The sequence below is a fragment of the Hornefia porci genome (genome assembly GCF_001940235.1).
In the GTDB taxonomy this organism is placed as follows: domain Bacteria; phylum Bacillota; class Clostridia; order Peptostreptococcales; family Anaerovoracaceae; genus Aminicella; species Aminicella porci.
On record NZ_MJIE01000001.1, the window covers coordinates 1209369 to 1267039 of the forward strand.

The window sequence follows — 57671 nt, forward strand, 5'->3', positions numbered from 1 at the left end:
AAGCCCCAAACCATCCATAGCTGTGCAGAAAACACTAAAATTCGGATCGGAAATAATGCTATCGGACTTTTTTATTTCTTCAGCAAGAATTTTCATGGATGGTAATCCATATGACATAGAAGCACCCGAACCCAAAACAATCAAAGGATTGTTCTCCAAATATCCTTGCAATACACCTATGCATTCAGTCCAATTCATTTAGCATAACTCCCTTCTTTAGTAATAGATTTACATTGTATCTTAATTTTAAAAATGGAATTTAATAAAATCCATTATATCCACTGAACCCCAGCATATAAACAGCCATTGCTATTGACAAGTCTTCCGTATCTCCGTCTAAATGCTGCGCCCAGTCTCTCAGTTCAGCCACTACCGTATCATTAGGAACTCGTACATCTTCCATTTCACTTACAACTTTTTCAATGACTTCAGGAAGAACCATACACATCTGATAGAAAGCATCTTCTTCCTCATATTGTCAAATACAAATTGTGTATTTCTCAACGGTTTCTTGTTGTAGTTGATCATAATCCTCATCGAGATGAGCCGATGGTTATGGGCATCTTCTGCATCTTCTGCATTTTCTGCTGGATTAGAGGTTTTTCGGGTACGCTAAGCGATACGTCTTGTATCTCTTTTGTTGGCCGTGCGTATCCCCTTTCCTCTATGGCGGCGAACCTCCTATGTCCACCAGGGTCTTGCCCTCACTTCCTTCGTCCCGCCTGTCCATAACCGGGGTGTCAGATCAGCTCCCCTTCAGGGTCTTGCCCCATGGTAAATATTCCTTCTGACTACTGGCTCATTTTCTTGTTGATTGCTGTTTTTTCCTGAACTGCCGGCACCTTGCGGCGGACGTTGCCCGGCATCGGAAATTCTTTTTTCTGATCGATCTGTCAATCGAACGGATTATCATCCGGCGTCTGCACCTGCGGACGCCGGATGTCCATCCTCATTTTCTCGGCACTGTATTCGTCTCCTTTCGTCAACAGTGCGTAGAATATGCGGATCAGTTTGCATCCGACCGCAATGAGTGACTGCATCTTCCGAAGCGGATTAACTTCCCGCGTCGTATAGTACCGGTGCAGTTCCCGGAATTCCGGGTTTTTCGATACCAGCGACATCGATACCTCGAACAGCAGATATCTCAGCCTCTTTCGGCCTCTTCTGCTGATCCTCGTCCGGCCTTTGTGCTTTCCCGAACTATTCTCCACGATTGCCAATCCTGCATATTTCTGTAGCTGCTTCGGATTTGTGAAACGCCTCACATCTCCGACCTCCGCCAGAAATCCGGACACGGTCTTTTTCCCGACGCCCTTGATTTCCAGAAGCATCCGGATTTCAATCCTTGCGGCTTTTCCTCCATTCCGGATTCCGATGCTCTGCTTTGCGGCTTCTACCAGGCTCTCAGCCCGCTTCCTTCCATTGCTGCCTCTCAGCTTCGCCTTTCTCCAGATCCGATTGACTCCTTCTGCTCCCAGTACTATGATGTCTTCCGGAAGCGGTGCTTCCTTCAGTATCATCAGCCCGTCTTTTGCGTCCGGCTTGTTATACACTCTCCGATATTCCGGAAAGTAGATACTGATCCACCTTGCCAGACGATTCTTTACGCTCGTCAGTTCCGATTCGATACGGAACCGGAGATTCGATGCCGTCCGCAGTTCGGCGTACACTCCTTCCGGAATATACGGCTCACTGTACCGTCCGTCTTTGACCAGTCCCGCAATGACCTTCGGATCCTTGCGATCGTTTTTACTCTGACTGTTATCGTCGAGCTCTTTTGATTTTTTTACATGTTGTGGATTGACCAGTACCGGACGAATCCCGTTATCCTTTAAGAATACTCCGAGACAGAACCAGTAATGTCCGGTCGGCTCCATTCCGGCAATGATATTCTCTTTGCCTTGTTGATCTTTTATCGCCTGCATCCATGTCAGTAATTCACAGAAACCACTTTCCGTATTGCTGAAGCGCAGCGGTTTCTTTGAATATTCGAAGCCCCGATGATCAAACGCCCGGGCATAATGGAACTCGCTTCCGACATCGATGCCGATGACCACTGTTGTAGTTTTTACTTGTTCAATCTTCCGATTTTGTGTAGAATTCATTGTAGATACCTCTCTGTTCAATCTGGATTTGCTTTGGTTCAGCAATCTAATTGTACTCTGAGGTATTTACTTTTCAATCTACATTTAAATCATACAGGAAGCTCCTCTTACTTAAATATTTCATTCACAACAGCGTTTTCTAAATCATCAATGCTGTAGATGTGCTCCATAGAATCAAAAGTCTCTCTCAAATTTCCTCTTGCACTCTTCCATCCAAGTCCATCTGTAAACCAAACAAATTCGAATCCGTCTACAGTATGTGCTTCCTGTGCAAGCATTTTATAGCTACGAGCAGTTTCATTAAGTTTTGAACCTCCACTCGCATAGAAGTTAGTTTCTATAGCATATATCATGTTTTCAGTTTATTTTAAACTCTAATACGATTTTTAACTATCTTTTCAAAACTTCTTATATGCCGGTATAGCCTGTCTTTACAGGCATTTCCGGCATTTTGTATATCGGGAGATACTCACATATTTTCTTAAATCCGCTTGTGTTTTCGCTTTGAAAGGTAGTAAAGAAGTAGTAAAACCTCTCTTTTCCTTTAAGCTGCCAGTCTGAAAAATTCCGCCTGTGCGCTGTCAAAGGTGGCGTGTGCGTAATAGTTCAGGGTCATCGTTATGTTGGCGTGTCCCATAAGATACTGTAAGGCTTTCGGATTCATTCCCGCATTTGCCATATTGGTACAGAATGTGTGCCGCAAGGTATGGGGAGTTGTTACCGCCGGCAAAGCTTCCTTATGGTTTTGGTTGTACTTTTCTACAAGTTTGCGAAACATAATATCATAGTTAATGTAGTTTTGAGGTGTTCCGTTTCTTGTAAGAAAGAGGAAGCCTATATAACCGTCAACAGTAAAATCACTGCTTTTCCTGTTTTTAAGCACTCTCTGTAAGGCTTCAAGGACGCGGTCGCTCATTGGAATTTTGCGAATGCCGTTGTCCGTTTTCGGTGTTTCAATGCGGTAGGAGTTTTTACCGGAATATTGAAGCTGATGATCCACATTGATAGTACGATTCTCAAAGTCAATATCTCTGTACGTTAGTCCACGCAACTCGGAGATACGAAGCCCTGTACCAAGCAGAATGATAAGTTCGTCATAATACTTGTAATAGACCTTATCGCTTTTCACAAAGGAAAGCAGGCTTTCTTCCTGCATGGGCGAAAGAGGAATTTTCGGTTCAGTGTCATCCTCAATGACTGTATTGATAGGAAAGTCAAAGGGATTTTTCCTGATACAGTCATCCTGAATGGCGGTGTAGAAAGCTGCCTTTAGAGAACGCTTATAGTTGCTGACCGTAATAAAAGAATAGCCTTTTTCTTTCATTCGTAAAGCCCATTCCTTTGCATCAGACATTTTTACATTCTCAATGCTGCAGGCTCCAATCGTATCTTCCTCAAGTATTCTCATAAGCTGCTTTCGTCCTTGCTTTGTGCTGTGCCTTACATTTGCACGATTTCGTATGTGCTTTTCATAAAGCTGGCATACGGTCATTTTCTTTCCTACAGGATCAATCCTGTCATCAAGGTCTTTTTGTATCTCCTTGATTTTTTCACGCAGGGATTTATCCTCACGCTTGCCTTTCGGTGTCTTATCCGTAGGAACTAATTTCCATGCGTACACAAACTGCGGCTTTCCAAAAGTATCTGTATATTTGTAAGCATATCTCCCGTCTTTTCTCTGGCTCTCACCTGACCGCAAAACTCGGTTTTTGCTGTCCCGTCTTTTTTCTGACATTTTATGCTCCTTTCCAAGACGGAAAGAGCCTTGATATGCTATATCTATTATACCATCATCAAGACCCGATCTCCATTAGATTGTGTCAACCGTATCGATCATTTTTTCAAACTGCTTGCGCTTGATTTGAATACGGTTGCCGTTTAATATCACCCAATTTGCAGTAGGGTTTTCTTCCGCTAACTTTCGCAGCTTATTTTCTCCGATACGAAAATACTTTGCCGCTTCTTCTATGGTAAGGGTATATTTCTCCCAAATAGGCACATCCATTTGATTCATCTCATCGCCCCCTTTCTCAAAATAGGTATCATAAAAGTTCTGATATTTATATTTTTAAGAAAGGCATCACCGGATGGCTGTCAGCTTTAGCCTCACGGGAATTTCACCCCTGCATGGATCTCATCCAGCCCTACCCATTGCCTGCGACGCTTCTAACGCTCGGACTGTGGCTGTAGGGGAGTATCATTATGTATTTTGTGCTGTCATGGCTTGCAAGGTGCTACGCTTGCTTTACGGTAGAATATTTCTCGCTCAACTTCCGGATAGGGAAAGTGTCATGGCGTATTCTTCGCACAGCTAAGGCACAAAAGGAAAGTGTCCGGTTTGCCCTATGATACGCCGCCGTTATCTTGCGGGTATGTTTGTCAAAGAACAGGCGACAGCTTCTTTCTGCCTTGTCTGCGGAAAGGGGAACGCAGGCAGTTACATTCTTAAATCTTAAACATCAGGACAGCCTGCATAAGCTTTGAGTGAAGGCGATCTCGTATATCCTCGTCTATGCCGTAATAAGTATTTCCTCGTTCATCACGGAGCTTTCTCATAGAAAGATGTGCGATATAGCCTGCGTAATGCCGGCAGGCAATATTCATTGCCTGCGGCTCTCCCTTGGTTGCGGCTATGATTATCGGATAAGGCAACAAGCCGCGTTCATCATCGGTTGTTTTACCAGTCGTGGTAGTCATAAGCATGTTCCTCCAAATAGCGTTTCAGCAGCTCAAATGAGCTGGTTCTCCGATACTGCACTGTGCTTCTCGGAATCTGATAGAGTGCTGCTATTTCCGCATCGCTCATATCAAAGAAGTAGTAGAGCAGGATAGCTCTTCTTTTTTCTTCCGGCAAGCTGTGGATTGCGTCAGCGATAAGCTTTGCACTCAATTCTTTTCCGCCTGCGAAAAAGGTCTGTTCCTCTTTATCTTCTGCAAAGAAATCTTCACAGGTATAAAGCTGGTTTTCCTCTTTCGGTGTCAGATCGGAAAAGTTAATTTCGTGTGCCTGCCGCTTCCTAAGTTCCTTATGGGCATTGATACTTTCGTTTTTCAATGTCCGTTTGCAGAAGCCGTTAAATGCACAGCGTATTTGCCATTCGGTTCTTTCAGGTTCATTCATGGTATTCACCTCCTTTCGCAGCCGCGAAAGCGGGTAGAATTTCCCCTTTCGTAAACCCTCAACAACGCAGAGTTGAAAACTGCCAAAGAAAAGCGAATATTTTTGAAAAAAAGTTTTTGCGGACACAAAAAATCCCGGCTGCACAGGGCAGACGGGATCGGACATGAAAAGATAGCTGTATGGATATGATGTAACAGGTTATCCGTAAAGGTACAGAAACCCGGAAATAGAATATATCCCCCTTAACAAGATTTTAAGATAACGAAAAATGAACACGACGATACCTCCTTTGATACCGTCGTGTTTTCATAGGTTATGATTGATTTTAAGACACCGCTTCTTTATTCAAGCAGGATAAAAACGACGGTCATATATAACTTGTATATTGCAACTTTTGCATAAGTAGATTTCTCCTTAATAAAATGAGCCGGCAATTACAGTTTTATAACTGTAAATCACCGGCTCTGTGTCTTTGCATCTGGCTCTTTGATTATTGTGGTTTTCAATTCTTTTATATTTACCAAAGTTTCTAATTTGCACTTAGGACAATAGAGAGGAAAATTTTTTAATTCGGTATCTGCCCTTAGTTTTATTCTTGTTTTATTTTTACAGATAGGGCATAACAGCCATTCTGTTAGTATCATCTTCACCACTTCCTTTTAATTGTAATCAGCATATCTCCACCAAGTTATTGTTGAAATCAGTTCTAAAACACTTACACCAAACAGACTAATTATGCTCCATAAATTAAATATCACTTTTCCCGTAATACCACTTGCAAGTGCAGGAACAGACCACGGAATATATTCACCCAAATTAAGAGCTGAACCAAGTTGAGAAAAAAGCATTGTAAAAATAATAAACGCCAATGGTAATAAATACCCACGCCCTAAGCAGGCAAAAAATGCAACCGGAGTAGAGAGTAAAACCGTAAGGGTAGTACAATAGCCAAAAGTAAGCATTCCTTTGAAAAATATTATTGAGCTCCAACCGGCAAGTCCAATCAATTTACCGGCCAACAATCCTAACAAAAGTGCAAAAATAGATATAATATAACTCCATAAAGCGACAACTATAAACTTGGATAATACTATCGTATCTCTTTTGATTGGAAGTGCTAATAAGTCTACCATTGTTTTATCAGAGTATTCTCTGCCAAAAACCCAAGAGGTTGTAAAACCGAAAATGAGTAAGCCTCCAACAGAAATTACTTGTGATAAAGACATAAAGTATGATGACCAATCTGTTATCCTAATCATCTCTATTTTTGCAGAAATCAAACCAAGATTTTTTAAATACTCCGGATATTTCATCATAACTGCAAATAGCCCAACAATAAAAGGAACTAAACAGATCGAACAAAGAGTTATTATAGAAAGTTTTGATTTTATCAACTTTCTCCATTCAATTAAAATACAGGAAACAATCCTATTCATTATGCGCTCCTTCATTGTAGTCATGAATTATTCTAACGAAATAATTTTCTAAATCTTCTTTTTCAACAGTCAGAAGTTTTGGGGGATAACCTGAATTAACCAGCAATTTAGCAATTTCTTCCGGATATTTCACGGATTTTATATCAGTCAGTTCCACGAAACAGATATTATTTTCTAAGTCTGATTTGAAATCCACTTGATAGCCTTTATTAGATAATACTTCTTTTATAGCCCTGTTATCAGAACCGCTTACTAACAACTTTTTTTCTAAGTACTTATCTAATTCTTTACTCTCAACTTCTCTTATCAGTCTGCCCTCATGTATAATTATTATTCTGGTAGCAATTTTAGCTATTTCTTCCAGTTTATGACTGGAAATAAGAATCGTTGTACCGAGAACATTCGCTAATTCATTTAATAGTTCTCTAACCTCAATAACTCCTAAAGGATCTAATCCGTTGGTCGGCTCATCGAGAATTAGTATTTTAGGTTTATGAATAATAGCTTTTGCAATTCCTAAGCGAGCAACATTTCCCAAAGAAAGGTGTTTTACTTGTTTATCTTTATGTTGGTTTAATTTTAATTTCTCAATTACCTTGTCAATATTATCTGTATTTCTAACCCCTCTTAATGTACTAACAATTTCTAAATTTTCCTTCACAGTTAAGTCCGGATAAGAATAAGGCGTTTCAATAATATAACCTATTTCATTCCGAACCTCTAAATTATATTGGTCTACCTTTTTCCCTTGGATATAACATTTTCCTGTTGTAGGTTTTATCAATCCTAAAAGCATTCTCATAGTTGTCGTTTTTCCTGCACCATTCAACCCTAAAAAACCTACTATTTCACCACATTTTATTGATAGATTCAGGTCATCAACAACAAGATGTTTTCCATATTTTTTAGAAAGATTTATTGTCTTAATTGCCTCTTTCACTATTATCCTCCTCAATAATTTGCCCAACAATTCCTTGTATTAGTAATTTTAATATCGTATCAAATTGCTTTTCTCCGATTTCTTCGATGTGTAATATGCTCATAGCAATCGTTCTAAATAAAGCGGAGATAATTTCTACTGATAAGGTTTCTCTAATATTGATTTGGGACACAATTCTCTCAACCATTTTACCATCTAAGAGATGATGGGTTTTTATCACTTCTTTGGGCAATTTTCTTATGAGTAACTCCATTTCATGATTTTTGAAAATGGTATACACAAATGAATAGCGAAAATCCTGATAAAAATCATGTAGTAATCGCACAAACTGATCTGCATTTATTTGATTTTCTTGTCCTAATTGTTCCGTTAGACGGTTCATAATATCTATTTGATATTCTTCCAAGACTGAAAAAAACAACATTTCTTTTGAAGCATAAAAATTATAAAAAGAACCCTTGGAAATATCTGCCATTTCTACCATTTGGTCAACTGTGGTTTTCCTAACCCCATATCTTTTAAGACAGTCCTTTGCAACCTTATGTAATTTCTTTCTAATTGCTTCTTTTTCTTCATCAGTAAAAGCAGTAGCCATAATTCCCTCCTGAATACTTTATGACTTTTTTTGTATTTATAGTCATAGAGTATTGTATCATATAAAATCAAAAATGTCAAAATGGCTTATATCTTCATGGTTGACAATTTTCTGTTTGCCATCATTCTTTTCACTTGCTTTTCTTACTGTCTTTTAATTTACCTTTTTTGGCAAAAGATGAATTTCCGTTGTTGTAGAGATTAAGGGATAAGTGGAATAGCAAGCATAGGAAAGGGGTATCCTTTCCGTAAAAAATCTCTATTTTCCGCAGTTCCGGCGATAGAGATTTTGCTTGCTGGGAAGTGTCCCAAACCCTCTACGAAAACAAAAAGGAAATTCACCGATGAATAACAGAAAAAGAAATGTGCAAATTAAGTTTCGTGTTACAGAAAAAGAACGAAACTTGATTGAAGAAAAAATGAAACAGGTGCCTACAAGCAACATGGAAGCGTACCTTCGGAAAATGGCGATAGACGGATATATCATTCAGGTCGATCACAGCGATATAAAGAAAATGACGGCAGAACTTCAAAAAATCGGGGTCAACATCAATCAGATTGCAAAAAGAGCAAACGCGACCGGAAATGTGTATCAGGAAGATATAGAAGAAATCAAAGGAGCCTTAAAAGAGATATGGCGGTTACAAAGATTAAGCCTATTAAAAGCACATTAAAAAAGGCACTTGAATATATCCAAAACCCCGATAAAACCGATGACAAAATGCTTGTATCTTCTTTCGGATGCAGCTATGAAACCGCAGATATAGAATTTGCCTTTACGCTTTCACAGGCACTCGATAAAGGAAACAATTTAGCCCATCACCTGATACAGTCCTTTGAACCGGGAGAGGTCAGCTTTGAAAAAGCCCATGAGATTGGAAAGCAGCTTGCAGATGCAGTAACGAAAGGACAGTATGAATATGTCCTTACCACCCATATTGATAAAGGGCATGTCCATAATCACATCATTTTTTGTGCTGTCAATTTCGTGGATTATCATAAATATAATTCCAACAAAAGAAGCTATTACGGAATCAGAAATATCAGCGACCGCTTATGCTATGAAAACGGTCTGTCGATCATCACTCCGGAAAAAGGACGAAAAGGAAAAAGCTATATTGAGTATCAAACGGCAAAGAAAGGTACAAGCTGGAAAGGAAAGCTGAAAGAAGCGGTTGATCTTCTGATTCCTCAGATAAAGGATTTTGAAGAACTTTTAGAGAAACTTCAAGCTTCCGGCTATGAAATCAAACGCGGAAAATATATTTCCTGCAGGGCACCCGGACAGGAGCGATTTACAAGACTGAAAACCCTCGGAGCAGATTATACGGAAGAAGCAATCAAAAAACGCATTGCAGGAATTAAGAGCCGCACCGGAAAGAAATTGACACAGGAGAACGGAATATCCCTACTGATTGATATTGAAAACAATATCAAGGCGCAGCAATCGGCGGGTTATGAGCATTGGGCGAAAATCCATAATCTGAAACAGGCTGCAAAGACAATGAATTTTCTCACCGAAAATAACATTAGGCAGTATGAGGATTTAATCAGTCGGATAGATGAATTGATCCTTGATAGTGAACAGACGGCAGACAGCTTAAAGCAGGTGGAAAAGAAGCTTTCCGATATGGCTGTTCTGATAAAAAATATTTCAACCTATCAAAAGACAAAGGATATTTACAGAGGATATATCAAGGCAAAGAATAAGGACGCATACAGGCGTAAACACGAAAGTAGCCTGATACTTTATGAAGCTTCCGGAAAGGCACTAAAGGATGCAGGCATTAAAAAGCTGCCGGAGCTTACCGTATTGCAGAAAGAATATTCTACCCTGCAAAAGAAGAAAGATGCCATATATTCCAATTACGAAAAACTGAAAAAGAAAGTCAAGGAATATCAGAAGGTCAAGCAGAATGTTGATATGATTTTACAAAGAGAAAATTCAGGCAAGGAACATACAAAGACCCTTGAATAATTCCTGTTGTGGATGATGAGTAAAATTCATGGTATGATATAGCTAACTAAAGAAACGGGAAATACACAATATTGAGGGCAGAAAACAGTTCCCGGAAGAAAAGGAGCTGATAGAATGACACGTGGGGAAATATGGAAAGATTTTTTTAGGAAAGTAATAGTACCTGTTTTATTGACAGCATTTCTCTTTTACTGGGGAAAGAGCATATTTACACAAAACGGAGAAACCAATTATTTCTATGTATGGCTGTTTTGCGGAGTTCCTTTCGGTATCAGAAGAATGTTCCTGTGGCTGATTCCGATAAACCATGACTTCACTGCAACGGTGGGAATATTTGCCGTAAATATCATAGTCGGCGGACTGATCGGCTGCATTGTGATTATCTGGCAGCTTCTCGTTGCGGCATGGTACATTCCGCTTACGATATACAGGCTTGTAAAAGAATAAAATTCAGAAAGGTGTTTTTATGGACTATACTGACATCCGTAAATTAGCAATAGAATTTTCAGGTTTATCAGGAATGGATGATACCTATACATTCTATTACGATGAAACTAATAATTCTCGAAAGTTTAGAATTACTGAAAAAGATTTCAACTCATCAAAAGATGAAGATTTTGTTATAGGTGGACTTGTTTATGAGGGTGAAAACAGACAGTTTAGCCTTGACAAATTATTTCAGTCGTTCAAATTGCAATCCAATGTGAAAGAGGTTAAACGTCAACATATCGCACCCGGTAAAACTTTTCTTGAATGTGTAAAATCAACCAAATTACAGCTTTTATTAAAATGGATTATTGAAAATGATGTATATGTACATTTTATGGCAATGAATAATTTATATTTCGGTATTGTAGATATAATTGATTCATTAGTTGCTGATACAGAGTTTTCGATGCTTCCACCTGATTATATCAATCTCATGAAAAACACTTTATATAAATATATCAATGCAGATATTGATTATATTCATTCTGTTTTTCTGAAATATAATTATCCCAATATACAGTCTGATAATGTACAGCCATTCTGTGAGGACTTTATTGCTTGGATAGAAAACATAAGTGTTGAAAATGAACAGGAAGATTTTGGATTAGAATCAGTTCGTCAGCTGCTAAAAGATTCTCGGAAAAAGGAAAATCTTTGTTTTTTAAGCGACAATAAAGATTTGATTTTAATGGATGGATATGAAAGCTTATATATTGAACCTATTTATATGTTCCCATATTCACAACATACTTTTGATGAAGAAGTAGAGATAATAGATAAACTAAAGGATTTTCCTATTTGCATTGATAATCAAATACTTAGCAATTACGTCTTTGTTAAATCCGAAAGCAATCAATGGATTCAATTATCTGATGTCATTATTGGGATTTTAGGAAAAATGTTTCTGTATGCAAATTCTAAAAGCAAATCGGAAATCATAAACGAAACCATAAAACTAAGTGATATGCAGAAAGAAAATATATCACTATTAAAGTCCTTAATAGAAAAGTCAGAGAAAAAATGTTTAGCTTTTATTCACTTCACTGCAAATTTTTATGAGATTGAAAAGGTTAAACTTATTTTATCTATGAAATAAAAGGGTAATCAAAGTTTTTTAGGGTTTGTCAAAGTTTTTTGGGGGAAAGCATTAGGGTCAGATGTCATTCGTTATGGTCTGTCGTTAGGGACAGTCTGTGGGGTCGTTCATTAGGGGCGAACTATGGGGTCTGAACAAACAAGAACTGAACGGAAAATCAAGCGGAGGATCGATAAGTGATCTCCGCTTTGAATTGCAACGATTCTGATGTCAGTTTTCTTAATGAGAGTTTAGGTTAAAGTACCAGACGTGGGAAGGGTTCGTCTTCATTTTGTTCAGAATGAGCATGGTTTCTGAAATAGATGAATTCATCCCATAGATTCATCCAGGACAGGAATCCGTACAGGCAGTTTAATTCCGTTGTTTGAAAATCGAGATCCGTTTCAAGATCGAGGATATGTTGATGCAGTTCTTGATAGGTGGTCATCTCAAATCACCTCCCTTATTGATGTCAAGAAAGGCTTCGTCCAGTATTCTGCTGGCAGCAATGAAGTCACATGGAAGCCCCGCTTCATTGAGGATCCTATCCGGGTTGTTAAAAGGACTGTTGCCTTCAGCCACCCAGTGCCGAAGGGAAAGAAGCTCGTCCTTTGAGCAGTCGTACATTTCGAGAATCGACTCGAGCTCAGCGTTCAGGACGCGCTGTTTACTCTTAGGAACTGTGTTCCGGTATCTTAAAGAACGAGGCCGGTCTTGTCCGACAGGCTCGCGTCCGTTTAATTGGGGATCGTTTCTTGAAGCAAAGAGGAACCGATTCCGAAAATGGTTGAAATTACGGAAACCCCGCCCCATCCGTTTCAGATCTTTGGCCTTTCTGTTCGTGGATTCGATAGGACCGTTGGACAATCTCGAAATGATAGCGCCCCCGTTTTTATCAAGCCGTTCCATCAGAACGAATGAGTTGATGATAGGTTCCCTGTGTCGTTTCAGGAGTCTGGAAAAACGGATAAAGATGTCGTGATCGCAATGGGCGTAGTCATTGATCAGTTGATTCAATTCGATTGCCGCCTTTTGAGGCTTGCCGGCATTTACTGTGTTGAATCGCACATAACGCTCTTTCAGATCATGGAGTTCTTTCAACGCGGGATCAATGAGAAAAAAGCGTTCCTTGTAATCGGAGGTTCTCATCAGGCATCTGAAGTGCCGGTCCATGTGTGGTTCCTCGTGATATGTGATGGAATCTGCATTGGAAAGTAAAAGGAAACGGTAGTGCTTCAGCAGATACAGTTCATCGGACATTGGAAGCCTTACCTGGTGTCCGGCCTTTTCCGACAGTTTTTTCTGCCGTATTTCGTCACGCTCTCTGATCGTATTCTGCAGATCGCGTATGAAATCCGCAAGTTCTTTGACGATCCACTGGATCACATGGAAAGAATCTACGACAGATACTGCGTTCGGAAAGTATCTCTCAACATAGCGAAGATATTCATTGTTCATGTCCGTGATGAGATATTGAACGGCAAAACGTTCTTCCTTTGGAATGGATGCGAAGTATGGTTCAGTCACATTCTGCCTGCGGCTTTCGAGCAGATCAATCACTTCTCCTGTATGAAAATCCTGAACGACCAGCGCATATTGACATATCTGATCGATGTCGAGATGAACTTCGTCGATGCTGATCGCATCCGTCAGGGCAATCCTCTTCATGTTGACATACCGGTCAAATACGTTGATGGCGTATGTGTCAGAAGTGTTGAACTTCCTTGCGATATCTGCGGCAGACTTAGTCAGATCCCGGAATTCATTGACGATGAGAAAGTCGGCTGCGTTTGTGTTCCGACGGTGTTTACTTATGAAATTAAAAGATTCATTTTCTTCATATCGACATTGCCCGTTCGTACAGCGCCAGCGCCGCTGCTTCAGTAAAAGGACTAACTGATACGTGTCCTGCAATATCGGATGATTGACCCTTCGGATCCTGATCCCTCTGGAATGCATTCGAAAGCTGCACCGGGGACAGAATCTGATCTCCGGTGGTGTCGACAACGTAACCGTTTTGACACGTCCCTCTGTGGAGATGTCCTCGATTGTTATTGCAGGGTCTTCTAATTCAAGAAATCTTATGATATCATTCATGTATGCTCCTTTCATTTTAAAATCGTTGCAGTTATATGATAAATGAAGAAGCATAGAGGAGGCAATCACGGCCTCCTCTAATCATTTTGAGTTCTTTTGCCCCTACGCACTGCCCCCATTGTCAGACCCCACGGAAGGAGCCCACTGTTAGACCCGAATGAACAGAGACCCTAAAAAACTTTGATTACCCGATTTTTCAACACCCTTGGGTCGTTTTTTATTGAGATTGTATTATTCCATCTCTTCCGAGGATTCCATCAGCTCTCGCCATTTGCTTTGGTTTCTAGCCATTTCTTACCTCCTAACTCACCGATTTCATCATATTCTTTGTTGCTTTCAAAGCGCTTAGTATCAAATTAGTATCACAGGGCATCTTGACCTGCTCGTACAATGGATTTTCGTCCTTGCATTATAAAAGGCGCTACCGACTGTGTGAATCGGTAACGCCTATGGCCAACGATATTTACTTTTTCCTATTCCCATGTTTTGGTGATCTCATATATCGTCCGAAGCTCAGTAAGGACGTTCTCATCATCGGAATGACCTTTTGCTATCTCATTCAGCTTCGGCTCCAAGACTTCAAGTCTTTCGATGATCCTTCTGCGGAGTCGTTCATTACCAACGACTACGATTTGCTGACTCAACCCGCTTTGTAGCATGTAGTCCTGAATGCTCCTTCCAGTAAGATGGATTCTCTTATAGAGCTCATCCCTCTGTTCCGGCGAGACTCGGAAGCCGACCGTGATGTACCTTTTTCTGTTCTTGTAATTACGAAGCGGCTTTTCTCCTTTCTGTTGATATCCTCCCATATCTATATCGCCTCCTGCCAGTCATTTTCTATTTCTAGTTTGCCCACGATTTCCTGCTGCTTATGAGGGAACATGTGAGCGTAGTGCATTGTGATATCAATGTTTTCATGTCCTACTCTGTTTGCGATATCTACTGCAGAGAATCCCATATCAATCAGCATAGACACATGCGAATGTCTCAGATCGTGAATACGGATTCTCTTTACTCCAGCAGCTTCACTACCGCGATCCATCTCATGATGCAGGAATTCCTTCGATATCATAAAGATTCGATTCTCGGGATTAATTCCATACTGCATCCTGGTAAACATCTCCAGCTCTCTAGTCAGGAAGTGTGGGATCTTCACCACTCTGATTCCCTTCTTTGTCTTTGGTGGTGTGATAACAATCTGACCCCTGATGTGCTGAAGAGACTTTGTAATGTGGATCTCATCGTTCTCAAAGTCGATATCGCCTAATGTCAATGCAAGCATTTCGCCGAGTCTGAGACCTCCCCAGTAAAGCACTTCGAATGCCGTGAAGCTTTCGATGTTACCGCTGATTGCCTCAGAGAATGCCCTGTACTCGTCCTTCGACCAGATGCTCATTTCCTGTGTTCTATCATCCCCTCCAATCGGACCAGCCGAATGAACCGGATTTTTCTTCAGTTCATAGAGGCGCACAGCGTGATTAAAGATGCAGCTAAGCTGTGACTGGATCGTTTTCAGATACTTCCTGGAATACAGTGGCTTTCCGTTTTCATCCTTCATAGTGATCAGCGTGTTCTGCCACTTGATGATATCGCTTGCTTTTATCTCATTCATTTTCTTTTTCCCAAAGTACGGTATCAGTTTTTCTTTCAATATGTATTCCTTCGTAATCCATGTGTTCCATCTAAGCTTCGGCTTCATATCTTCGGTATATACTTCCACGAAATCGGCGAAAGTCATATCCAGAGTCTCTGCCTTCTGATTCCTGAAACTACGTTCCCATTCCAGTGCCTCTTTCTTTGTCTTGAACCCGCGCTTAGTCTTCTTCTTTTTTGTTCCGGTCCAGTCCTCATAATAGAAAGAAGCCATCCATGTGTTTCTGTTCTTGTCCTTATATGCTGGCATCTTTTCCTCCTTCTTCTATCCCAAAGGCAGCGCAGGTTCTCTCGATGTAATCCTTGCACCTTACGGGTCCAGCCGCTCTCATAGAACCATCTGCCTCCAATTTCTTATTTCTCTTCTTTGTCATTCGACAGGTCTTCATCCTTGATACGCAAGGCCAACAGTAACTTCATCGACTTGTAGGAATCTCTTGCTGGCTTCCATTTCTATGCTCCTCACTGGCGAATCCGTAAATGCGCTCACGGTAATACTGTCTGCTGACGCGGCCGGCTACTGTCAGGTATCCTTTCGCTTTCAACTCGTCGTTCATCTGCTTGATCAGCTTATATGCAAAACCCTTTGATACGCCAAAATCCTTGGCAACAGTTTCTACTCCAACAAACATTTCGTTTTCCATAATGACCTCCGTCTTTATTTCCCGGGATGTCCGTATCTTACTTCTTGATTTTTAATTCGTTAACAATGCGATTTTCTCATTCGCACATTTGACCTTATCTCTTTCTTTTCTTATGCCAATGCTCCTTCGAGCTGTCAGCACATCGGATCGCCCGATCGACCTGTTTCATGGTCTCATCTGGCAATGTGCAGCGATATGATACCAGCTGTTTTCTGTCCACAGTCGTCTGCTGCTCTCCGAGCACCATCGACTGCTTTGGCAGCCCTTTCAGCTTCGGGAGTAGCACATGGGTCGCCATTCCAGTGTTCTTCAGCCGGCTGGTAATAAGTGCTACTCCATAGGTGGTGGATGTTCTGTTCAACCAATTCCCCTGCTTAATCACCACCGGTCTGATCCCGGCCTGCACCGATCCGATCTGGTCCTGGAGAAGATCCGCATAGAATACATCTCCTCGCTTCACTTCCATATCGTGACTGATCATATTCCACCTCCTCTACATGGCATCCAGCAAGATGCTACGGATGGTACGGATCTCAATGCGGATCTCCTTTACAGACAACTCCATGTCTGCCCTCACATCCAGAGGACTCTTTCTGTCAAATACCAGTGCTTCTATTATGGCGATCTGTCTTTCAGAAAGAGCCTCCAGTCCACCACGCAGGCCTTCATCTCTGACATGGCGGATCCAGGTCTTGTGTTTATCTGTAATGTAAACTCTTTTGATTCCTTCAATGTTCAGCAACTTGTCGATCAGATCACTCATGTCGTCATCGAAGATAAGCATGCCATCTGCTCTCGTCCTCATAGCTTCCTCCATTTCTCTGAACACACATTCATGGGAAATACAAAATGAATCGCCTATGTATCATCCGGCGCAGGAAAATAATCCCTTCGTATACTTGACACGCCGAGCTCATTCACCTTGCCGGATTTTCTTCATAAAACGATCCATTTTGTCCACGACACCCCGGATCTCAGGAAACAATCAGGCGAAGGCAAGCTACCGCCTCCTCATGGGTCTCTAACCCCTCCGGTCCCCCGAAGCAATTCTCATTGCGTGATCCCGCATCCCTGCAGGGCTGTGACTAAATTGAAGTATCATTGTCCTCCCCGGCGGTCATCGCACAATGACAGCCGCCTTGCTGTCTTTTGAAGTAAGACATTATCGCTCGCCTGATGGGTCATGGCGCATTACTTCGCATGCTCACGGAGTTACCCGATATACCAGAGAGAAAGTACCTGATGAATGTGTATTCCGTTTTCAAAGTGCAGTTTGTTATCTTGAGCGGTCACCGGCTGTCATGATTTCTTTACGAAAGTCCTGCCCGATTTTGCCTCTCACCCTATAGACAAAAATGGGAGGAATTATAACGGTCTGAATCGAAATTTTTTCTGTTTTTCCCAATCCGAAGCATTTTAGGACAAAAAAAGCACCTTGCAGTTATTTGCAAAGTGCTGTGTAATGAATTGCCGCTACCCTGGTTGATTCTACTCAACCAGGGCAAAGAATTCGTCATTTTGACTACTTCAATAACTTTTCCAGCTTTCGTTTGATACGATTCAGGCGACGCGCAACAGCGGCCTGAGATATTCCAAGTTTTGACGCATATTCCGTCTCTGTCATTCCATCCTCATAGAGAGCTTTCAGCAGCTCCCGCTGACTTCCGCTGAGTTCGGAAAATGCTTTTACAATTCTTCTTTCGTGATCGGCTTTGTAATCTCTGTACCGTTCTTCTTCGATCATTGCAAAGGGATCACCTTCTGAATCTGCAAAGTATTCTTCCTTTCCGTCCAGATCGGCAAAATTGACACTGTGACGTTCCTCACGTTTGTCCAGTTTCCACTGCTCCCGTTTTACTGACTTCAGTTTTTCTCCCCATTCATCGCTGATCTCGATCTCAACAATTTCTTCAGTGATGAACTCATATCTGATTGTTTTCATTTCTTCCTCCTGACTTTCGAAAAGATGTAAATCTGCTTTTTTCGAAATCAGAAGGTTACGGACCTCTGATGAATCGCAGGGCCTGTCTCCGCATCCGCACTGTCTTTCTCCTTTCGGGCAAACAAAAAGGCCGGGAGAATTTCTCCTGGCCGGAGCCAATTGTCTGAAAGACAGGCATAAAAAGAGCCCCACATCCATTTGGATATGAGGCTTCGTTAACTATTCATTTTTCATATGCTGCTATCTCCCAGCATATACAGTGTAACCTCCTGCGGGTCTCAGGTCAGTACCGGACGTGTTCCATTGAGGTCGGTTTCATGTGTCATTGGGGTTTCAGTGAAGTATCAATGAGGTTCCATCCGACTCTTACCAGCTGGGCCTCCCGGTCGTTGTTTGCAGGATCGATGGTAATGTGATCATAGGCGTTATTACATTCCAGACCTTTTCCATCCTCCGAAAACGGAGCAAACTCCAGAAGATCGCCATTGGGCTTATAGAACTTTACTCCACGGATTCCTTCGTCATTCTTCCGTATTTCAAGATCAAGCCCCGGACTCATCCGTATAATTGAGATCAATTCAACATCTTCATCACCACGATTCTTCGGATCGCTCCAGAGCAGGCACTCCAGCAATCCTTTTCTAAGTATTACCGGTGACTGGAATATCGTACGCTCACCAAATACTGCGATTCCTCCCTCCTTGTATACGGGAATCTTCTGCATTCCGTCCCGTGGCGGCCATAATTCTTTCAGTTTGATTGACATTTCTCTCCTCATACTTTCTGATAACTCCGGGCCATTTCCTCAAACGTCATTTGCTGTGGCTTGTTTCCCAGCATTATCTGCCGTAAATCATCGATACTTCCTCCCCAGATTGCCAGTCCGAAAACAATAACCGCTTCCTTCTTACGACGGTAATAGGAACTTCTTTCAAGATTCAGCTCTTCCATCATCTCCGCTTCGGTGTACTGGAACTTGCCCAGATAATACATGGACAGAATATGAGCATACAGCTCACCGTTCAGCGGAAACTCTCTGACTTTGATGATCGCAGAATCTACAATCTCAACCATCCATTTGACACTGAACAGCGCCCGTATCTTTGCGGCAAATTTCTCCTTCTGTTCATCTGGAGCGAAGTTTTCCAGATACAGCAGGGCAGTGTCAAGATCACTGCTGGCATATCCGTATTCACATGCAAGATCTTCTCTGACTAGATTCGCATATTCACTTGTCTCCCAGCACACATCACGGTAGCTCTCCAGGAGCTTCTTTGCTCTGTCGTAAACTTCAGTTTCACTGATTTCCCGGCTCGAACATATTGTAGCTATTCTCTGTCTGGAGCCGTTTCTGTTGTTACCCATCTCGTCTCCCTTCAATTCGTTCTTTTACACTCTGTGTGCCGGTGGAACTCATGATCCCGGCGTGTGCATCCCCGGCTGCTGCTTAAGCGATAGGGAAACGAATCGCTGAAGAACTCCGGCACTCCGGTAATGTACTAAGTCTGCAGCATTTCTGATTTTGTAACAAAGAAAGTGCTGCCTTCACCAGCAACAAAGCTTACACTGATCACGGCATTCTGCCGGATCACTTGGGGGTAATTGTTCTGCATCAGCTGATATCAATATTATATGGCCGGTCCGGCAAAAAGTAAACATATGTTCGTTTATAAAAAGAACATCGGTCGATTTTAGGACCGGTGTTGCATGAAGATGAATTAATATTAAACACAACGGAAAGTTGCCAAAAATTGCGAAGGGACCATCATAATGAGGCAGTAAGCTGCTTCTGATGGTCCCTTTTGACTGATCACACTTGGATATTACCAAAAAGGATGGATTTGTTAACCATCAGTTTGTATTTCATATGTACTGTTTTCTTTTGAATTCGATATCTCGGCGAAGTATTACCTGGATTACAGTGATAAATGATTCAAAGCGGTTTCCAGCATTTTGCGGTATTCATCCACTACCGGCTCTGGTGACAGCGGCCGCATCTTTCCGGAAAACTGGAACAGCCATCTCTGATAGCGAACGATAGTCGCTCAGCTCATCGACGGAAACTTCCGGTGATGTTTAAGGGGCTTGGGGCGCTTCCCCAACGAGCGGAAAAGGTCTGGGTATATACCCAGACACTGCTCGCACAGAATGTTTGCCCCGAAAAATTGTGACGAAAGAAAAACGAAAAACGAATTTTGCCATGAATTTACACGAAAGAATAGCGAGAAGTCGGCAATTCATATTGAAACCTCGCTTGTTATTTGGTATAATCCATCATGTCATACTGTAGCATAATTTGTTAAGTAAAGATGAGGATAATACCATGATCATTTCTTATGATAATCTTTGGAAACTGCTAATTGATAAACGCTTGAACAAGACTGAACTGGCGAAGAAAACAAAAATTAGCACCAGCACGATTACGAAAATGTCACGTGAAGAACCTGTGGCTTTGACGATCCTCGTTCGCATATGTGATTATCTCAACTGCGATATTGGAGATATTGTCAGCGTAAGAAGAGATTGAAGTGCGTTTTTTGGTACAGCTCATTGGCTACAGTAAAAGTATAGATACATGAAGATATGGGGCTACCACTAATCCTTGATCTGGATGATCAGATTAAGTTTAAGAGCGCTGCTAAGTCCTTTGTGCGTACATACGGCTTTCTTGGTGCAATTCTTCCTTACGGAAATGTTGACTGGGAGAAGCTGTCGATTTTCTTGAACTTACTGATACCAAAGCTCCCGTCTCCGCGAGGCGATGATCTTTCAGAAGGAATTCTTCAGACCATTGATCTGAGCAGCTATCGTAACGAAGCTCAGGAAGCTATTGCAATCAAGTTGGAAGATGCCGATGCAGAAATAGCGCCGGTGCCCGCAGGCAAGGTCGGCCATATCGTTGAGCCGGAGATGGATCTGCTTTCCAAGATTATTATGGATTTCAATGATATGTTCGGAAATATAAATTGGAACGATGCGGATAATGTGCAGCGCCAGATTCTTGCGATTCCGGAGATGGTTTCAAAGGATAAGAAGTATCAGAATGCTATGAAGAATTCCGATGCACAGGAAGCGCGTACCGAAAGTGAACGTGCGTTGCAGCAGGTCATATTCTCAATAATGGCGGATAATATGGAGCTATTCAAACAATTCCAAGACAATCCGTCCTTCAAGAAATGGCTGTCTGATTTGGTGTTTAACTTGACCTACAATCCGGAAGGCAAAGAATATATAATGCCTGCATCAAAGATTCAAGACAAGAAAGCAGTTCAGTATGATTTCAAATCTCAGAATGATTTGATGATGGTAGCGGAACCGCAGGCACCATATGGAAAAAAGAATAATAAATAGAGGGATTGGTAATAGGCGTGGTGACTGTATATAACTACGCCTTGATGGAGGCTTTGGCTGAATGATTATTGATAATAAAATTGCGAACATAAATGAAGCGATATGCAAGAATATTGATTTAATCGATTTCAGCACTGTAACGAGGGGCTTGGTGGCGCAGAATCTTTTGAGTCAATCAAGAAATCTTGTAGAACACATTGCGGTGAAGATTTATGCCCAAGGTGCGGATATCGATGCTGACTGGAACACTATTCCCGCGGCGATGGAATTTCTAAAACGGGATAATAAGTATTTGTTTTTGCGAAGCTTTCATTCTTTTTTGCAAGAGTCAAAATCTCACTATACACCTGACAGCGAAGGTGCGGAACGGCTGGTGCTGAAGTATTATCAATACTATTTACAGACAAGAGAGTTTGTGAAAAGGGAATACCAGACAGATATCCTCCAGAACATAGAAAAGTTTCCTGTCGATACAGATAATTCTGTAAGGGAATATCACCGAAAAATAGCGGAAAAGCTCAATCTGGACTATGGTATCCGTAATTTTAACCACGAACCGAGGATGTATGTCCACAAGATTGTACCGTTTATTGTGGATGGGCGAGTCTACTATGAGATAACATTGACACCTGCATATGATACTACTAGCAAATTTGATAGATTCGTTTGCTATTCTGTCGGAGTGGTTCCTTCTTATTACTCAATAAAGGCAGATATTCATTACGACAAGATTGATATCAATGGAAGAAAAATGCCGATCAGCATACTAACAGACTATGCTGTTTCCGTTAGACCGTGTGAATTAAACAACTATGCAAGCATTTTGGGGATCAATATTAAGATGACGGCTACCCATTCCGAGTATACAGGGATGATGTCCTATCTTAGTAGATCAGGAGCCAGCCTTCTTGACGTTGCAACTGCGTCCCCAAAAGAATATAAGTGGATCAAACATCAAATGTTTGGACGCAGTATGGCTCATCAGTTTGAACCGGTTTTAGATAAAAGCCGTGATTTGATTTTAAAAGGTGCGCCTGGATCGAATGTTCTGCGGTATCTGCTACATACTCTAAACAATAAAATAATCAAGAATCAGAGGTACGATGAAAGCGTCTGGAAACTTTCAGATTTGTATCTTAAATGGGGCTGCATACCTTTTGACACGATGCCTTTTGCATCTTCCTTGATTCAGCATAATCCTGGTGATCGCGATCTTTTTGGAAGTATAAGTCCCGAGGGCCGCGAACATGAAATAATGGCACGATATATTCATACGAATATGAGCATCAATTCCCGACTCTATACCCCGCTGAAAGAATTGGAAGAGTATACAGATGACATCGATGGAAAGATTAACAAATTCAATGCGGCACTATATAGCGGGCACCCAGGCCGTAGAATTGAGAAGTTCGGACAAAGCCTATATATTAAGGAATCGTATGACCATACAAAACTTATTATCGAAAAGCTTCAAGAAATGTCCCAAGAAGGGGTTCAGGGCTATTCCGATGCTATAGAATTCTGGCTAATGTTTGAGGCGGATGTTGATAGTGAAGAGAAGAAAGAGATCCTCGGAAAAATGTTTAAGGATACTCATGTTTCTCTTGTGTATGGTGCTGCAGGCACTGGAAAGACATATATTATAAATCATGTTGCACAGTTCTTTGAAGATCAATCTAAGCTGTTCCTTGCCAATACAAATCCGGCAGTGGATAATCTGCGAAGGAAAGTGAACGCACAAAACTGTGAATTTATGACTATACGAAAATACCTTATGTCCAAGTACATTAATACTGACTACGACATACTGGTAATTGATGAGTGCAGCATGGTAAGTACTGGCGATATGTCTGCGCTTCTTGAAAAGGTCAATTGTGAGCTTTTGATTCTTGTTGGAGATACATATCAGATAGAGTCAATCGTATTTGGAAACTGGTTCTCGCTGGCGAAATACTTTTTGCCAAAGCATGCTTGGCACGAACTGGAGAAACCGTATCGGACTGACGATGCAAAACTCCTTGAATTGTGGAGAAAAGTCAGAAATATGGACGATGACTTAACAGAGTATATAGTGAATCATCAGTATGCTGTAAATCTAAATGACTCTGTATTTGACAAAAAGTCTGAGGACGAGATAATCCTTTGTTTGAATTATGATGGATTATATGGAATTAACAATGTAAATCGATTCCTTCAAGAAAACAACAGTAATCCTCCTTTTCGGTGGGGCGTTTGGACATTTAAGGTCGGTGATCCGATACTGTTTAATGAGTCCAAGCGTTTTGCGCCGGTATTATATAACAATCTAAAAGGAACAATCATTGATATAGAACTGGATAAAGAGAATGATTATATATGGTTCACCATAGAAGTTGATAAGCGCCTAACAGCATTGGATGTGCGGAATAACGGATTAGAGCTACTGAAGCCAATTAGGAAAGGGAAATCTGTTGTTCGGTTTTATGTTTCAAAGAAAAAAGATGCTGACGACGACAAAGATTATGCAGATGATACGGATATTCCGTTTCAGATTGCATATGCTGTTTCAATACACAAAGCACAGGGCTTGGAATACAACTCAGTAAAAGTGGTGATTACACGAGACGTCGATGAAAAGATTACTCACAACATCTTCTACACGGCAATTACTCGTTCTAAAAAGCATCTAAAAATCTATTGGAGCCCGGAGAGTCAGCAAAAAGTGTTAAGCAGCTTTACGATCGGAAATGTAAAGCATGACGCTTCCATTTTTTCAGCTCAGGCACAGATAAAAATGAAGAAGGTATAAAGGCGTTTTTTGAAAAAGATGATACATATAGTGGTGATGATACATGGGACTATTCAGCAAGAAATATATATACGTGGATGTCTGTTTCCTTCATGGAAAGCATCCATACACATACCGGACAGATGACAGCAGCATTGCCATCAATACTGTTGTAATGGTTCCTGCCGGGATAACGTATAATAAGTTTCGCAAATTCAATTGAATAAAAATAGACATAGTCTATTGCCATCGGTAAAATTAAGTTACCACACAAAATCCACCAAGGAGGCAATAGCTATGTCTGATAACATTATACAGTTAAATGAAGACCTGATAAAGCATGATCTTAAGGATCTTGTCCGCAGCAGTGTTGAAGAAACGCTGAATGCCCTGCTCGATCATGAAGCGGATGAACTTGTCAACGCTTCAAAGTATGAACGTACAGAGAATCGTAACGGCTACCGCTCAGGTCATTATGAGAGAAACTTCACCACAACTGCGGGAGACGTGAAATTAAAGGTCCCTAATTGAAAGGTATCCAGTTTGAGACAGCCATCATCGAACGCTATAAACGCCGGGAATGCTCCGTCGAAGAAGCCCTGATCGAAATGTGTCTGGCCGGGGTATCCGTTCGTCGCGTAGAGGATATCACAGAAGCTCTTTGGGGGACTAAGGTATCTCCAGGAACGATCAGTAATCTCAATCAGAAGGCTTACGAACATATCGAAACCTGGCGCAGCCGAAAATTAACCGGTGAATACGCATACGTTTATGTTGACGGTATTTACCTGAAACGCAGCTGGGGCGGCGAAGTGCAGAACGTGTCCGTCCTTGTTGCTATCGGCGTATCTACAGACGGCTATCGCGAGATTATCGGCGCTGCAGAAGGCATGAAGGAAGATTTTGAAAGCTGGCATAACTTCTTTATTTGGCTTAAAGAGCGGGGCCTTACAGGAGTCAGACTAATCGTTGGTGATAAGTGCCTTGGTATGCTGGAATCCATTGCCGATGTATTTCCGGAAGCGAAATATCAGCGCTGCACAGTACATTTCTATCGGAATGTCTTCAGCGTAGTCCCTCGAGGCAGGATGCGGGAAGTATCCTTAATGCTGAAAGCCATCCACGCGCAGGAGAACAAGGAGGCATCACGCGAAAAGGCAGCCGCCATTGTTGCGAAACTTCGCGAAATGAAGCTCTCTGCAGCCGCAAAGAAAGTTGAGGACGGTGTAGATGAAACGCTGACCTACATGGACTTTCCTACAGAACATTGGACCCGTATTCGGACGAACAATGTAACCGAGCGAGTCAACCGGGAAATCAAGCGGCGTACCAAGGCAATCGGGGCGTTTCCAGACGGGCAAAGTGCTCTGATGCTGGTTTGCGCCAGACTTCGTTATGTAGCGGCTTCGGATTGGGGAACCAATCGGTATCTCAACATGGATCATCTGTTCCAGATGGAACTTATGAACAATACTGAAACGGCTGAGGCGTCTGCCGGCTAACTACCAGGAATCCGATGGCTGAAATTGAATTTGCGAAAAAATCTTGACACTATCTTCACCGGCAACAAAGCTCATACTGATCCCGGCATTTATCAGGATCATTTTGAGGGTATTTGTTCTGCATCAGCTGATATCAATATTATATGGCCGGTCCGGCAAAAAGTAAACATATGTTCGTTTATAAAAAGAACATCAGTCGATTTATAGACCGATGTTGTATGAAGATGAATTAATATTAAACACAACAGAAAGTTGCCAAAAATTGCGAAGGGACCATCCTAACGAGGCAATAAGCTGCTTCTGATGGTCCCTTTCGACTGATCACACTTGGATATTACCAAAAAAGGATGGATTTGTTAACCATCAGTTTGTATTTCATATGTACTGTTTTCTTTTGAATTCGATATCTCGGCGAAGTATTACCCAGATTACAGTGACAAATGATTCAAAGCGGTTTCCAGCATTTTGCGGTATTCATCTACCACCGGTTCTGGTGACAGCGGCCGCATCTTTCCGGAAAACTGGAACAGCCAGCCGTAAAACGTCGGGCTGATGCTCACCATGGTCCGAAGCCGGAAGTGGGTCTGTGAGATCCTCCATGTCTCCACATCCTCGCCAAAGTGATCAATGACGGATTTCATGGTCTCTGCCGCACACTCCAGCACTACTTCCTGCTGATCTCCCGGATACATCTTGAACACTTTTTTCGCAAAATTATCCAGATCGAAGTCCTTCGGCTGGATCACAGCCGGTTCGCTGCTACGATTCAGATTCGTGATCCGGTCCACCCGGAAAACATTCACCTCGGCTCTCTTGTCCAGATAGCCTACCATGTAATAATGGTTGTCATCCCAGAGAAGGGCGTAGGGGCTTACCACATAGATTTCGCCGTCGTGTTTCAGAATCCGATGTTTGTCAATGGTGTAGTCCAGATACTGAAAAGTCACTTTCTGATCACTGTTAATGGCATCCGTCAGGAGATCCACGTCGTAATAAACGTTACCGTTCTCGGAGTCCATTCTGCCGGCAGTGTATAGATGGCGTACCAGTTTCTCGGCCTCATACTTGCTGGTCAGGTGACTGAGCTTCCAGATCAGCTGATCGCACTTCGCCTTGGAAATGAAACGAGAGGAAGAAACTGCATCGATGAGCAGCTTCAGCTCTGGAAGCTCGAATTCACGGCTGGCCATGAAAAAAGCATTGTAGTAACTCTTGATGGTTACGATGTCATAGCCTTCCGCTACAAGCACATCAATGTCGTCCTTCACCGTCTTCCGGGCAGCATTGGCGCTGGCCTCCGTAAAAATCTCCACCAACTCGTTGGTAGTAACCGGATGTTCTTCATCCGTTTCACGGTATAAATATTTAAAAAGCCGAATTAGGCGTTGTTTGTTGCGTAGTTGAGTCATAGCATTCCTATTTTTCTGTAAAAAATACAAAATACGGAAACAACTTTATCGATTGCAGAGCGGTGGTCTCTCTGATTTTAGATTGGATGTTATCGTTCTCACATCACGAATTTTTTTGCTTTCAGCCTTGTTCGCAATTTTTTCAACGCTTTCGACTCTATCTGTCTAACCCTTTCTCGTGTTACACCAAGCATGCTTCCCACTTCCTCTAATGTCTTTTCTCTATTGTCACTAAAACCATATCTCTCACGAATCACTTGCTGTTCCCGTGGTTTCAATCCATCCAGTATGTGATCCATTTCTTCTCTGAAAACAGCATCCTCTACATCCCGTAAAGAATCCTCATCGTAGAATTCTTCTCCACTATTTCGTCTTGTAGGGCATCTTCTTTTTCAGGATCAGCAATGATAGTATACCATACAAACCCAATATTTTGTAGCATTTTTCACAAGCACCATGTAGATTGGGCATATTATCGCCCAATCATATTTTGGAATTCCATACCCATAGATTTGTCTTCCGCCCACCGGGTAGCTGCGCCTTCTGCAGGTGTCGGAGCTGTTTCCTTCTATGGTGTAAACGGTTCTGCCATCGCATTTTTCCACCAATCCCACGTGGTCCGGGCTGCCGTCGCCTCCCCAGTCGAAGAAGATCACATCACCGGCACTCGGCTTGTAGCTTCTGGTCTGCCACTGATGCTTGTTTTTATAGAAACTGATCATTCCGCCGACTCCGGCAGATTTCGGCATGATTCCGGCCTTAATATACCCGCACTGGACGGAGTACCAGGAAACGAAGCAGGCACACCATTCCACACGACTGTGGAAACCGTACCAGCTCCAGAATTTTTTTCCTCCTTTGTTTCCAATCTGCTGAGCGGCAACGCTGACGATCTTGCCGTTGCCGATACCATAGTTGTAATTGCCGTATGGATAGTATCGAAGAACATGGGCAGGGTACGGCTTATCGCCATAGGATTTCCAGCCGTGCTTTTTCGCCTGCATGTCCGAGAAATCCGAAGCGTTCTTCACCGTGTATCCGCCGTCCCGGGCTATACCGTTGCCGTAGTTGTACCCTTGCAGTGCGAGGCGGATCCGCTTCATATCCATGGGGTTCTTGCATTTTGCTTCTTTCAGGGATGCAGCCAGCGCCTGAACACCGCACTGGACGGAGTATGCCGGGTCCTTGATGCTGTTTGGAGAGTGAGGATACATCTTGTTATAGCCGCTTTCCGAGGCCTGCATGGGATCGGCGCCTCTGCCTCCGGATTCCTGCATCATGACGGCCTTGACCAGCTCCGTATATTCACCGATTCCGTATTGGCCGGCATATTTGGAAATCACAGCAAAATAGTCTTCTACCTCCGGGTTCACCAGCGTGTGGTTTGCTGAACTTTCATCCCCGAAGAAATAAAACGCAGCCCCAAACAGGATGCAGACAAGCACGATCACTAGGCAGATGATTCCTCCGGCAGAGATGGCTTCGATCATTGCTTTCGCGTTTCGAATCAGCTCCCGCATTATCCTTGCCGTTCGTTGCGCCATTCTTCCCGTCTGCCAGACGGCTCTCTTTGTGATGCGGACGCTCTGCATGGATCTTTTCCGGGAATCTACAACGGTTCACTGCCTGGCGAAGTCACGAATCGCTTTCTCTTCTCCTTTTGCCCTCGCCAGCTGACGGCTGTTGGCGAAGTTTCGGATGCTTTGCTCACGGCTGCCATAATTCCGGATGGTTCTCTGCTTACCGGTGATTAGCTTTTTTCTGCAAGTTGTCTTTTGCGGAACCGGACGAAGTTTTGGATTCTGACTGAAGATGCAGTGACGCTATCCTGCGCCTGACTCACCGCATAGCGGATCTTTCCCACTTCACGGATCATCTCCAGAATGCGGAGTTCCTGATTGGAGAGCATGTCAAACTCATCAGTTAACGCCTCAGGAGGTTTCGCAGATGCAGGTTTCCGCAGTTCCTCCAGTCTTTCTCCCGGCTTGGTGGTCATCAGCTTATACAGCTTCGTGTTTTTCGGGGATTTGTTCTCGAACGGCACTATGGAGGATCCAACCTTGATCAGGCCGTGTCCGGCATCCACGTTGGTGATATATGAAAGCTGAAGATCGGAGATATTCAGCAGGCGGGCCAGCTCGATCCGGTTTGTGGCTGCCTGATTCAGCATGACGATGAACTCGGAGTTGGACAGCATGGTACGGGCGGTGTGGGACTGCAGAAGATCCAGCACGTTCTGGGTGAGTAGGCGCCGTATTTCCGGACCCGCTTCCACAGCTTGTACAGGAACTGGGCAGAATACTCGTGCATGAAGAGAACATAGATCTCGTCGATGAACACGAAGGTCTGCTTTCCTTTCTGCCGTTTTTCCGTAATCCGGTTCACAGAATCACCAGCATTCCGATGGCACGAAGCTGTTCTCCCAGCTCCAGAATGTCGTAGCAGATCACTCCTATCTTCCAACATGCACTATGTAATATCCGGCGGGTCTCAAATCAGTACCCAGTACCAAACCTTCGCCTTCATCCGTTTGCGAAAAGTGTTTTTTCCTCTTTCCGCGCCACCGTTTGGCAACGCGCGGTTTGTTGCAAAAAGGAGGAGATTTTGTTATCAATCGGGTAGGAGGCGGTCGTTAGACCGCCGACCTCTCACACCACCGTGCGTACCGTTCGGTACACGGCGGTTCAACCAACTTAACAAGTGACACACCTTGTGGCGTAGTAGTCTAACATGGAGATTAGCCCGAAATCGGCTAATCTCTTGTTGCTTATTGCTATGTGTACATCTCCGCAATGAGCGGGCTTTGCATATCCATGCAGGTATGCAGTTTTCCACGCTGACCACACCGGTACGCCGAGTTTGATAAGGTTCTTTGCCGCCTTTGAAGTTATCGACAGGCGTATGCTCCGGCTACGAAGTGGAACGTACTTCAACTGATTGATTGTTCAGCCCTTCGCTCCATTCCCATTACAGGAACTTCTCCACTACTATGGCTTCTGCTGACTTCTCACAGTTCGTTGTTACTACGGCTAATGAGACCGCCTGTGAGACCTCCCCAGTTAAGGTGCGCACTCTTTCCCTCCATGTACCTGCCGAATTTACCCGTACTTCCAGCAATTTTTGGACTTCAGTGCCTTTTGCCACCTTATCCGTATTTCCGAGCCTTGTATGCGGTTCCTGTCCGTCAGGTCAGAGGTTTGCTTACAGCTTCTTTCAGATTCTGTCTCACGGCGGACACCCTTGCTGTTCGGCTATGTGCTTCGTCGTTGCCTACGCGCACTCGGGACTTTCACCCGTTAGAGAACGCCCATGCTGGGCAAACAAAAAGCACATGAACAGTTATCCTGAACATATGCTTTCCAAGCCTATTCCAATTAATGCTTTCTGAGAATGATTTAATTCTTTTATATTCTGACTTCCTTTCTCACTGCTAAAGACAGAAAACCAGCAGGCAAAAGGTGTTACCCTGCCTGCTGGTTATATGGACTTATATTTGTTTTCTTCTCTTACGAACCAGGAAAAGGATCACTCCCAGAGAAGCGGCCATCAAACCGACATAAAGCAGAAGATTACTATTGTCTCCTGTCTTTGGCGTATTGCTCGATGTCGTATCCGGCGACTTTGGTGTATTCTTGGTATTCGTAATCATGAAACCACTCTTGGCATCGCCAGTGATCGTTGTAGCGTAGCCAGACACCTTCTCTTCTTTTATCGTGTAGGTGATTTCGTTTCCATCCTTATACCTGTCAAGACCTTTGAATGTATACTGCCAATGATTCTCCTTGGACAGTTTCTGTGTATCTACCTTCTTGCCATCCGCATAGAGATTGACGGTAATACTGTCTGCTGCACCGCCAATCCACTTCTTGGTTACCGGGATGGATACCTTGCCGGTAATGGTATTGGTGATGGTAAAACCGTCTTTAGCTGTGCCAGAAATGCCAGTTACATACCCATCCACTTTCACTTCAGCGACCGTATAAACAATCTCATGTCCATCTGATTCATCATATTTCGGAAGATTTGTGAATGTATGCTTCCAGTTGCCGTCCGCTGTCAAGGTAGCTGTAGCCTTCTCGACGTTGTCTGCCAGAAGTTTTACTTTTATCTGATTTGTTGTCTTGCCAACCCACTGCTTGGTTATCGGTACGGATACCTTTTCCGTATTTGTGTTCCTTACAGTATATCCGGAAGTTGCATCGCCTGTGATTTCCGTTTTGTAATTGTCAACGGGCTCTTCTTTGACGGTATACCGGATTTCCTTACCATCTTTATACTTCTCAAGATTGGTGAAAGTGTGCTGCCAGTTATTTGCATGATTCAATGTAACGGAATCGACCTCCTTACCATCAGCATACAAACGAATCGTAGCTGAAGACCCTGCTTTTCCGACCCATATTTTTGTGACTGGAATGGATACCTTTCCGGTAATCGTATTGGTGATCGTAAAGCCAGTGCCTGCTGTCCCACTGATGACGCTATTATAGCCATCCACTTTGACCTCTTCGATTGTATAGTCAATTTCATGTCCGTCTGTACCATCGTATTTCGGAAGATCGGTAAAGTTATCTTTCCACTGATTTTCTGCATTCAGAATAACGGTTTTCCCAGTGTCTCTCTTATCTGCAAACAATTTCACTGTGACATCTTTACCAACCTTCCCCACCCATGTCTTTGTGACTGGAACGGAAATCTTTTCTATATTGGTATTGGTAATGGTATAACCGTCTTCCTGCGAGCCAGTTACCTTTCCTTCATATCCAGTTGGCACATCCTCCCTGACCGTATATTTGATTTCTGAGCCGCTCGTCGTGTACTTACGCAGGTTATCGAAAGCGTCTTTCCATCTGTTCGAGGTATTCAGTGTAACTATCTTCCCAGTATCTTTCCCATCGGCATACAGATGCACGGTCACCGCATCACCCATTGTTCCAACCCACTTTTTATTGACAGACACTGAAGTTTTGGTCGGCTCATCCTTGATGGTCTGCAGTGCACCGCCAGAAGCAGTGACCTGCAAAGAATATTCATCATCATTTAATTGGTATCCAGCAGGGGCAGATTTTTCCTTTATTTTGTATATGCCAGAGGTAAGCGAACCGGAAGTGACGGTACCATCATCACCAGTAGTCAGCTCAAACGTACTGCCATCCGGTCTTGTGACCTCAAAAACCGCCCCTGATAAAGTGATCGAATTGTCATCAGCATCCACTTTTGTGAGTTTAATCTTATTGGCTAATGTCCCTGTGCCTGAGCCGCCTGAATCCGCTGAGATATGCGTTGCGCTGGCGGTCTTACTCTGTTCGGTCGATGTCAGACTCGTATTATTATGCAGTGTTGTTCCGGCTGTATATGTCGTTTTATAACTAAGGCGATACTGATCGCCATTGACATCTCCCAACTTTAAAGTGAACGATTTGCCATCTCCGGCGATAGTCAGCTTCCCATCTAAATTGACCGTTTCATAGGTCCGGTCAATGTCACCTGTCGATGTAAATTTGACACGAATCAGCTTGAAGCTGTCAGCCACATACGTTTCGGAGCCTGCGCCTTCGGAAAGATGATCGGATATCACAACATTGCTGAGCGTTGCCTTTTGATGATTAATTCGAACATACCACTCCGCATGCGCTTTATCGCTTGCAGATTGCCCCCACTTACCAATGATTTCCGGTTCAAGATCGGTAGGTCCAGTGACGGTAACCGTTACTGGAACAACTTGACCACTGACAGATATACTGAAGGTATTTTCTTTTCCAATTGTAATCTGATTCTTATCAAATCGTGCAGAAAGACGAATGTTTCCTTTGACATTTTCCTTTCCTTCTACCCAATTTGTGAATGTGACACGCACATTCCCGCCTTTGTTGTCAGTACCGGGATTAACATGTGCCTTGGCGATAACCGTAATGCCATCACTACCATAGATATTAAAGTCAACTGCTGCACTGTCAGACGGGAAGACCATCTTGTCAGGCAGTGTGATATCAAAGTAATCTCCCTCATGCAAATTTGCCCCACTTGAACTAGCATCCCAATCCATCGCAAGATAGAATGTATCGGAATGATACACGCGGTTCTTGTCGCTTCCGCTTAAGTTCTGAATTGATAATTTTGTAACGGTTGCATCTACTTTTTTTGCTGTTCCTTCCGCAAACACAGCCGTACCTGTTCCTTGGAACAATACGCCAAACACCATGAGCAGTGACAGCAATATTCCAAACCATTTCTTTTTCATATTCCTCGTTCCCTTCCATTTTATTTGGTTTTTATAAGCATTGCAGGAGCTGTTGCAAAAAGTAGACTTTTTGTTTCACACGCGATATCTGTTTTTTTGTTAGAAATCATAATCATTCATTCTTGAGAGCGCCAATACACCTATACAATTGTAGTTTAACGTTACTATTACAAAAAGTCTACCTTTTCTCCCATTTTCACCTCTAATGATCATCATTTTGTTTCGCATTTTATTTATAACGGGTTTTCAACAGTTGAATAAAGAGTAGGTTTTCCAGATCCATTGCATTTCAACGTGCGACGGATTTTTTGTCAAATTTTTTGATATTTTTAGTTGTATGGTGTTGTATTCTATGATGTTTTGTGATATAATGTAAGTATGAAACTAAACTATGACAGAAAATCAAAAGATCCTACCTACTTCATCCAGCAGGGCTTTCGCAACGGCAAGAAGACCTCGACCCGAAACGTAGCTCGGATCGGGAAACATTCGGAGCTTCTGGCGATCACAGACGATCCTCTGACTTACGCCAAAGAACAGGTCGCCAAATACAATGAGGAGTGGAAAAAACAGAAGGTAACGATGGAAATGTCCATCAACTTCGATGAAAAAGTCAAAGCGACGGATGATCCCGCTTCTGCCTCTACCCTGCGCAATATCGGTTACTTCTATCTGCAGCAGATCTATCATGACCTGCAGATCCGTTCCTTCTTTCAGTCCGTCCTCAGGGATCGGAAGATCGAATTCGATCCGGATCTGGTGAACCGGTTCCTGACCTATGCGCGCATACTTCATCCCGGCTCCAAGCTGGATACCTGCCGCCATCTGAACCGTTACTATGAGCAGCCTGATTTCGACTATCAGCATATCCTGCGGACCATGGATCTGATGCAGGAGAACTACGATGACTATCTGGTTCATCTGTTTGAGCACAGCAACGACATCGTGAAGAGAAATACTTCCGTCTGCTACTATGACTGCACCAACTTCTACTTCGAGATCGAATCTCCCGATGATGACTACCTTAATCCGGTAACCGGAGAGATCATTAAAGGTTTCCGCAAGTATGGCTTCGGCAAGGAGCATCGTCCCAATCCCCTGGTAGAGATGGGACTGTTCATGGATTCTGACGGCATTCCTCTCTCCATGTGTCTGACTTCCGGATCAGATAACGAACAGACAACCGCCATCCCTCTGGAGAAGAAACTGACCGAGATGTTCGATGGCAAGCCCTTCATCTACTGTGCGGATGCGGGGCTGGGGTCCTACAATATCCGCAAGTTCAACTCCATGGGAGGGAGGGCTTTCGTTATCACCCAGTCCATCAAAAAACTGTCCGAGCGGCTGCAGCAGGCGGTTTTCAATGACTGTGACTATCGTCTGTTGTCCAATGACCGCCCGGTATCCCTGGAGAAGATGTTCTCTTTTGACCGCGAAGAACCGAAAAACCGCAGCCTTTATGATGACAAAGCCTACAAGATCGTCAACGCAGATAACCTGGTCGATCTGGATATGTGCGAAGAGAAGCGTTACAAGAACGGCAAGGTGAAGCAGGTCAAGGTGAAAGGCGTGCTGGAGCAGAAACTGGTTATCACCTTCTCCCGAAAGATGATGGAATATCAGCGATATATTCGCAATCGTCAAGTTGCAAGAGCGGAAGCCCTTCTGAAGAACCTTGACCCTGATACCTACAAGAAAGGACCTCACGATGTGACGCGCTTTATCAAGCGTACTTCCAGAGGAAAAGCCGGAGAGAAAGCCGTTGACCGTTATGCGATCGACAAGGAACTCATCGCAGAGGAAGAAAAGTATGATGGTTTTTATGCCATCGCCACCAATCTGGATGATGAGGCAAAGACGATCGTAGAGATCAGTGCCCGGCGACATAGGATCGAAGACTGTTTCCGTGTGATGAAGACTAGCTTCTCCGGTCGCCCGGTCTACCATCATAACCGGGAGCGCATCACCGCACACTTTATGATCTGCTACACATCGCTTCTGATCTACCGGTTGCTGGAGAAGAAGATGGTTGATGCCGGGGAGCACTTCACCACAGACAATATCATTGAGACCATCAAGAACATGGACGTTGCCAACGTGCAGGATATGTACTATATGGCGACCTATACCGGTTCCCGGGCACTGACCGCGATCAACGGGATCCTTCCTCTGGATTTGGATCGGAAAAACTACCTGCCAAAGGATCTCAACAAAAAAATCAGAAAAATTTCAAAGTGATATTTCCATACAACTTTTTGAAACACAACGGGGGTATGTAAGTTTTTCTGTAAATAAAGGTCTTCCGTGAGAAGTGTATAGTGGGCTGGTCAGTTCCTTCTGACCAGCTCTTGAACATTGTTTAACAGAATGATCTTTCCATGTCAAGACATGCCCTTGTCAAGGAGGGCATGTCTTGAACATACGATCTTGTGATCTCTGCTATTCAGGCAAGCGCATCCGTCTAAGTTTCTCGTAGGTATCCCTATTCATCATGGCCACCTCCAAAGTACGAAGCACCACGAAGGTGGGTGTAGCGGTTCACAGAGTCTTCCGATTCTTTCGAATCTTCCTCTTTAGGGAGGTCTTGACCGGCTTCGAGAATCAATCTAATATTCTTGTACCGGGGATTCGGGATGTGCACCAGTGCGACAGCGCAGGCATTTTCAAGGCGGCCGGAGGAGTATTTATCAGCCAGCTTCAGGAGGGACAGGCAACCTTTGTAAGCCTGTTCTTCCACCCGGTATGCTGCAAACATCCTGTCTACAACTTCTCTGGTATGCGGACCTATGTTTTCCGCCCAGCGTTTGAATCTGCCGCTGTCCCATTCGCTGTACAGTTGGTGGTTTTGAGGCATATGGTCTACGTTCGTTGCATACTGACCTATACCGTCCGTGCAACCTTTTATGGTTGCAGATACGCATGCCCTGGTAGTAAATCTCAACTACGTTATTGGTACTGCGGACATCCACTTTCTTCCTGACGTATGCGTATGGAACAGAGTAGTTCTGCTTGTCGAAGGAGATGTGGTAGTTCATCTGAACCGTTGCCACCTTCCACGTTGCATACTCGTATCTGTACCTCGGCAATGGCTTCATGAACGGAAGCTCTTCTTCGGCATATACAGAGAAGCGTGAGCCCTCCTTCTTCTGAAACGGCTTATGGTTGAATTCTTCGAGCTCCTTGCGGATCGCTTTGTTAAGTTCATGGAGACTGAAGAATCTCCTGTTACGAAACCTTGAAGCAAGCCGTCTGGTCAGGGCACCGACCGATCCTTCTACCGCAGCTTTGTCCTTTGGAGCCAGAACACGTGCCGGCAGCAATGCGGTGTTGTAATGATCCGCAAGTTCCTCATAACTCTTGTTGAACACCGTATCCTCAGGTTTCTTGTTCTTTATGACACCTGTTTTAAGGTTGTCACATACAAGAAGCCTGGTACTGCCACCGAAGTATGCATACATGTGTACATGGGCATTAATCCAGGCTTCCTGTTTCATGTTTGTAAATGCTTCCGCATAGCAGAACATGCTGAACGGAAGCGTAGCTACAAACAGGCAGCATTTCTGGTCTTTGTCGTCGTCAGCGTCATAGTACGAGAACGTGGTGCCGGCCCAGTCCACCATGAGTTTGTCGCCGGGCTTATGACTTATGTGCATCGTCAGTCTATGCTGATCGACATAGTCAGAATACAGTTTACAGAACTGAGAATACATGTACGGAGGCTTCCTGGCCTCTCTGCACTGATCACAGTACTCATCCCACAACGAACGAAGAGTGACACCGTCTTTGATAAGTTCTTTGTGTACCCATTCAAAGTCTGGCGTGACTTGAACTGGGATCAGTTCCTTCTCGGGAAAGAGAAGCTTAACGATTTCCGACTCTTCCATCTGCAGAAACTCAGGAAGTGGCTTGCCACTTCGTATAGATGCTGCTACAACGGACGACACCGTATTTCTCGATACTTTCAGTATCTTGGCTATCGCTCGCTGAGACTTCCCGTCAGCAATACACTGCAGGATCTTTTTTTCTTTGGACATTAATGTAGTCCTCCCTTCAAATGAATTCGGCTTCTGCCGTAAATTCATTCTAAAGGGTGGCGCTCTACATCGGAATACATATTCATTCCGACTGGCTTCGCCAAGTGGACAGGGTGGCTCTCTCTATCGGACGAGGTGGCTCCCAGACGGCGGAATACTCAAGCATTTCTGTGCAATTGGCCAGAAGCTGTTTCGCACAGGGGCAAAATGCAGGCTGCGAAACCTGGCAATGGTTGCATGGTCCGGCGAAGCTTTCCCTTCCAGCAAGTACATGTAGTTAATGTCTCTGTTACAAGCAAGTTCAATTGCCCGACTCGTGTATTTCCCGTCAAGGTAAGCATAGAGAAGTAGTTTCAACATCTGGCGTGGGGTTACTTGATTTTCCTTCAGCAAACTGTAAGTTTCGTAAAGACAAGTCAGATCCATTTCCTCCACGAACTGACTCAGTAACCGCACACTGTCATTATCCGGAATGATGATGTTAAGATTCATTGGAATTTTAAGTTGAAAACATTTCTCATTCGTTGTATAGTTTTTGTCAGTGGTAGATAGCTTTTTCATATGTATATTTTACCACAAAACCCCTTGCAAGTCTTCAATTTGCAAGGGGTTTAACCTTTTTAGAAAAAGAGGGAGCCGCCGCTCCAGCCTATCTTCTTTTAGATAGTTGTGCGACAGCCCCTTGTTAGATCCGAATGAATAGAGACCTTAAAAAACCTCCCTACTCGTACGTTCATTTTACGTTAGTACGGAGGTTTACACAATCTTTGGGATACTCCCGATTTAGAAGTATTGTTAAAGGAAACCAGACACGGTTGATTTACCGCTTACCCTTTTTCTTTGTATTGTCTTCTTATGATTACAACTCCTAGGAGAACAACCACGACATGCGGGATATATATTGCCAAATCTTTCCAACCCGTCATTCCCATAACAGCGATAAGGGAAACTAAAACAGCGAGAAAATATGGCACAATCAGTAAACATCGACCAACAATATTTCTAAATGCCATAAAATGCACCAACACCGCTAACCCCAGAAAATATGTTCCCCATGTCATTGGATTAATAGTAGCAAACATTCGCGTTAGTGGATGTGTATCCATATCTGCAACTCCAAACATCCAATAAAAGTACAACGCAAAATACAGTAGCATAATGACGTCTAACACTATTGCTGTCACACGTAACAAAGTGACCTTTGAACTTATTTCTTGCATGAGAAGTTCCCTCCTTTCTTCGTTACATTACTGGTTTTAATTTGCAGCCACGCCTTTATCACCTTTGCCATAGCTTTCTGCTTGACGCCTGTCATCTTATTGTAATTTGTATTGATGTAAGATAAGAAAGTTTTATCACAAGAGCATTTATGCCTACCTTTGTTCTCATAACAAACATCGTGATTTTTGCACCCTTTATCAAGTAAATCGATTGGCGTACCTGAGCCATAATAAGGACCACACCAATTCCCATATACCGGGAAAGCTATTGCTTTCTTTTGAGCAGCAGCCATGCTCTGGCTTGACCCTCGTATTGTTATTTTTTCGTTGTCGTTTGACTGGCTTAATCCAAACGCATATACCTGATCGGCTAAATCAAGTTGCTTTCCACTTACCCCATCTTGGAGTGCGGCGTCTCTATCGTATATTACGTTACCGTCATCTTTAACTACAAAATACTTCTGGATATTGCTCACTTCTTTATCGAGCTCGCGTAATTCATTGGTACTCATCGCATTTACGATTGAATGCGTCGGTGCAACAACAACACCAACAATTATTAATACTGCTATGATTTTTTGAATCCTGTTCCGCATGGACATATTTACCTCCTTTCCTCACTTTCTATAAACTTCTTGAATTTTTCCTTGTATTGTTTGGAATTTATCTCATCATAACCAAATTGGACGGCTTGTCCTTTTTCAAACTTAACTATAGTAGGGATGCTATCAATTGATATTGAATCTAAATATTTCCTTTCTTCGTCAGTGATTTCATTCTTAAGTTTGACATAGTACATCCGATTGTTCGCATCACCTTCATAGTCAATATACAACTCACGAATATTGTTTATGCTCTCTCTGCAATCAATACAGTTGCTTCTTCCTATGTAATAGCAATTTCTATCATTAGGATTTTTGCTTGCTTCCTGAAGATCCATGACCGATTTCGTTTCAAATGATCCAGTTATGGCAACATAAGAACTTTCAGCAAAATAAGGCTCAACGATCGGATAAAAATACATTCCAACCTTTATAAGAACTATAGCTAAAAAAACCGCTATTATTTCGTTTTTCGTAAAGCTAATCCTCATAGTGCCCCTTTATTCGAATCTTTTCGCATAAGCCTTAAATGATATCTTCTTACCGTTTGTGTTGTATGCTGAAACAGTGTAGGCCAAATATACTCTTGTCCCCTGGCCATTCACCGTCCCATATCTCACTGCATCACTGCGAGTAATAGTCATGGTTTTTGCTTTTCCTGCCTGAACGGTCATTGAATGTATAGCAGTACTGCCTCCGATGGAACCCTTATATGCAGTAACGGTAATGGGGTTACTGCCGATATTTGTGATTTTCACAGTAGTATATGGCTTACTCCCTGTAGTAAGAAGGGAAACTGCCATTGAAAGAGACTTTTTAACGCTATATTCATTCTTGTATGATTTGTTCCACAAAACTGCAGTTCCTTTTGTCAGTAGCGCAACCTGATCCTCTGCAGTTAAGTCTGTCTTGTCTAGAGACAACTCGTTTAAAATGATTTGTTCTTCTTGCTTTGATAGCGATTGTATTTTTGCGCCTTTAACCTCATCCGATGCGAACACCAAAGAACTTTGTGAGCTTAATATACATACAGCCACCAAAGTGATTATTAATTTTTTCAAAATTCTCATCTCCCATTAGTTGTGCACTTTACTATTTTCTATATTATATAATATAAACTAACAGCATTATAATGTCAACCAATATTTACTTTTCCTAAATAGTATCTGTTCGGTAATTTGACAGTTTCAAACTACCGGCCACGTATCTTCACCGTTTTTCAAGGTGAAAATAAACTTTTCACTTCGGCAATATTGATTGTGCATATTATTTATAGTATAATACTCTAGGTTATACTGCGTGGGAGATTATATGGTACAAGAGCGAAATAACTTTAAATTGGGAACCGTGGAGATGCTAGTCCTATCTCTACTGTCACAAAAAGACCTGTACGGCTATGAGATTAGCTTACTGCTAAAAGATTTATCAGCGGGTTCTTTTGTTGTTCCAGAAGGAAGTCTCTACCCCATATTATACAAATTGGAAGATAAGAAACATATAACCTCACATTCCGTTCAAATTGGAAAAAGAAGAGTGAGGAAATATTACCATATTGAAGGTACTGGGATAGAAAGGCTTAATCAGCTTTTGTCTGAGTACCGTTTAATCGCTGATAGCATTGAATTGATTTTGGCTGCAAATCTTTTAGATGAGAAGGGGGATTAGTAATGCATGTTAACACAGAAGTTCAAAAATATATAAAACAAATACACTATCTTCTTCCCGCCTTCAACAAATCCGAGAGATTATTTTTATCAGATTTATCAGAACGAATATATGACTATTTAGATGACAACCCTAGTGCTGAAATTAAGGACATTGAGAACCAATTTGGCACTCCGCTGGAAATATCTCAAAGTTATATTTCCTCACTGGACACAGATGAGTTGCTCAATCGAATCTCTGCAAGAAAACTTTTACGTCGCGTTTTCATTATCATCACAATAAGCTTAATTCTAGGGCTCAGCATCTTTAGTGCCTTTACGTATAAGGCATATATACACTACAAAAACACCGTTATTACTGAAACTGAAACTGTTATTGATAAAGATTAGGGTTAACCCAAAATTGTAAAGGAGGGAGATCAATATTATTAAGCGAATCATGTTCATTGTTACACTGTGCGCACTTCTTTTCTGCACTTCTCTTACCGTCTTTGCAGATTCATCCGATTGCAAAGTCGAAACTGAGTATTTAAGCGATGGTAGCTATTACGAAACTGTCATAATCCAAGAATTAACACCTCTTATGGTTGACGCTGCGCCATCATTATCTAAATCAAAGACCATAACAGGTTCCAAAACAACGTACTATAAAAACTCTTCCGGAAAGGTCATGTGGTATGTCAAAGTGACAGGAATTTTCACATATGGAGGCGGAAGCGCAAAATGCACTAACGCCTCAGTTACTGCCGAATCAAAAAACAGTGCCTGGAAAGTATCCAACAAATCATCTTGGAAAACGAGCAATAAAGCTTTCGCTAAAGCAACTGGTACACACTATTTCAGTGGAATGCCAAAAGAATCCTTCACTCGCACCGTAACACTTATTTGTAGCGCGACAGGGAAGATGTCTTAACACTTTAAGATGCTGTATTGTAAAACTGGTATATACCATGGTGTATGCCAGTTTTACAACTAAAAAAAGAGCTACAAGTGAACTAACCCCCAAAAGATAGACCAAAACTGTAACTGAAGGAGGTCAGTTCACCATACAAGTTTCGTTATTAGTAGCATTTTTCACAATCCCAATGTAAATTGGGCGTTTTATCGCCCAATCAATATTTCGGAATTCCATATCCAAATATCTGCCTTCCACCTATCGGATAACTGCGTCTTCTGCAACTGTCGGAGCTGTTTCCCTCTATGGTGTAAACGGTTCTGCCATCGCATTTTTCCACCAGTCCCACGTGATCCGGGCTGCCGTCGCCGCCCCAGTCGAAGAAAATCAAATCACCGGCGCTTGGCTTGTAGCTTCTGTTCTGCCATTGGTGATGAGACTTGAACCAGCTTATGCCACTCCCGACGGCAGCGAATTTCGGTATTGTCCCGCTTTGAATATATCCGCACTGGTCTGCGCACCATGACACGAAGCAGGCGCACCATTCCACACGGCCATGAAAACCGTACCAGCTCCAGAATTTCCGGCCGCCTTTGTTACCGATCTGCCGGGTAGCGACGCTGACGATTTTGCCGTTGCCGATACCATAGTTGTAATTGCCGTATGGATAGTATCGAAGAACATGGGCAGGGTACTGCTTATCGCCATAGGATTTCCAGCCGTGCTTTTTCGCCTGCATGTCCGAGAAATCCGAAGCGTTCTCCACCGTGTATCCGCTGTCTCTGGCTATGGCCCAGGAAATATATCCGTTGCCGTAGTTGTACCCTTGCAGTGCGAGGCGGATCCGGTCCATGTCCATGGGGTTCTTGCATCTCGCCTCCTTCAGGGATGCAGCCAGTGCCTGAACACCGCACTGGATCGAATATTCCGGGTCCTTGATGCTGTTCGGAGAGTGGGGATACTTCTTGTTGTAGCCGCTTTCCGAGGCCTGCATGGGATCGGCTCCTCTGCCTCCGGACTCCTGCATCATCACGGCCTTAATCAGCTCCGTATATTCACCGATTCCGTATTGGCCGGCATATTTGGAAATCACAGCAGAATAGGCTTCTACCTCCGGGCTCACCGGCGTGTAGTTTGCCGAACTGTCATCCCCGAAGAAGTAAAACGCTGCTCCAAACAGGATGCAGACAAGCACTATCGCAAGGCAGACGATTCCTACGGCAGATAGTGTGGAGATCAGTGCTCTAGCACTTTGAACCAGATCCCTTAGCCGTCTTGCCGTCCTTTGCATCAACCTGCCGGTCCGCCTTCCTGCTCTTTTTCTAAGATAATAAGTCTGCACGGATCTCTTTCTTGAAGCCACTATCGTCCGATGCTTTGCAAACTCACGGATCGTCCTCTCTTTTCCTTTTGTTCTCGCAAGCTGACGGCTGTTGGCAAAGTTCCGGATGCTTTGCTCACGGCTGCCGGGATAAATCCGGAGGCTTCTCTGCCTGCCGGCGATCTGCTGTTTTTCTGCAAGCTGTCTTTTGCGGAAACGTATGAAGCCTTGGGTTCTGACCGAGGATTCAGGAACGCCAACCTGCGCCTGACCCACCGCATAGCGGATCTTTCCCGTCGTCAATGTGGCTGTTTTTTCCGCCATATATACCGCATCTGTTCCGGCATCCTGTGCCATTCCCGTGATCCGGTTCGATGCATACTCATCCGGAGATCTGCTGCTTCGGGTGCGGGGATCGTCGATTAGGTCCTTTGTTCTGGTCTGTACGTCTTTCAACCGGCAGGTCATGGCCGCTGCCCGGTCCAGTGACTTGATGGTTCCTTTCTGAACTTGCCGGGTCTTTATCTCAGGCATACATCGCTCCTCCTTTCAAAAAATATGAGGACCGAAGTCACCGGTCCTCATGTACGGGAGGGGATTCCTCCCGGCTTTTCCTACGATTTTTCACGCAGAGGCTTCAGATATTTTTCCACCAGAGCATCGAACTCTTCCTGGGATTTTGCCACTTCACGGATCTTCTCCAGAATGCGGAGCTCCTGATCGGTGAGCAGGTCAGATTCAGGAGAAGATGCTGCAGACGATTTACCAGGTGCAGGTTTCTGCGGCTCTTCCAGTCCTTCTCCCGGCTTGGTGGTCATCAGTTTGTACAGCTTCGTATTTTTCGGGAATTTATTCTCAAAAGGAACCAGAGATGAGCCCACCTTGATCAGGCCGTGTCCTGCTTCCACGTTTGTGATATATGAAAGCTGAAGATCGGAGATGTTCAGCAGACGGGCCAGCTCGATCCGGTCTGTGGCCGCCTGGTTCAGCATGACGATGAACTCGGAGTTTGAAAGCATGGTACGGGCCGTGTGAGACTGGAGAAGATCCAGCACGTTCTGTGTGATCCCGGTGCAGTAGGCGCCGTATTTCCGGACACGCTTCCACAGCTTGTACAGAAACTGGGCAGAATACTCGTGCATAAACAGAATATAGATCTCGTCAATGAATACGAATGTCTGCTTTCCTTTCTGCCGGTTTTCCGTAATGCGGTTCAGGATGGAGTCAAGGATCACCAGCATGCCGATGGCACGAAGCTGTTCTCCCAGCTCCAGAATGTCGTAGCAGATCAGTCGGTTTGAGGTATCCACGTTGGTCTGTCTTGCGAAGGTGTTGAGGGACCCTCTTGTAAAAAGTTCCAGCTCCAGCGCCAGAGACTGGGCCTCCGGTTCCTTCTGCTTCAGTAGCTCGTCCCGGAAGTCCGCAAGAGTCGGCGGCGTGCCCATATAGTTTCCCTGCTTGTAGTAGCGGTAGACGTTTTCCGTGCAGCGGTCGATGATGGACTGCTGTCCTTTGGCAAACTTGTGCCCGGCGATAATCTGCTCGCAGAGAGACTGGAGAAACTGGGACTTTTCGATGATCGGGTCCGTTTCTCCGTAATTGCTGCTCATGTCCATGGCATTGATGTGGTTCTGGGAGGTGGCGGAGATCTCAATGACAGATCCGCCCAGTGCCTTGATGAGAGGCGCATACTCACGCTCCGGATCCACAACGATAATGTCCGCATCAGTGGACAAAATGAGATTGGTGATCTCGTTCTTTGCCGTAAAGGACTTTCCTGACCCGGAGACTCCCAGGATAAAAGAATTGCCGTTCAGTAGTTTTCTCCTGTCTGCGATCATCATGTTCTTGCTGATGACGTTCTGGCCATAGTAGATTCCGTTTTTGTCATAGACCTCCTGAACCCTGAATGGCATGAAGACTGCAAGGGACTCTGTGGTCAGAGTACGGAATGCGTCAATCTTCCGGACTCCGAAGGGCAGGGCAGTCTGCAGTCCCGGAAGCTGCTGGAACTTCAGAACAGCCATCTGGCAGAGATGCTTTCTGGCGATGGTCATGATCTCCTCTGAATCATTGTCCAGCTGTTTCTTGCTATCTGCCGTATGCACTACCGTGATCACCGCAAACATCATGCGCTGGTCTCTGGTGGTAAGGTCATCCAGAAATTCCTTGGATTCCTTCCTCTGCTGCTCCATGTCGTAGGGGACAACGGCAGAAAAGTTGTTGTTCATGTTCTGCTTTCTCTGCCAGTTAGTGATATTCGTCTCCACCCCAAGGAGCCTTTGTTCCACTTCCTTCACCGCCTCGTCCGTCGGCACCGGAATCACGTCGATGCTCAGCATCATGCTTCTATTGATGTCCGTGATTTCCGCCACCATGCTGTCCTTGATATATGAGGCGTAGTCCCGGAGGAGAATCACACGGCCGCAGCGGTCACCGACCTTGAAATAGTCGGAGTGGTTCTCGTAATCGTCCGGACAGATATTGTCCTTGAAGCTGTGGCCTTTTCTCATATGGTCCTTCATGTCGAACTGAAAGCTCGTCTCTTCGCCGGTTCGCATGAAGTCATGGATGATCCGGAGACGTTCCACCGCATCCATCTCTGTGCAGACGGATCCCAGCCGGCTGAAGTGGGCGATGAGATCTGCGCCTACACGGGCAAAGTACACCCGGGCATCCTCAATGCATTTTTTGTTTACGGATATCGTGACATACTTGTCCTGAACGATGGCGTTGGAGCCGGTGGCCTTTTCCATGAGCATCTCGTTGTATTCCTCACGGTATTCGTTGAGTCCGTCATCCTTCATGTCGATCAGGATCTGCTTCTCGAAATCCGTCCGGTTCAGCCTGCGGTTGTTGATGGTGATCTTGGTGGTGCTTCCGCTGTCCAGTGCATTCAGAAGCTCCGAGTATTCCAGAAACATGGCTTCCTTGTCCTCCCGGGAGGCCACCGCATAGTTGATATCCTCGAACTTGTAGGTCATGGAATACTTGTTTTTTCCGGAAAGAAAAATCCCGTCAGACCATATGGTGCTGACGGGAATGATGTCCTGGACTTTCTTCGGGACCTGAAAGCGTTCTTTGTCCTGCTTCAGGATATTGGTCAGTGTTTTGATCATATTCGTTTCTCCTTGTCAGTGTTCATTGTCTGTGTTTCAGCTTCCGACTGTGATTTCTGCCGGCTTTTCCGCTCCTCATGGCTCTCCCGCCACGTCTGCGAAGAGGAAACTTCTTTTTACGGCTCTCCTCAGCCGACTCCCGGAACATGCTGTAGTAGAGGTTGGTGTTGCCAAAGCAGAGGTGCTCCGGAAGAAAAATCTCTGACCGGATCCATGCGGCAATGAATTTTTCTGCAGTCATCCCGTTGTACTTCAAAAATCCGATGGCAGCGAATGGTGCGGCTGCGACGATGCAGATCCAGCTTACTGTCTCCAGCCCCAGAACCGGCTTGAAAGTGAAATAGATCAGAACGGCGATGGCGCAGGCCAGTACAGAGAAGATAAACTGCCGCAGCGTAAGCCCGAAAAACATGGACTCTGTGTATTCGCGGATCTCCCGGTTGATGCGTACTTCCATTTAGCGCGCCTCCTTTCCCCGTTCAAGCTGGATGGTGGACAGCTTTCCCTGAAAGTTGTCGAAGTGGTAGATGTTGTCGGAAAGAATGTCCTTGGGTTCTACCTGACTCCGGTTGGTTTCCTTCACCATATTCTGAAGGTCTCTTACCGGGATCTGGCTGGAATCCGGCACCAGCAGAACTTCGTGCAGACTGCTTGGAAGAACGGTGTATCCTTCGCCCAGAATGTCTGCTGCCTGTTCCTTTACGCCGGGATAGAAAAATGCCGCAGCGCCGAACTGTCTGCTCCTGCTGCTGATGAGGTAGATCGGCTCAAGGCTTCCGTCATTATCCTTAAGCGGGGCATCGGTACCGGACAGAAGATTTCTTCCGTCTTTATCGCCAAAGACAACGTCCTGAAGGTCCTTCATCTCGGGAGGATCTATCTTTACGGCGCTGCGGATGGCTTCCTGGAAAAGTTCATTTCTGTTGTAGCCGTTTGCTTCGGCAATCCCGTTATTCACAACGGTGCGCCAGCATTCGCTCATGTTTCTGCTGAGCTGAAGATCGCAGATCAGCGCAAGACCGTTTCCCACATCCAGATAAGGCTTGTCCCGCAGATACTCCCGGTTTCTCTTTGTCTCCACCAGACGAAGAGAAAGCTTGTTCCGGATGTTGTCAAAGGAAAGATCCGGCTCTGCCGGGTCCACACCTCTGATTATGCTCTCCAGATAGGCCCGGGTCACATCTCCCATGAGACGCTCCAGAGATGCGCCATGGCGGAAAAGGTCATATGCCTGATCCAGATACAAGGTTGGGGACGCCTTGCTTCCATCCTTCTGAAAACAGAACCCGTGGTTCTTCTGATCGTTGATCTTCACTACTTCCACTTCCTTCAGACTGAGCCCGTTTCTGACATCTTCCGGCAGCTGCCGCAGGATCTCCTGCTTCGCCATTTCCATAAATTCTTTTTCTCTCATTCGAATTCCTCCTTGATTTTAGGCAAAACAAAACGCCAGCCGGAATTAGCTGCCGTTTTGTTTGCATGTATGGAGTTTTCGTCTTTCATTTTATTCAGTAGCGTCATAATCTGACAAGAGTTCCTTCAACACATGAATAACGTCTGCGTATTCAATTCCTTTAGCATAGGAGAATTGTCTGCAGTACTTGTCCCACAGTTTTCGCAGGTCTACACTTTCCGATATCAGACTGAGTATCTTCTCTCTGTTATTACCGATGTATTCCAAGCTGTCCCTGTGACGTGCAGTCGCAGTGAGCGCTTCGCAAAATACATCTCGATCAAATGACTCCGTTTTATATAGAACATACAGATCGTAGTAATCACGGGGACGAGTGGAAAAAACATTCCTTCTTAAGATTGTTTCGACCTTCTCTGCAAGAATCGTTTCTACATTATACGACCACAGGCCGAATTTTTCGTCATCAAACATTGAAGAGAATTCCCGTCTTATTGCGTCCGGAGTCATAATATCTCCCGTTGATATATCCATGCTCATGGGAGCTGCTATTTTCCCATAATCAGCCTGGATCATCACCCTGTATCCACCATACATGTCGTCATCCCGGATTGGCTCCATGTATTTGAATTGAAAAGAAATACCATCCCCGGCATCGACAGCACATATCTCAGCTATTGCGCTTTCTATAGTTTCTGGTGTAAGTGGCAGATTTCTTAGTGTTGTATCAAGATCCATAGTCGAACGGTTTGACAATCCGACTATGGATGCAATTAAAGTTCCACCCTTTACAACAAATTTTTCTCTGTATCTTGTCATGGAAAGACGAATAAGGAATCTCTCATTCAGGTAATGCTGCAGGACAAGTTGTGCAGGAATTTGCTTTTCCCTGGCGATATTCCGAATTTTTGCTTTAAGACTCATGTCATTCATTAGAGCAACACCTCCATATAGTGCTTTACAACTCCCGATATATTCATCGCTTCAGCATATTCGGCCAGACGATCAAGACGCTTTTCCGGTAAATTCGCATATGCACGGATGGCATAAAGGAACGTTTCGGTTCCCATTCGGTTTCGACTGCGGATCACGTCACAAATTGTACGGTCCACGTCATATGCCGGTATTAAATTCCCTGCCGGGCTGGGAATTCTGATTTTGCCAAGGGACAGTAATTCCGGCTTTATATAATATACATTGCATTCTTTTAAAATTGCTGCCGGAGGTACACAGTTGCTTGACGTTGTCAGAGAATGTTCAAATGGAACACGATCTGAAATACCATGTAAATACAAAGCGGTTTCATGGGAGAAAACGATGCCGTCAAACCGCAGGGAAAGGGAAAGGAGTTCATCTTCAAGTTCATCGGGGAAGATATACTGTCCCTGTGCAATGCGTTCTAATTGGCCGAGCTTGCATAGTCTGGAAAGCACTGCTCTGGATACTCCTTCTTCCACGGCCGTATGAGTAGTAATGATTCCACCGGATTGATCACTGATCTCGTGAAGTTTTTCAAGCATAGTCATTGCAGTGCCTCCTTTCTGTTGATACTTTCTTCGAAAAATTATAATCCATATTTTGTCATTTGTCAAATATATGTGTGTGCTTAAAAATCGTCCATGTTTTTTCACCTTTTCAGAGCACAGGGAGAGTAATTAGAAAACAGGCCGAAAAGGGCAATAGCAAGAGTTCCTCACTATCATGCCCTTTTCGCCTGCAGCTTAAAGTCCCATCATTTCCCGGACGATGGCATCGCTCATCTTGACTGATCCCACCAGAACGAGCATGTTGAACACCAGCTCGCCCACGTACTTCCATACCATGGCTGCCGGCGCCGCATCTGCGTCAACCACCGGCGGTGTGGATGCAAACTTGGTGAAGATGATACAGGCCAGAACGATGATCGCTCCTTCCAGACACACCGCCGCATATCCCTTCAGGAAGCTGATCCCCACATTCTGGGTGGGCTGCCCGGCAAATGTGGAGAGCGGGATCGGCGCGATGGCCGTGTACATATACAGCTTGAAGAACCTGCCATAGACGGTGAGAATGATGATGAAAGACAATACCGTTATGACCAGACTGCCGATCAGCGTCACCGCCCAAAGCGGAATGCTTTCAAAGAACCCACAGTCTTCAATGGCTTTCACCATCTCTTTCGGCAGCGTTGTCTTTCCGGCAGCTGCAATCCCGGAGGACCGCATAATGGTACTGACGACTCCCTGAATAATGGTGAAGATCGCCATCATCAGCTCCAACCCGTAGGTGACAACGCCTTTTGCAATAGCAAAACGGATAAAAAGTTTCAGCGCATGCTCCGGCCGTTTCACTTCATCCAGACTGGCGCTGGTCCTTGCCATTCCCACCAGAAAAAACAAAACGAGCAGGGCAAGCCCTATGGCCTGTACTGCTCCGTTGATGTTCAGGATCACCTTCCAGATACCGCCGCCCTTGAACGATTCCGGCGACACGGTGAGAAACTGCCAGACTTCCGCCAGCTTTTCATTCCATGTGTTCAGTGCATTCTGGAGGTTCTGTACTACCCAGTTATCACTCACCGGCCATCACCTCCGGAATCATTATATTTCTTTGAATTTTTCATTGATGTCTCCCACTATATGATCATGTTCAGAATTTCTTTTGTAAACGTGATGATGATCCCGCCGGCCAGCGTCAGAAATCCGTTGGCGCGGGCACTGGGGTCGTGAGACTTCATCGACAATCCCACTTGCATGATGCCTAACCCCAGCAGGATCAGCCCGATGGCTCGAATCAGGCTGAAGATAAACGTGGACAGATTGTTCACCGTGGAAATCGGATCGCCTGCCGCAAAGCAGGTGGCTGCACCAACCGTGCAGGTTAGCACCATCGCCGCATATCCGGTGATGATGCTCCGTCTCCTTATCTCATCAGTTTTGAGTTCATTCTTTTTCCTAGTCATTAAACGATTCTCCTTCCTCGAATTCATGCTGCAGATCTTCTTCTGACAAAAGCTCATATCCCGTGGGCTCTGCCGGCTGATCGTCCTCATGTTCCAGGAACGCCGACGTCAGCTGGATGCTGAAGTCCGCCTTATCCGCTATGCCGTGCAGGAACGGTGGAGCTCCGCCGTCCTCTGTCAGCGCAATATTGGGATGCTTCAGAATGTCATACTTGAGATCCTTCACCGGCCGTTCGCCCCGGATAAAAAGAAGGGAATACCGGTTATCCAGCATCCGCACTTCATCCGGCGTCATCAGTTCTCTTCCGGTGTTCTGGTAATTTGTTGAATAGTTGCCGCTCCTTCCGGTGGACCTGCCATAGGTGTTGGTATCGATGGTCTCTTTTCCCAGAAGCTCACTGACGTACTTATGGGTCTGCTGCTCGTTGCCGCCCAGGTAGACGAACTCGTCGCAGTTTCCCATGATGGATTCCCAGTCTTTCTCATACAGCGCCTTGAGCTGCGCCAGATTCTGCAAAATGATACTGACTGATACGTTCCGGGAGCGCATGACAGACAGGATCTTCTGAAAGTCCGAAGGCATGGACAGGTTGGCAAACTCGTCCAGCACGAAATGCACGTGAACCGGAAGACTGCCGCCGTATTTCTTGTCTGCGCAATGGAAAAGCTGCTGAAAGAGCTGGGTGTACAAAATGGATACCAGAAAGTTGAAGCTGGTGTCGTTGTCCGGAATGATGGCAAACAGTGCTGTCTTCCTTTCTCCCAGTGACGGCAGGTCCAGTTCATCGGTGATGGTCAGCTTTGCAAGACTCTCCAGATTGAATTTTTCCAGCCTTGCAGCCAAGGTAATCTGGATGGACTTCAGCGTCTTTGCCGCACCGGAATGGTAATTGCGGTAATACTTGAGAGCAATGTGATCCGGATCTGTCTTTTCCAGATCGAAGAAAAGGTTGTCCAGGGGACTGGGTGAATTGTCCTCTTCGTCTACATCTCCGGCTCGGAGCATCTCCATGACCATGGCAAAATTCTGCTCTTCCTCCGGCGCCTCATACTTAAGATAAAAGATCAGTGCCAGAAGCAGCATCTGTGCTGCCGTATCCCAGAAGGGATCATTGGACTGAGCACCTTTTGGCGTGGTGGACTTGAAGAGATTGGTCACCAGCCGCTGCACGTCGTTATCGTCCCGCAGATAGACAAAGGGATTGTAACAGTGCGACCGGTCCATTTCCTGAAGATCCAGGGCCTTCACCGCATATCCCTTTTCCTCCAGAAGATGGCCGGTTGCCCGGATGGTCTCACCCTTGGGATCCAGAATCACAAGGGAACTTTCTCCGCACTGCATGACATTAGGTTTGCAGTAAAACCGTGTCTTTCCTGCACCGGATCCTCCGATGACCATTACATTCAGGTTCCTCCTGTGCTTCCTGCCGTTCAGACCGATCCGCACATTCTGGGTAAGCAGTTTGTTGTTTTCCGGGATCCTGTCGGCATATCTTTTATTCAGCGTTTTAGGATCTCCCCATTTCGCAGAGCCATGCTCCTCGCCTCGGCGGTAATTCCGCCGGGTGGAGAGCCAGATGCCGATGCTGACAGCGTAGATCGCCAGGAAAAGCAGGATCGTTCGCAGTGTGTTTTCCGTCATCCGGATCTGAAAAGGCTGCCGGAAAGCGCCGGACAGTTCGTCCATGTGCTCCAACAGCCCATTCCTCATATATGGCGCAGCGATCAGCGCAGCCCAGATCACGGGAATCACCCCGATGACTGAGCCGAGCAGGATAGTCTTCTTATCGGTAGTGTTCATGGCAGGCCTCCGATACCAGAAATCGCTTTTGCTTCGCCTCATAGAGTTTAACCATCAGTTCGTCTATCGGATCCGTGGGAAGACCATCCTTGATTTGCTTTGTGCGCATGTCGTTCAATGCATTCAGCAGAATGTTCCGGTCATAGGAATCCATCTCTAAGATCAGTTTTCTTTCCATGGCTACCTCTCATTCTCCCGACCGTCTCTGGCTCGGGCCAGCATCTCTCTGTTCACTTCGTCAGCTGCGGTTTTCACTGCAGTCAGTTCACGGCGTACATCTTTTTCCTTGCGGCCTTCGAAAAAGCGGGCAACGCGCTCGAAATCCACGTCCGGAGGATCCAGCCGGTAGTACTTCGCCATGAGATACACACTGAGATCCGCCATGTTTACGGCTCTTCCACGGAACGCCTCGTCCCGGACAAAGGTCGTCATCGCCCGCTGACGAACGGCTCCCAGCAGCTCTTCCGGCGACAGCATTCCGCTCATCTCGTGGTATTCCTTCCTGCTGATCGTTCTTCCCATCGCCGTAGTCTGAGTAACATCGAAATTTTTACTGACATCCGAAGCAAAGCCCTGGCTTCCATCCGGCCTCTCATAGGTGACCGGCTTCAGCATCAGGATAGCTTTCTCGCCTTTGTTCACAAAGATGCTGTCATTCTTCCAGTCATCAAAGGACCGGATCCATGTTGCCTCCGGTCTCTGCCGCCCGATAAGAAGGGCATTGGAAACAGAACTTCGAAGGAAGCGAGCCTGCACATCCGCATAGGCCTTCAGCTTCTCCGGATCCAGAAGCTTTTGCGTTTCCTCTGACAGCATTTCGAAGATGCGGTCTTTTTCTTCTCTCTTCCGGGTTTTGTAGACTTCACGGTCGAAAGTATCACTACTATTCACCTGATTCATTGTTGTTATCGCTCCTTTCCCGGCCGCTTGGGAAGCGGCACTTTCACAGTATTCTCTTTGGAGGAAAGCATCTTTTCTTTTTCCCGGGACAGCTTCTGCTCCCGGGACTGTCGCCTCCGGTAGTAGTTCAGCTTTTCCCGGACAGATGGCCTATTCATTCCAGTCGACCCATTTGAGCGGCTTGTTTGCCTCAAGCTTGGCTCGGACGGAGGGTCGTTTGCCGTCTTCGCCAAATCGGGGTTTGCCTTCTGCTTTTGTTTCCCGGGGCCTGCTCCCATGGTTCTTTCGCTTCTTGCCTCCGGCTCCTTCTTCTCCCGTGCATCCTTTTCCGGAAAATATTTCTCCTGTTCTTTGACGCTGCCGGTGACGGATGCCGTTGGCACTGTTCCAAGGCGGAAGCGTTCGGTGATCCTCTGGATCTTGGAAGCGTCCTCGGCTCTTGCAATCACATCCACAACAGCATTCTCGTCTTTGTTGTTCTCGTCCCGCAGCACGCAGTAGAGCACCCCGTAGCGTTTGGCTTCCTGTGTGAATTTCTTCAGGTCCTTCTGCTGCACTGTATAGACCTTCAGTTCCTTTCCAGTTCTCAGCATGTTGGTGAGCCGGGTCTTTCCCTTTGTCTTCTGTTCTTCCTTCAGCACGGCGTGAAGTAGAATGGCGATGTTCTTGGCTCCGTTTCCGGTGATCCTCGCCGCCACCTCCACGCCTTCCAGCGACAGCCTGACGACCTGTTCTGCTGCATCTCCTCCTGGATTCATAATGGTTTTCTCTCCTTTCCCCGTGTTCTGTCTTCAATCACAGTTTCAAGATTCCGTTCTACCTGACCGGACCGTTCCCGGATGTCCCTGCAGAGCTTCAGTTCTTTCCGGGTATCCTTCAGCTCCGCAGTCAGCTTCCTTACCTGTTCCCGGTACTTTGCATCTTCCTCTTCCGGCATCTTCCGCCGGAGCTTCTGTCTCAACTCGTTTCGCCGCGCACTGATGGAAGAGTAATCTTCCGTCAGAGACTTCATTCTTTTTTCCAGATCCTCCTCCGTGCCAATGTTGTACCTTGCAAGGAGCTTTGCTTCCTCGCTGTACAGATCACACTTCAAAAGCTCCTCTTTCAGGACCGCATGAAGCCGCACGGGATTCTGCCGGTACTTCGGCAGGTATCCCAGCTCGTAGCAGTACCGGAGATACAGTTTTTCCAGACCGCTTCTTCCCATGATTTTGTCGATCCGGCGCTTCAGGTCATAATGATTGGAGCTACGGGACTCTTTCTGCAACCGCTGCATCCTGACACCGATATCATTTGAAAATACTCTCTGCTGAATCATCTCTCTTGTGTAGGTATCCCCCAGGCGATCGGTCCGGATGGCCTTTGTCCATCCCGGAGGCGTTACGGTCCAGTACTTGCGCCGGGGATTGAACTGATACAGATAACCCCGCTTTTTCAGTTCCGATTTGAATTCCTCTATGTTGGCGCTGACCGAGATGGCTTCGTCCAGCGCCTGCCTTGCCACATTGTATCTGGTGGGCATGCCGGCTTTCTCCATTTTGAAGAGAGAGTAGGGGACCCGCTTTCCTTCCGGATGCTCGATGACGGACAGATTCCGCTCACGGCAGATCCGGTCAGATACTGCACGGATCCTCATGGTCTCTTCCGTGCAGAAGTGAAAACGTTTTCCATCCACAAAAGAGACTGAGTTGAAAACGATATGGTTATGAACATTGTTTGTGTTCAGGTGGGTGGCAACCACAATCTGGAAGCGGTCGCCCCAGAGTTCTCTTGCCATCTGTACTCCGATCTCATGGGCTTCTTCCGGCGTTACCTCGTATCCGTCGAAGCTCTGCATGCAGTGTCCGCATACGATTCCACCCGTCTTGTTGAAGCTCTGTTTGGTAATGTTGAACTGTTCTCTCGCGTTCTCCACATCGCAGTTGATCCCGGTAGTGAAGTACTGCTTCTCCGTTTTGCTTTCGTCGGCGGCATAGGCAATGATGTCCGCCAGTGCCTGCCGGTCTGCATCGGAGAGGCCAAGGTTTCTGGTCTTCTCCGGATTGCCGATATATGACAAAGAGTTTCCAGGATTGCCCCGGATCCTTTTGATTTTCGTCACTGCCATTCTGACTTCCTCCTTTCCGGTATCAGATATTTCCGTTCCATCTCGAGCCTGAACCCACGCCATGCCTCCGCCTCCGATGAAAGAAGCTCCTGTGCTTCTACACCGGATGTCACCGCAGAAAGTGTCTGCAGCCGTTCCGCAAATTCAGATATCCGGTTCATGTCCTTGAAAAATTCCGTTCCCGGTCTTTCCGGCGGAGCATATCCCCGGAGAAGGAGACGGATCAGGTCGGTTTCGGTCATGCAGGCCCGCTTCGCTTTCTCTGCCAGGTCATCCGCCTGCTGTTCGGTCAGCCAGAATTGTTTCTTTCTTCCTCGTCTTCCCAAAACCTCACCTCCATTCTCCGGGGTCTTGCAGTAGATTGCATCCTCGCTTCGCTTCGGGCAATCCTTGCATAAACACCTGCCATTGCTCACCTGCACCGCGCTTGCGCTGCGACTTGCTTCGCAATGTTAGGGGTTTAAGGGCCCTCCCTAAATCTATGGGAACCGGCGGCCGGTGCCCATGCCTTTGTACTCACATGGGAGTACGAAGGCTTTGCTTGCTAAAGTTATGCACAGCATCCTACCTTTCCATGGACTGTTTTCTCTCGTGCTTCATTGGATGAAATTTCTTCGACCTGATTCCGTTTTCCGTTACATAAAACTGCTCCGGAAATTCGAATTTCTTCCGCATTTTTTCTTCCAGATCAGGCGGCATGGACAGGAATCTTTCCCTTTCGACAGGTGCGTAGCAAATGAAAAACGGACCTGCAATGATGTCCTGCAGCCGCCCGTTCTGGTCAAATATTCCTCTGTTCAGTTCCATGCCGAGCATTTTTCCTTCCTCGTTGCAGACGATGGCGCAGTCTCCGATGCGTGGATCCGATGCCTCCTCAAAGGGCATATATTCTTCAATATTTCCCTCCACGAGCCTTTGCATCGACTCCAGATTATCCTCGATTTCTGCAATCTCTGCCTGTTCTCCCGGCTTAAGCAATAACACCCGGAGCTTATCATTTTCATTATGTTCGTTCATATTCAGGGCTCCTTTCACGATTAATATGCAGTAATTTTGGCAGCATAGCGTTCTGCTGCAATAAAAAAACGGAGACATTCAAGTCTCCGTTGCAGACATCTGCGCATCAATGATCTACAGATAAATTGATATATATCCTCTCAAACTTTCGATCATTTGATCAAAAGAAAGTTCACCGACATAAGCATTTCGCTTGCAATACAGCTCCCAGCGTTTACGAAATCCGGCATTCGATTGAATATCGTTCAAATCACTGAGTATACTATTTGCATCAAGTTCTGTATTCCGATACGCAAAAGTTGTATTCACTGCTTCCCGCAGTTTGTTTTTATCAAGGTTATCTGATTTCAAGTTAAACAGAAGGTAAAGGTCGTAAAAATCCTTGCTGCGGCTATTATCCGTCTTTCTTGAAACAACCGTCTCGAGTTTCTCTGCAATAATAGTCTCAAGGTTATATGACATTACTTTTACAGTTTTGTCATCTTCAAATACAGAACAATATGGATATTCGATCGCATCTGGCGTTATCGGATCTCCAGTCGCAACATCTATGCTGAAGGGCTGACGTATATTCTCAATTTGACCCTCCATCAAAATTTTATATCCGGGATATTGATCTTCAATTTTAATGTTGTCAATCGATTTTAAAATATATCGCAGTCCATCCACACTATCGGAAGCGGCCAGTTCTGAAAAAATCTTTTTAATTTCACTTTCACTCAATGGATGATTTCTCAAAGACATATCCATATCCATCGTTGTTCGTGTTTGTATCCCCAGTACCGATGAAAGAAGGAATCCCCCTTTCAAAATCAAATCTGTCCTGTATTTGCTTGCTGCAATGCGTTCTAAAAAATGTTCGAAGAAATAAAGCAGTAGTAACGTGTTGATTGATACACCTGATTCTTTTGACCTCTTCCTGATCAGAGCCATCATTTTATCTTTGTTCATATTACCTCCAGGATGTCATCCACTTTCTTTTCAATCTTCATCACGCCGGCATAAACACGGAGTTTCTTATAGTCTCTGTCAGGGTCGCTGGCATAGGCCTTCATGGCATGAGAGAATATCTCCACATCAACGTTTTTCCTTCCTGCAATCAGGTCGCAGATGGTCCGTTCCTTGTCATAAACCCTGACCGCATTCCCGAAGACAGTTGGTTTCTCCACGATACCCATCGAATAAATTTCTTTTTTTACAAAATGAAATACGGTTCCGTCGGAAATATGCGAGCTGTTATACCCTTTATAGACGGTAACCTCTTTCTGATAGGGCACACGATCTGTCATGCCATGAAG

The 57671-nt window shown here is 44.7% G+C and carries 60 protein-coding genes and 2 pseudogenes (2 of these 62 cut by a window edge); 11 read left to right on the forward strand and 51 right to left on the reverse strand.

What is annotated here, in order from left to right:
- From BHK98_RS05725 to BHK98_RS05785, 12 genes are all read right to left on the reverse strand, one after another.
- On the reverse strand, positions 1 to 198 hold the start of the coding sequence (locus BHK98_RS05725; RefSeq protein ID WP_075712595.1) for an SIR2 family protein. 801 nt of this gene lie to the left of the window's left edge; the window shows 198 of its 999 coding nt (coding positions 1–198); the start codon lies at positions 196 to 198; its stop codon lies off the left edge, out of view.
- A gap of 61 nt (positions 199 to 259) precedes the next feature.
- On the reverse strand, positions 260 to 442 hold the full coding sequence (locus BHK98_RS05730; RefSeq protein ID WP_143404544.1) for a hypothetical protein: 183 nt from the start codon (positions 440 to 442) through the stop codon (positions 260 to 262).
- A gap of 451 nt (positions 443 to 893) precedes the next feature.
- Positions 894 to 2105 (reverse strand): IS110 family RNA-guided transposase, encoded by a 1212-nt coding sequence (locus BHK98_RS05735; protein WP_075712597.1) that lies wholly within the window; start codon positions 2103 to 2105, stop codon positions 894 to 896.
- Between the two features lie 107 nt (positions 2106 to 2212).
- A complete protein-coding gene (locus BHK98_RS05740) occupies positions 2213 to 2458 on the reverse strand; it encodes a DpnII family type II restriction endonuclease (protein ID WP_342718755.1) in 246 nt (81 codons plus the stop codon).
- A 191-nt stretch (positions 2459 to 2649) separates the two neighbouring features.
- On the reverse strand, positions 2650 to 3840 hold the full coding sequence (locus tag BHK98_RS05745) for a site-specific integrase (protein ID WP_075712598.1): 1191 nt from the start codon (positions 3838 to 3840) through the stop codon (positions 2650 to 2652).
- A gap of 75 nt (positions 3841 to 3915) precedes the next feature.
- On the reverse strand, positions 3916 to 4119 hold the full coding sequence (locus BHK98_RS05750; protein ID WP_075712599.1) for an excisionase: 204 nt from the start codon (positions 4117 to 4119) through the stop codon (positions 3916 to 3918).
- A gap of 431 nt (positions 4120 to 4550) precedes the next feature.
- Positions 4551 to 4802 (reverse strand): helix-turn-helix domain-containing protein, encoded by a 252-nt coding sequence (locus BHK98_RS05760; protein WP_075712600.1) that lies wholly within the window; start codon positions 4800 to 4802, stop codon positions 4551 to 4553.
- The gene (locus tag BHK98_RS05765) at positions 4783 to 5226 is read right to left on the reverse strand and encodes an RNA polymerase sigma factor (RefSeq protein WP_075712601.1); all 444 of its coding nucleotides are present in this window, start codon (positions 5224 to 5226) and stop codon (positions 4783 to 4785) included. Before BHK98_RS05765 ends, BHK98_RS05760 begins: the two co-directional genes overlap by 20 nt.
- A 455-nt stretch (positions 5227 to 5681) precedes the next feature.
- Entirely contained in the window at positions 5682 to 5870 is a 189-nt protein-coding gene (locus BHK98_RS05770; protein WP_075712602.1) for a cysteine-rich KTR domain-containing protein, read from the reverse strand.
- A gap of 15 nt (positions 5871 to 5885) precedes the next feature.
- A complete protein-coding gene (locus BHK98_RS05775) occupies positions 5886 to 6662 on the reverse strand; it encodes an ABC transporter permease (protein ID WP_075712603.1) in 777 nt (258 codons plus the stop codon).
- Complete coding sequence (locus BHK98_RS05780; protein WP_245796833.1) at positions 6655 to 7602, reverse strand: ABC transporter ATP-binding protein; 948 nt, start codon at positions 7600 to 7602, stop codon at positions 6655 to 6657. Before BHK98_RS05780 ends, BHK98_RS05775 begins: the two co-directional genes overlap by 8 nt.
- Positions 7586 to 8197: a TetR/AcrR family transcriptional regulator gene (locus BHK98_RS05785; RefSeq protein WP_075712604.1), complete on the reverse strand. Its 612-nt coding sequence runs from the start codon at positions 8195 to 8197 to the stop codon at positions 7586 to 7588. The genes BHK98_RS05780 and BHK98_RS05785 overlap by 17 nt, the downstream gene beginning before the upstream one ends.
- Before the next feature lie 343 nt (positions 8198 to 8540).
- On the opposite strand from BHK98_RS05785, the gene BHK98_RS05790 reads away from it, so the two are divergent.
- The 4 genes from BHK98_RS05790 (at position 8541) to BHK98_RS05805 (ending at position 11759) form a co-directional block, all read left to right on the forward strand.
- A complete protein-coding gene (locus BHK98_RS05790; protein WP_075712605.1) occupies positions 8541 to 8870 on the forward strand; it encodes a plasmid mobilization protein in 330 nt (109 codons plus the stop codon).
- The gene (locus tag BHK98_RS05795; protein WP_075712606.1) at positions 8831 to 10174 is read left to right on the forward strand and encodes a relaxase/mobilization nuclease domain-containing protein; all 1344 of its coding nucleotides are present in this window, start codon (positions 8831 to 8833) and stop codon (positions 10172 to 10174) included. The genes BHK98_RS05790 and BHK98_RS05795 overlap by 40 nt, the downstream gene beginning before the upstream one ends.
- A gap of 114 nt (positions 10175 to 10288) precedes the next feature.
- Positions 10289 to 10621, forward strand: a complete 333-nt coding sequence (locus tag BHK98_RS05800) for a DUF6050 family protein (protein ID WP_075712607.1) — start codon at positions 10289 to 10291, stop codon at positions 10619 to 10621.
- Positions 10622 to 10640: 19 nt separating this feature from the next.
- Complete coding sequence (locus BHK98_RS05805; protein WP_083628066.1) at positions 10641 to 11759, forward strand: DUF3800 domain-containing protein; 1119 nt, start codon at positions 10641 to 10643, stop codon at positions 11757 to 11759.
- A 235-nt stretch (positions 11760 to 11994) separates the two neighbouring features.
- Here the strand turns inward: BHK98_RS05805 and BHK98_RS05810 are convergent, their stop codons facing one another.
- The 11 genes from BHK98_RS05810 to BHK98_RS05855 all read right to left on the reverse strand — a co-directional run bounded on the left by BHK98_RS05810 (position 11995) and on the right by BHK98_RS05855 (position 19439).
- Positions 11995 to 12186 carry a hypothetical protein gene (locus BHK98_RS05810; protein ID WP_075712099.1) on the reverse strand — a complete coding sequence of 64 codons (192 nt, stop codon included), beginning with the start codon at positions 12184 to 12186 and terminating at the stop codon, positions 11995 to 11997.
- Positions 12183 to 13835 (reverse strand): ISL3 family transposase, encoded by a 1653-nt coding sequence (locus BHK98_RS05815; protein WP_158024447.1) that lies wholly within the window; start codon positions 13833 to 13835, stop codon positions 12183 to 12185. Before BHK98_RS05815 ends, BHK98_RS05810 begins: the two co-directional genes overlap by 4 nt.
- A gap of 473 nt (positions 13836 to 14308) precedes the next feature.
- A complete protein-coding gene (locus BHK98_RS05820) occupies positions 14309 to 14644 on the reverse strand; it encodes a plasmid mobilization protein (RefSeq protein WP_075712608.1) in 336 nt (111 codons plus the stop codon).
- Positions 14645 to 14646: 2 nt separating this feature from the next.
- Positions 14647 to 15738, reverse strand: coding sequence for a tyrosine-type recombinase/integrase (locus tag BHK98_RS05825; protein ID WP_075712609.1), 1092 nt, complete (start codon positions 15736 to 15738; stop codon positions 14647 to 14649).
- A complete protein-coding gene (locus BHK98_RS13505) occupies positions 15725 to 15862 on the reverse strand; it encodes a hypothetical protein (protein ID WP_158024468.1) in 138 nt (45 codons plus the stop codon). The genes BHK98_RS05825 and BHK98_RS13505 overlap by 14 nt, the downstream gene beginning before the upstream one ends.
- Positions 15863 to 15904: 42 nt before the next feature.
- On the reverse strand, positions 15905 to 16132 hold the full coding sequence (locus BHK98_RS05830; RefSeq protein ID WP_075712610.1) for a MarR family transcriptional regulator: 228 nt from the start codon (positions 16130 to 16132) through the stop codon (positions 15905 to 15907).
- Positions 16133 to 16226: 94 nt separating this feature from the next.
- Positions 16227 to 16613, reverse strand: a complete 387-nt coding sequence (locus BHK98_RS05835; protein ID WP_083628067.1) for a type II toxin-antitoxin system PemK/MazF family toxin — start codon at positions 16611 to 16613, stop codon at positions 16227 to 16229.
- Positions 16614 to 16625: 12 nt separating this feature from the next.
- Entirely contained in the window at positions 16626 to 16937 is a 312-nt protein-coding gene (locus BHK98_RS05840; protein ID WP_075712611.1) for a hypothetical protein, read from the reverse strand.
- A gap of 717 nt (positions 16938 to 17654) precedes the next feature.
- Entirely contained in the window at positions 17655 to 18074 is a 420-nt protein-coding gene (locus BHK98_RS05845; protein ID WP_075712612.1) for an RNA polymerase sigma factor, read from the reverse strand.
- Positions 18075 to 18396: 322 nt separating this feature from the next.
- Positions 18397 to 18840 (reverse strand): hypothetical protein, encoded by a 444-nt coding sequence (locus BHK98_RS05850; RefSeq protein WP_075712613.1) that lies wholly within the window; start codon positions 18838 to 18840, stop codon positions 18397 to 18399.
- An 8-nt stretch (positions 18841 to 18848) separates the two neighbouring features.
- On the reverse strand, positions 18849 to 19439 hold the full coding sequence (locus BHK98_RS05855; RefSeq protein WP_075712614.1) for a hypothetical protein: 591 nt from the start codon (positions 19437 to 19439) through the stop codon (positions 18849 to 18851).
- Positions 19440 to 20397: 958 nt separating this feature from the next.
- Between BHK98_RS05855 and BHK98_RS05860 the strand changes: the two genes are divergently transcribed.
- The 4 genes and pseudogenes from BHK98_RS05860 to BHK98_RS05880 all read left to right on the forward strand — a co-directional run bounded on the left by BHK98_RS05860 (position 20398) and on the right by BHK98_RS05880 (position 25694).
- Entirely contained in the window at positions 20398 to 20601 is a 204-nt protein-coding gene (locus tag BHK98_RS05860) for a helix-turn-helix domain-containing protein (RefSeq protein ID WP_075712615.1), read from the forward strand.
- A gap of 56 nt (positions 20602 to 20657) precedes the next feature.
- A complete protein-coding gene (locus tag BHK98_RS05865) occupies positions 20658 to 21425 on the forward strand; it encodes a hypothetical protein (RefSeq protein WP_245796834.1) in 768 nt (255 codons plus the stop codon).
- Between the two features lie 61 nt (positions 21426 to 21486).
- Positions 21487 to 24213, forward strand: coding sequence for an ATP-dependent DNA helicase (locus BHK98_RS05870; protein WP_075712616.1), 2727 nt, complete (start codon positions 21487 to 21489; stop codon positions 24211 to 24213).
- Between the two features lie 276 nt (positions 24214 to 24489).
- Positions 24490 to 25694 (forward strand): annotated as a pseudogene (locus tag BHK98_RS05880) (IS256 family transposase).
- A 428-nt stretch (positions 25695 to 26122) separates the two neighbouring features.
- Here BHK98_RS05880 and BHK98_RS05885 read toward each other — a convergent pair.
- The 5 genes and pseudogenes from BHK98_RS05885 to BHK98_RS05905 all read right to left on the reverse strand — a co-directional run bounded on the left by BHK98_RS05885 (position 26123) and on the right by BHK98_RS05905 (position 33341).
- Entirely contained in the window at positions 26123 to 27007 is an 885-nt protein-coding gene (locus BHK98_RS05885; RefSeq protein WP_158024469.1) for a helix-turn-helix transcriptional regulator, read from the reverse strand.
- Positions 27008 to 27201: 194 nt separating this feature from the next.
- Positions 27202 to 27429: pseudogene (locus BHK98_RS14065) on the reverse strand (sigma-70 family RNA polymerase sigma factor); the annotation flags it as partial.
- Positions 27430 to 27501: 72 nt separating this feature from the next.
- A complete protein-coding gene (locus tag BHK98_RS05895) occupies positions 27502 to 28647 on the reverse strand; it encodes a lysozyme family protein (protein WP_245796836.1) in 1146 nt (381 codons plus the stop codon).
- A 206-nt stretch (positions 28648 to 28853) separates the two neighbouring features.
- Positions 28854 to 29378: a hypothetical protein gene (locus tag BHK98_RS14210; RefSeq protein ID WP_465250941.1), complete on the reverse strand. Its 525-nt coding sequence runs from the start codon at positions 29376 to 29378 to the stop codon at positions 28854 to 28856.
- Positions 29379 to 30590: 1212 nt separating this feature from the next.
- A complete protein-coding gene (locus BHK98_RS05905) occupies positions 30591 to 33341 on the reverse strand; it encodes a Cna B-type domain-containing protein (protein WP_075712621.1) in 2751 nt (916 codons plus the stop codon).
- A 378-nt stretch (positions 33342 to 33719) separates the two neighbouring features.
- Here BHK98_RS05905 and BHK98_RS05910 point away from each other — a divergent pair, with 378 nt between their 5' ends.
- A complete protein-coding gene (locus tag BHK98_RS05910; protein WP_075712622.1) occupies positions 33720 to 35579 on the forward strand; it encodes an IS1634 family transposase in 1860 nt (619 codons plus the stop codon).
- Positions 35580 to 36028: 449 nt separating this feature from the next.
- On the opposite strand, the gene istA is transcribed toward BHK98_RS05910, so the two are convergent.
- The 6 genes from istA to BHK98_RS05940 form a co-directional block, all read right to left on the reverse strand.
- A complete protein-coding gene (istA, locus tag BHK98_RS05915) occupies positions 36029 to 37375 on the reverse strand; it encodes an IS21 family transposase (protein ID WP_202816874.1) in 1347 nt (448 codons plus the stop codon).
- A 123-nt stretch (positions 37376 to 37498) separates the two neighbouring features.
- Complete coding sequence (locus BHK98_RS05920; protein WP_075712623.1) at positions 37499 to 37936, reverse strand: transposase; 438 nt, start codon at positions 37934 to 37936, stop codon at positions 37499 to 37501.
- A 266-nt stretch (positions 37937 to 38202) separates the two neighbouring features.
- The gene (locus tag BHK98_RS05925) at positions 38203 to 38595 is read right to left on the reverse strand and encodes a hypothetical protein (RefSeq protein ID WP_075712624.1); all 393 of its coding nucleotides are present in this window, start codon (positions 38593 to 38595) and stop codon (positions 38203 to 38205) included.
- A complete protein-coding gene (locus BHK98_RS13175; RefSeq protein WP_083628069.1) occupies positions 38583 to 39197 on the reverse strand; it encodes a phospholipase A2 family protein in 615 nt (204 codons plus the stop codon). Before BHK98_RS13175 ends, BHK98_RS05925 begins: the two co-directional genes overlap by 13 nt.
- A gap of 2 nt (positions 39198 to 39199) precedes the next feature.
- On the reverse strand, positions 39200 to 39688 hold the full coding sequence (locus BHK98_RS05935) for a DUF6568 family protein (protein ID WP_075712625.1): 489 nt from the start codon (positions 39686 to 39688) through the stop codon (positions 39200 to 39202).
- A 9-nt stretch (positions 39689 to 39697) separates the two neighbouring features.
- Positions 39698 to 40258, reverse strand: a complete 561-nt coding sequence (locus BHK98_RS05940) for a hypothetical protein (protein ID WP_075712626.1) — start codon at positions 40256 to 40258, stop codon at positions 39698 to 39700.
- Positions 40259 to 40508: 250 nt separating this feature from the next.
- On the opposite strand from BHK98_RS05940, the gene BHK98_RS05945 reads away from it, so the two are divergent.
- Together BHK98_RS05945 and BHK98_RS05950 are read left to right on the forward strand one after the other, a co-directional pair.
- Positions 40509 to 40862 carry a PadR family transcriptional regulator gene (locus tag BHK98_RS05945; protein ID WP_075712627.1) on the forward strand — a complete coding sequence of 118 codons (354 nt, stop codon included), beginning with the start codon at positions 40509 to 40511 and terminating at the stop codon, positions 40860 to 40862.
- Between the two features lie 2 nt (positions 40863 to 40864).
- Positions 40865 to 41251, forward strand: a complete 387-nt coding sequence (locus BHK98_RS05950; protein WP_075712628.1) for a DUF6120 family protein — start codon at positions 40865 to 40867, stop codon at positions 41249 to 41251.
- A 722-nt stretch (positions 41252 to 41973) separates the two neighbouring features.
- Here the strand turns inward: BHK98_RS05950 and BHK98_RS05960 are convergent.
- From BHK98_RS05960 to BHK98_RS06040, 17 genes are all read right to left on the reverse strand, one after another.
- The gene (locus tag BHK98_RS05960; protein WP_075712630.1) at positions 41974 to 43611 is read right to left on the reverse strand and encodes a lysozyme family protein; all 1638 of its coding nucleotides are present in this window, start codon (positions 43609 to 43611) and stop codon (positions 41974 to 41976) included.
- Positions 43612 to 43691: 80 nt separating this feature from the next.
- Positions 43692 to 46196 carry a VirB4-like conjugal transfer ATPase, CD1110 family gene (locus BHK98_RS05965; RefSeq protein ID WP_083628070.1) on the reverse strand — a complete coding sequence of 835 codons (2505 nt, stop codon included), beginning with the start codon at positions 46194 to 46196 and terminating at the stop codon, positions 43692 to 43694.
- A 22-nt stretch (positions 46197 to 46218) separates the two neighbouring features.
- On the reverse strand, positions 46219 to 46653 hold the full coding sequence (locus tag BHK98_RS05970) for a PrgI family protein (protein WP_075712631.1): 435 nt from the start codon (positions 46651 to 46653) through the stop codon (positions 46219 to 46221).
- The gene (locus BHK98_RS05975) at positions 46654 to 47610 is read right to left on the reverse strand and encodes a DUF5688 family protein (RefSeq protein ID WP_075712632.1); all 957 of its coding nucleotides are present in this window, start codon (positions 47608 to 47610) and stop codon (positions 46654 to 46656) included.
- A 90-nt stretch (positions 47611 to 47700) separates the two neighbouring features.
- Positions 47701 to 48540: a nucleotidyl transferase AbiEii/AbiGii toxin family protein gene (locus BHK98_RS05980; protein WP_075712633.1), complete on the reverse strand. Its 840-nt coding sequence runs from the start codon at positions 48538 to 48540 to the stop codon at positions 47701 to 47703.
- Positions 48540 to 49133: a type IV toxin-antitoxin system AbiEi family antitoxin domain-containing protein gene (locus BHK98_RS05985; protein WP_075712634.1), complete on the reverse strand. Its 594-nt coding sequence runs from the start codon at positions 49131 to 49133 to the stop codon at positions 48540 to 48542. The genes BHK98_RS05980 and BHK98_RS05985 overlap by 1 nt, the downstream gene beginning before the upstream one ends.
- Before the next feature lie 195 nt (positions 49134 to 49328).
- A complete protein-coding gene (locus BHK98_RS05990; RefSeq protein ID WP_075712635.1) occupies positions 49329 to 50165 on the reverse strand; it encodes a VirB6/TrbL-like conjugal transfer protein, CD1112 family in 837 nt (278 codons plus the stop codon).
- A 56-nt stretch (positions 50166 to 50221) separates the two neighbouring features.
- A complete protein-coding gene (locus BHK98_RS05995) occupies positions 50222 to 50548 on the reverse strand; it encodes a glutamyl-tRNA amidotransferase (RefSeq protein WP_143404545.1) in 327 nt (108 codons plus the stop codon).
- The gene (locus BHK98_RS06000) at positions 50541 to 52349 is read right to left on the reverse strand and encodes a VirD4-like conjugal transfer protein, CD1115 family (protein WP_075712637.1); all 1809 of its coding nucleotides are present in this window, start codon (positions 52347 to 52349) and stop codon (positions 50541 to 50543) included. Before BHK98_RS06000 ends, BHK98_RS05995 begins: the two co-directional genes overlap by 8 nt.
- Positions 52333 to 52527 (reverse strand): hypothetical protein, encoded by a 195-nt coding sequence (locus BHK98_RS06005; RefSeq protein ID WP_075712638.1) that lies wholly within the window; start codon positions 52525 to 52527, stop codon positions 52333 to 52335. The genes BHK98_RS06000 and BHK98_RS06005 overlap by 17 nt, the downstream gene beginning before the upstream one ends.
- Positions 52528 to 52529: 2 nt before the next feature.
- A complete protein-coding gene (locus BHK98_RS06010) occupies positions 52530 to 53249 on the reverse strand; it encodes an ArdC-like ssDNA-binding domain-containing protein (RefSeq protein ID WP_075712639.1) in 720 nt (239 codons plus the stop codon).
- A 5-nt stretch (positions 53250 to 53254) separates the two neighbouring features.
- A complete protein-coding gene (locus BHK98_RS06015) occupies positions 53255 to 54007 on the reverse strand; it encodes a PcfB family protein (RefSeq protein WP_075712640.1) in 753 nt (250 codons plus the stop codon).
- Complete coding sequence (locus tag BHK98_RS06020) at positions 54004 to 55356, reverse strand: relaxase/mobilization nuclease domain-containing protein (RefSeq protein WP_075712641.1); 1353 nt, start codon at positions 55354 to 55356, stop codon at positions 54004 to 54006. Before BHK98_RS06020 ends, BHK98_RS06015 begins: the two co-directional genes overlap by 4 nt.
- Entirely contained in the window at positions 55347 to 55682 is a 336-nt protein-coding gene (locus tag BHK98_RS06025; RefSeq protein ID WP_075712642.1) for a hypothetical protein, read from the reverse strand. Before BHK98_RS06025 ends, BHK98_RS06020 begins: the two co-directional genes overlap by 10 nt.
- 238 nt (positions 55683 to 55920) lie before the next feature.
- Complete coding sequence (locus tag BHK98_RS06030; RefSeq protein ID WP_075712643.1) at positions 55921 to 56373, reverse strand: DUF3846 domain-containing protein; 453 nt, start codon at positions 56371 to 56373, stop codon at positions 55921 to 55923.
- A gap of 114 nt (positions 56374 to 56487) precedes the next feature.
- On the reverse strand, positions 56488 to 57324 hold the full coding sequence (locus BHK98_RS06035) for a nucleotidyl transferase AbiEii/AbiGii toxin family protein (protein WP_075712644.1): 837 nt from the start codon (positions 57322 to 57324) through the stop codon (positions 56488 to 56490).
- Positions 57321 to 57671, reverse strand: the 3' portion of a protein-coding gene (locus BHK98_RS06040; RefSeq protein ID WP_075712645.1) for a type IV toxin-antitoxin system AbiEi family antitoxin domain-containing protein. 237 nt of this gene lie beyond the right edge of the window; 351 of the gene's 588 nt are visible here — the last part of the coding sequence; its start codon lies beyond the right edge, outside the window — the gene reads right to left on this strand; it ends in the stop codon at positions 57321 to 57323. Before BHK98_RS06040 ends, BHK98_RS06035 begins: the two co-directional genes overlap by 4 nt.

Coding starts and splice junctions, on each gene's coding strand:
- BHK98_RS05790 (WP_075712605.1), top strand. CDS start 8,541: ATGAATAACAGAAAAAGAAATGTGCAAATTAAGTTTCGTGTTACAGAA.
- BHK98_RS06010 (WP_075712639.1), bottom strand. CDS start 53,249: ATGAATCAGGTGAATAGTAGTGATACTTTCGACCGTGAAGTCTACAAA.
- BHK98_RS06030 (WP_075712643.1), bottom strand. CDS start 56,373: ATGAACGAACATAATGAAAATGATAAGCTCCGGGTGTTATTGCTTAAG.
- BHK98_RS05750 (WP_075712599.1), bottom strand. CDS start 4,119: ATGAATCAAATGGATGTGCCTATTTGGGAGAAATATACCCTTACCATA.
- BHK98_RS05985 (WP_075712634.1), bottom strand. CDS start 49,133: ATGACTATGCTTGAAAAACTTCACGAGATCAGTGATCAATCCGGTGGA.
- BHK98_RS05785 (WP_075712604.1), bottom strand. CDS start 8,197: ATGGCTACTGCTTTTACTGATGAAGAAAAAGAAGCAATTAGAAAGAAA.
- BHK98_RS05895 (WP_245796836.1), bottom strand. CDS start 28,647: ATGGCGCAACGAACGGCAAGGATAATGCGGGAGCTGATTCGAAACGCG.
- BHK98_RS05945 (WP_075712627.1), top strand. CDS start 40,509: ATGGTACAAGAGCGAAATAACTTTAAATTGGGAACCGTGGAGATGCTA.
- BHK98_RS05970 (WP_075712631.1), bottom strand. CDS start 46,653: ATGGAAGTACGCATCAACCGGGAGATCCGCGAATACACAGAGTCCATG.
- BHK98_RS06000 (WP_075712637.1), bottom strand. CDS start 52,349: ATGAACACTACCGATAAGAAGACTATCCTGCTCGGCTCAGTCATCGGG.
- BHK98_RS05855 (WP_075712614.1), bottom strand. CDS start 19,439: ATGGGTAACAACAGAAACGGCTCCAGACAGAGAATAGCTACAATATGT.
- BHK98_RS05775 (WP_075712603.1), bottom strand. CDS start 6,662: ATGAATAGGATTGTTTCCTGTATTTTAATTGAATGGAGAAAGTTGATA.
- BHK98_RS05840 (WP_075712611.1), bottom strand. CDS start 16,937: ATGAGGACGAGAGCAGATGGCATGCTTATCTTCGATGACGACATGAGT.
- BHK98_RS05950 (WP_075712628.1), top strand. CDS start 40,865: ATGCATGTTAACACAGAAGTTCAAAAATATATAAAACAAATACACTAT.
- BHK98_RS05810 (WP_075712099.1), bottom strand. CDS start 12,186: ATGACCACCTATCAAGAACTGCATCAACATATCCTCGATCTTGAAACG.
- BHK98_RS05865 (WP_245796834.1), top strand. CDS start 20,658: ATGGGGCTACCACTAATCCTTGATCTGGATGATCAGATTAAGTTTAAG.
- BHK98_RS05870 (WP_075712616.1), top strand. CDS start 21,487: ATGATTATTGATAATAAAATTGCGAACATAAATGAAGCGATATGCAAG.
- BHK98_RS05800 (WP_075712607.1), top strand. CDS start 10,289: ATGACACGTGGGGAAATATGGAAAGATTTTTTTAGGAAAGTAATAGTA.
- BHK98_RS05745 (WP_075712598.1), bottom strand. CDS start 3,840: ATGTCAGAAAAAAGACGGGACAGCAAAAACCGAGTTTTGCGGTCAGGT.
- BHK98_RS05960 (WP_075712630.1), bottom strand. CDS start 43,611: ATGCCTGAGATAAAGACCCGGCAAGTTCAGAAAGGAACCATCAAGTCA.
- BHK98_RS05730 (WP_143404544.1), bottom strand. CDS start 442: ATGGTTCTTCCTGAAGTCATTGAAAAAGTTGTAAGTGAAATGGAAGAT.
- BHK98_RS05740 (WP_342718755.1), bottom strand. CDS start 2,458: ATGATATATGCTATAGAAACTAACTTCTATGCGAGTGGAGGTTCAAAA.
- BHK98_RS06020 (WP_075712641.1), bottom strand. CDS start 55,356: ATGGCAGTGACGAAAATCAAAAGGATCCGGGGCAATCCTGGAAACTCT.
- BHK98_RS05735 (WP_075712597.1), bottom strand. CDS start 2,105: ATGAATTCTACACAAAATCGGAAGATTGAACAAGTAAAAACTACAACA.
- BHK98_RS05805 (WP_083628066.1), top strand. CDS start 10,641: ATGGACTATACTGACATCCGTAAATTAGCAATAGAATTTTCAGGTTTA.
- BHK98_RS13505 (WP_158024468.1), bottom strand. CDS start 15,862: ATGACAAAGAAGAGAAATAAGAAATTGGAGGCAGATGGTTCTATGAGA.
- BHK98_RS05860 (WP_075712615.1), top strand. CDS start 20,398: ATGATCATTTCTTATGATAATCTTTGGAAACTGCTAATTGATAAACGC.
- BHK98_RS05765 (WP_075712601.1), bottom strand. CDS start 5,226: ATGAATGAACCTGAAAGAACCGAATGGCAAATACGCTGTGCATTTAAC.
- BHK98_RS05905 (WP_075712621.1), bottom strand. CDS start 33,341: ATGAAAAAGAAATGGTTTGGAATATTGCTGTCACTGCTCATGGTGTTT.
- BHK98_RS13175 (WP_083628069.1), bottom strand. CDS start 39,197: ATGTCCATGCGGAACAGGATTCAAAAAATCATAGCAGTATTAATAATT.
- BHK98_RS05825 (WP_075712609.1), bottom strand. CDS start 15,738: ATGCCAGCATATAAGGACAAGAACAGAAACACATGGATGGCTTCTTTC.
- BHK98_RS05835 (WP_083628067.1), bottom strand. CDS start 16,613: ATGATCAGTCACGATATGGAAGTGAAGCGAGGAGATGTATTCTATGCG.
- BHK98_RS05820 (WP_075712608.1), bottom strand. CDS start 14,644: ATGGGAGGATATCAACAGAAAGGAGAAAAGCCGCTTCGTAATTACAAG.
- BHK98_RS05995 (WP_143404545.1), bottom strand. CDS start 50,548: ATGACTAGGAAAAAGAATGAACTCAAAACTGATGAGATAAGGAGACGG.
- BHK98_RS05830 (WP_075712610.1), bottom strand. CDS start 16,132: ATGGAAAACGAAATGTTTGTTGGAGTAGAAACTGTTGCCAAGGATTTT.
- BHK98_RS06015 (WP_075712640.1), bottom strand. CDS start 54,007: ATGAATCCAGGAGGAGATGCAGCAGAACAGGTCGTCAGGCTGTCGCTG.
- BHK98_RS05910 (WP_075712622.1), top strand. CDS start 33,720: ATGAAACTAAACTATGACAGAAAATCAAAAGATCCTACCTACTTCATC.
- BHK98_RS05935 (WP_075712625.1), bottom strand. CDS start 39,688: ATGAGGATTAGCTTTACGAAAAACGAAATAATAGCGGTTTTTTTAGCT.
- BHK98_RS05815 (WP_158024447.1), bottom strand. CDS start 13,835: ATGAATGATATCATAAGATTTCTTGAATTAGAAGACCCTGCAATAACA.
- BHK98_RS05920 (WP_075712623.1), bottom strand. CDS start 37,936: ATGAAAAAGCTATCTACCACTGACAAAAACTATACAACGAATGAGAAA.
- istA (WP_202816874.1), bottom strand. CDS start 37,375: ATGTCCAAAGAAAAAAAGATCCTGCAGTGTATTGCTGACGGGAAGTCT.
- BHK98_RS05795 (WP_075712606.1), top strand. CDS start 8,831: ATGGCGGTTACAAAGATTAAGCCTATTAAAAGCACATTAAAAAAGGCA.
- BHK98_RS05845 (WP_075712612.1), bottom strand. CDS start 18,074: ATGAAAACAATCAGATATGAGTTCATCACTGAAGAAATTGTTGAGATC.
- BHK98_RS05850 (WP_075712613.1), bottom strand. CDS start 18,840: ATGTCAATCAAACTGAAAGAATTATGGCCGCCACGGGACGGAATGCAG.
- BHK98_RS05980 (WP_075712633.1), bottom strand. CDS start 48,540: ATGAATGACATGAGTCTTAAAGCAAAAATTCGGAATATCGCCAGGGAA.
- BHK98_RS06005 (WP_075712638.1), bottom strand. CDS start 52,527: ATGGAAAGAAAACTGATCTTAGAGATGGATTCCTATGACCGGAACATT.
- BHK98_RS05965 (WP_083628070.1), bottom strand. CDS start 46,196: ATGATCAAAACACTGACCAATATCCTGAAGCAGGACAAAGAACGCTTT.
- BHK98_RS05760 (WP_075712600.1), bottom strand. CDS start 4,802: ATGACTACCACGACTGGTAAAACAACCGATGATGAACGCGGCTTGTTG.
- BHK98_RS06035 (WP_075712644.1), bottom strand. CDS start 57,324: ATGAACAAAGATAAAATGATGGCTCTGATCAGGAAGAGGTCAAAAGAA.
- BHK98_RS05770 (WP_075712602.1), bottom strand. CDS start 5,870: ATGATACTAACAGAATGGCTGTTATGCCCTATCTGTAAAAATAAAACA.
- BHK98_RS05975 (WP_075712632.1), bottom strand. CDS start 47,610: ATGAGAGAAAAAGAATTTATGGAAATGGCGAAGCAGGAGATCCTGCGG.
- BHK98_RS05925 (WP_075712624.1), bottom strand. CDS start 38,595: ATGCAAGAAATAAGTTCAAAGGTCACTTTGTTACGTGTGACAGCAATA.